Annotated in this window: 51 protein-coding genes, 2 tRNA genes and 3 pseudogenes; 46 read left to right on the plus strand and 10 right to left on the minus strand. The window is 36.0% G+C overall.

Features of this window, described 5'->3' with window-relative positions:
• Window positions 1–182: pseudogene (locus G580_RS10090) on the minus strand (IS256 family transposase); the annotation flags it as partial.
• Between the two features lie 112 nt (window positions 183–294).
• Between G580_RS10090 and G580_RS0105110 the strand changes: the two are divergent.
• The 16 genes and pseudogenes from G580_RS0105110 (at window position 295) to pyrF (ending at window position 12689) form a co-directional block, all read left to right on the plus strand.
• Window positions 295–1137: a CheR family methyltransferase gene (locus tag G580_RS0105110; protein WP_028841296.1), complete on the plus strand. Its 843-nt coding sequence runs from the start codon at window positions 295–297 to the stop codon at window positions 1135–1137.
• Entirely contained in the window at window positions 1134–1505 is a 372-nt protein-coding gene (locus tag G580_RS0105115) for a response regulator (RefSeq protein WP_028841297.1), read from the plus strand. The genes G580_RS0105110 and G580_RS0105115 overlap by 4 nt, the downstream gene beginning before the upstream one ends.
• Window positions 1502–4117: a chemotaxis protein CheA gene (locus G580_RS0105120; protein ID WP_028841298.1), complete on the plus strand. Its 2616-nt coding sequence runs from the start codon at window positions 1502–1504 to the stop codon at window positions 4115–4117. Before G580_RS0105115 ends, G580_RS0105120 begins: the two co-directional genes overlap by 4 nt.
• The gene (locus G580_RS0105125; RefSeq protein WP_028841299.1) at window positions 4108–4332 is read left to right on the plus strand and encodes a hypothetical protein; all 225 of its coding nucleotides are present in this window, start codon (window positions 4108–4110) and stop codon (window positions 4330–4332) included. Before G580_RS0105120 ends, G580_RS0105125 begins: the two co-directional genes overlap by 10 nt.
• Before the next feature lie 32 nt (window positions 4333–4364).
• Window positions 4365–4733 carry a response regulator gene (locus G580_RS0105130; protein ID WP_028841300.1) on the plus strand — a complete coding sequence of 123 codons (369 nt, stop codon included), beginning with the start codon at window positions 4365–4367 and terminating at the stop codon, window positions 4731–4733.
• A gap of 4 nt (window positions 4734–4737) precedes the next feature.
• Entirely contained in the window at window positions 4738–5976 is a 1239-nt protein-coding gene (locus G580_RS0105135) for a methyl-accepting chemotaxis protein (RefSeq protein ID WP_028841301.1), read from the plus strand.
• A gap of 2 nt (window positions 5977–5978) precedes the next feature.
• Window positions 5979–6761 (plus strand): annotated as a pseudogene (locus tag G580_RS10095) (ParA family protein).
• Window positions 6762–7339: 578 nt separating this feature from the next.
• Complete coding sequence (locus G580_RS0105150) at window positions 7340–7672, plus strand: methyl-accepting chemotaxis protein (RefSeq protein WP_083960811.1); 333 nt, start codon at window positions 7340–7342, stop codon at window positions 7670–7672.
• Window positions 7673–7737: 65 nt separating this feature from the next.
• Window positions 7738–8088, plus strand: coding sequence for a hypothetical protein (locus G580_RS0105155; RefSeq protein WP_169357082.1), 351 nt, complete (start codon window positions 7738–7740; stop codon window positions 8086–8088).
• A gap of 178 nt (window positions 8089–8266) precedes the next feature.
• Window positions 8267–9259, plus strand: a complete 993-nt coding sequence (locus tag G580_RS0105160; RefSeq protein WP_028841303.1) for a PhoH family protein — start codon at window positions 8267–8269, stop codon at window positions 9257–9259.
• The gene (locus tag G580_RS0105165) at window positions 9260–9544 is read left to right on the plus strand and encodes a YggT family protein (RefSeq protein WP_028841304.1); all 285 of its coding nucleotides are present in this window, start codon (window positions 9260–9262) and stop codon (window positions 9542–9544) included. It begins immediately after the preceding gene.
• Window positions 9545–9554: 10 nt separating this feature from the next.
• Entirely contained in the window at window positions 9555–9830 is a 276-nt protein-coding gene (locus tag G580_RS0105170) for a DUF167 domain-containing protein (protein ID WP_022856107.1), read from the plus strand.
• A 16-nt stretch (window positions 9831–9846) separates the two neighbouring features.
• Entirely contained in the window at window positions 9847–10506 is a 660-nt protein-coding gene (locus G580_RS0105175; protein WP_028841306.1) for an HAD family hydrolase, read from the plus strand.
• Window positions 10487–11449, plus strand: coding sequence for an NOL1/NOP2/sun family putative RNA methylase (locus tag G580_RS0105180; RefSeq protein ID WP_051173124.1), 963 nt, complete (start codon window positions 10487–10489; stop codon window positions 11447–11449). Before G580_RS0105175 ends, G580_RS0105180 begins: the two co-directional genes overlap by 20 nt.
• A 57-nt stretch (window positions 11450–11506) precedes the next feature.
• Entirely contained in the window at window positions 11507–11965 is a 459-nt protein-coding gene (nrdR, locus tag G580_RS0105185; RefSeq protein ID WP_028841308.1) for a transcriptional regulator NrdR, read from the plus strand.
• Entirely contained in the window at window positions 11949–12689 is a 741-nt protein-coding gene (pyrF, locus tag G580_RS0105190) for an orotidine-5'-phosphate decarboxylase (RefSeq protein WP_051132425.1), read from the plus strand. The genes nrdR and pyrF overlap by 17 nt, the downstream gene beginning before the upstream one ends.
• Window positions 12690–12693: 4 nt before the next feature.
• Here the strand turns inward: pyrF and G580_RS0105195 are convergent, their stop codons facing one another.
• The 3 genes from G580_RS0105195 to G580_RS0105205 form a co-directional block, all read right to left on the minus strand.
• Complete coding sequence (locus tag G580_RS0105195) at window positions 12694–13419, minus strand: SapC family protein (RefSeq protein WP_028841309.1); 726 nt, start codon at window positions 13417–13419, stop codon at window positions 12694–12696.
• 15 nt (window positions 13420–13434) lie between these two features.
• Window positions 13435–15576, minus strand: a complete 2142-nt coding sequence (locus G580_RS0105200; protein WP_028841310.1) for a methyltransferase domain-containing protein — start codon at window positions 15574–15576, stop codon at window positions 13435–13437.
• Between the two features lie 171 nt (window positions 15577–15747).
• A complete protein-coding gene (locus tag G580_RS0105205) occupies window positions 15748–16242 on the minus strand; it encodes an HIT family protein (protein WP_028841311.1) in 495 nt (164 codons plus the stop codon).
• 107 nt (window positions 16243–16349) lie between these two features.
• Between G580_RS0105205 and G580_RS10100 the strand changes: the two genes are divergently transcribed.
• From G580_RS10100 to G580_RS0105260, 11 genes are all read left to right on the plus strand, one after another.
• Window positions 16350–17348, plus strand: a complete 999-nt coding sequence (locus tag G580_RS10100) for a flippase-like domain-containing protein (protein ID WP_051173126.1) — start codon at window positions 16350–16352, stop codon at window positions 17346–17348.
• Window positions 17342–18292, plus strand: a complete 951-nt coding sequence (gene lpxK, locus G580_RS0105215) for a tetraacyldisaccharide 4'-kinase (protein ID WP_028841312.1) — start codon at window positions 17342–17344, stop codon at window positions 18290–18292. Before G580_RS10100 ends, lpxK begins: the two co-directional genes overlap by 7 nt.
• A 5-nt stretch (window positions 18293–18297) precedes the next feature.
• Window positions 18298–19113 carry an ABC transporter substrate-binding protein gene (locus G580_RS0105220; protein WP_038041629.1) on the plus strand — a complete coding sequence of 272 codons (816 nt, stop codon included), beginning with the start codon at window positions 18298–18300 and terminating at the stop codon, window positions 19111–19113.
• A gap of 2 nt (window positions 19114–19115) precedes the next feature.
• Entirely contained in the window at window positions 19116–19820 is a 705-nt protein-coding gene (locus G580_RS0105225; protein ID WP_028841314.1) for an ABC transporter permease, read from the plus strand.
• Window positions 19817–20470 carry an energy-coupling factor ABC transporter ATP-binding protein gene (locus G580_RS0105230; RefSeq protein WP_028841315.1) on the plus strand — a complete coding sequence of 218 codons (654 nt, stop codon included), beginning with the start codon at window positions 19817–19819 and terminating at the stop codon, window positions 20468–20470. Before G580_RS0105225 ends, G580_RS0105230 begins: the two co-directional genes overlap by 4 nt.
• Window positions 20471–20607: 137 nt before the next feature.
• Window positions 20608–21090, plus strand: a complete 483-nt coding sequence (locus G580_RS0105235; RefSeq protein ID WP_028841316.1) for a TlpA family protein disulfide reductase — start codon at window positions 20608–20610, stop codon at window positions 21088–21090.
• Between the two features lie 26 nt (window positions 21091–21116).
• A complete protein-coding gene (locus G580_RS0105240; protein WP_028841317.1) occupies window positions 21117–21641 on the plus strand; it encodes a nitroreductase family protein in 525 nt (174 codons plus the stop codon).
• Between the two features lie 80 nt (window positions 21642–21721).
• Window positions 21722–24244 carry a GGDEF domain-containing phosphodiesterase gene (locus tag G580_RS11295; RefSeq protein ID WP_028841318.1) on the plus strand — a complete coding sequence of 841 codons (2523 nt, stop codon included), beginning with the start codon at window positions 21722–21724 and terminating at the stop codon, window positions 24242–24244.
• Window positions 24227–24313, plus strand: a tRNA-Leu gene (locus G580_RS0105250). Before G580_RS11295 ends, G580_RS0105250 begins: the two co-directional genes overlap by 18 nt.
• A gap of 481 nt (window positions 24314–24794) precedes the next feature.
• Window positions 24795–25628: an ABC transporter ATP-binding protein gene (locus G580_RS0105255; RefSeq protein ID WP_028841319.1), complete on the plus strand. Its 834-nt coding sequence runs from the start codon at window positions 24795–24797 to the stop codon at window positions 25626–25628.
• On the plus strand, window positions 25628–26365 hold the full coding sequence (locus G580_RS0105260; RefSeq protein WP_038041630.1) for an ABC transporter permease: 738 nt from the start codon (window positions 25628–25630) through the stop codon (window positions 26363–26365). Before G580_RS0105255 ends, G580_RS0105260 begins: the two co-directional genes overlap by 1 nt.
• 14 nt (window positions 26366–26379) lie before the next feature.
• On the opposite strand, the gene G580_RS0105265 is transcribed toward G580_RS0105260, so the two are convergent.
• Genes G580_RS0105265 through G580_RS0105275 form a run of 3 tightly spaced genes read right to left on the minus strand, consistent with a single transcriptional unit; the run spans window position 26380 to window position 28694 of the window.
• Window positions 26380–26808, minus strand: a complete 429-nt coding sequence (locus G580_RS0105265; RefSeq protein ID WP_051173128.1) for an EamA family transporter — start codon at window positions 26806–26808, stop codon at window positions 26380–26382.
• Between the two features lie 6 nt (window positions 26809–26814).
• On the minus strand, window positions 26815–27456 hold the full coding sequence (locus G580_RS0105270; RefSeq protein WP_028841322.1) for a site-2 protease family protein: 642 nt from the start codon (window positions 27454–27456) through the stop codon (window positions 26815–26817).
• Window positions 27456–28694, minus strand: coding sequence for a S41 family peptidase (locus G580_RS0105275; RefSeq protein ID WP_028841323.1), 1239 nt, complete (start codon window positions 28692–28694; stop codon window positions 27456–27458). The genes G580_RS0105270 and G580_RS0105275 overlap by 1 nt, the downstream gene beginning before the upstream one ends.
• Window positions 28695–28836: 142 nt before the next feature.
• On the opposite strand from G580_RS0105275, the gene resB reads away from it, so the two are divergent.
• From resB to G580_RS0105315, 8 genes are all read left to right on the plus strand, one after another.
• Window positions 28837–30117, plus strand: a complete 1281-nt coding sequence (gene resB / locus G580_RS0105280; RefSeq protein WP_028841324.1) for a cytochrome c biogenesis protein ResB — start codon at window positions 28837–28839, stop codon at window positions 30115–30117.
• A gap of 165 nt (window positions 30118–30282) precedes the next feature.
• Entirely contained in the window at window positions 30283–32481 is a 2199-nt protein-coding gene (locus G580_RS0105285) for a molybdopterin-containing oxidoreductase family protein (protein ID WP_028841325.1), read from the plus strand.
• 16 nt (window positions 32482–32497) lie between these two features.
• On the plus strand, window positions 32498–34045 hold the full coding sequence (nrfD, locus tag G580_RS11620) for an NrfD/PsrC family molybdoenzyme membrane anchor subunit (protein ID WP_083960813.1): 1548 nt from the start codon (window positions 32498–32500) through the stop codon (window positions 34043–34045).
• 103 nt (window positions 34046–34148) lie between these two features.
• A complete protein-coding gene (locus G580_RS10110) occupies window positions 34149–36212 on the plus strand; it encodes a polyribonucleotide nucleotidyltransferase (RefSeq protein ID WP_051173130.1) in 2064 nt (687 codons plus the stop codon).
• 17 nt (window positions 36213–36229) lie between these two features.
• On the plus strand, window positions 36230–37069 hold the full coding sequence (locus G580_RS0105300; RefSeq protein WP_028841326.1) for a purine-nucleoside phosphorylase: 840 nt from the start codon (window positions 36230–36232) through the stop codon (window positions 37067–37069).
• Window positions 37070–37074: 5 nt separating this feature from the next.
• Window positions 37075–38535, plus strand: a complete 1461-nt coding sequence (locus G580_RS0105305) for an Rne/Rng family ribonuclease (RefSeq protein ID WP_028841327.1) — start codon at window positions 37075–37077, stop codon at window positions 38533–38535.
• A 7-nt stretch (window positions 38536–38542) separates the two neighbouring features.
• Window positions 38543–39097, plus strand: a complete 555-nt coding sequence (locus G580_RS0105310) for a D-glycero-alpha-D-manno-heptose-1,7-bisphosphate 7-phosphatase (RefSeq protein ID WP_028841328.1) — start codon at window positions 38543–38545, stop codon at window positions 39095–39097.
• Between the two features lie 9 nt (window positions 39098–39106).
• Entirely contained in the window at window positions 39107–40126 is a 1020-nt protein-coding gene (locus G580_RS0105315) for a glycosyltransferase family 9 protein (RefSeq protein ID WP_028841329.1), read from the plus strand.
• On the opposite strand, the gene G580_RS0105320 is transcribed toward G580_RS0105315, so the two are convergent.
• The gene (locus tag G580_RS0105320) at window positions 40111–41844 is read right to left on the minus strand and encodes an ABC transporter ATP-binding protein (protein WP_028841330.1); all 1734 of its coding nucleotides are present in this window, start codon (window positions 41842–41844) and stop codon (window positions 40111–40113) included. The genes G580_RS0105315 and G580_RS0105320 overlap by 16 nt on opposite strands.
• A gap of 27 nt (window positions 41845–41871) precedes the next feature.
• Window positions 41872–42735, minus strand: coding sequence for a zinc metalloprotease HtpX (locus G580_RS0105325; RefSeq protein ID WP_028841331.1), 864 nt, complete (start codon window positions 42733–42735; stop codon window positions 41872–41874).
• Between the two features lie 152 nt (window positions 42736–42887).
• On the opposite strand from G580_RS0105325, the gene G580_RS0105330 reads away from it, so the two are divergent.
• The 11 genes from G580_RS0105330 to G580_RS0105385 all read left to right on the plus strand — a co-directional run bounded on the left by G580_RS0105330 (window position 42888) and on the right by G580_RS0105385 (window position 50857).
• Entirely contained in the window at window positions 42888–43496 is a 609-nt protein-coding gene (locus G580_RS0105330; RefSeq protein ID WP_051173131.1) for a DUF429 domain-containing protein, read from the plus strand.
• Window positions 43497–43531: 35 nt separating this feature from the next.
• Window positions 43532–44281, plus strand: coding sequence for an SIR2 family NAD-dependent protein deacylase (locus G580_RS0105335; protein WP_028841333.1), 750 nt, complete (start codon window positions 43532–43534; stop codon window positions 44279–44281).
• 57 nt (window positions 44282–44338) lie between these two features.
• Window positions 44339–44412 (plus strand) — tRNA-Arg (locus tag G580_RS0105340).
• Between the two features lie 692 nt (window positions 44413–45104).
• Window positions 45105–45389, plus strand: coding sequence for a hypothetical protein (locus tag G580_RS0105345; protein ID WP_028841334.1), 285 nt, complete (start codon window positions 45105–45107; stop codon window positions 45387–45389).
• A 20-nt stretch (window positions 45390–45409) separates the two neighbouring features.
• Complete coding sequence (locus G580_RS0105350) at window positions 45410–45676, plus strand: hypothetical protein (RefSeq protein WP_028841335.1); 267 nt, start codon at window positions 45410–45412, stop codon at window positions 45674–45676.
• Between the two features lie 23 nt (window positions 45677–45699).
• Window positions 45700–45996, plus strand: coding sequence for a hypothetical protein (locus G580_RS0105355; protein WP_028841336.1), 297 nt, complete (start codon window positions 45700–45702; stop codon window positions 45994–45996).
• Between the two features lie 295 nt (window positions 45997–46291).
• On the plus strand, window positions 46292–47302 hold the full coding sequence (locus G580_RS11010; protein ID WP_156874793.1) for an ankyrin repeat domain-containing protein: 1011 nt from the start codon (window positions 46292–46294) through the stop codon (window positions 47300–47302).
• A gap of 21 nt (window positions 47303–47323) precedes the next feature.
• On the plus strand, window positions 47324–49315 hold the full coding sequence (locus G580_RS0105365) for a hypothetical protein (protein ID WP_028841338.1): 1992 nt from the start codon (window positions 47324–47326) through the stop codon (window positions 49313–49315).
• A gap of 69 nt (window positions 49316–49384) precedes the next feature.
• Entirely contained in the window at window positions 49385–49639 is a 255-nt protein-coding gene (locus tag G580_RS0105370; RefSeq protein WP_169357084.1) for a hypothetical protein, read from the plus strand.
• 345 nt (window positions 49640–49984) lie between these two features.
• Window positions 49985–50284, plus strand: a complete 300-nt coding sequence (locus G580_RS0105380) for a hypothetical protein (RefSeq protein ID WP_028841341.1) — start codon at window positions 49985–49987, stop codon at window positions 50282–50284.
• Between the two features lie 3 nt (window positions 50285–50287).
• On the plus strand, window positions 50288–50857 hold the full coding sequence (locus G580_RS0105385; protein WP_028841342.1) for a hypothetical protein: 570 nt from the start codon (window positions 50288–50290) through the stop codon (window positions 50855–50857).
• Here the strand turns inward: G580_RS0105385 and G580_RS11465 are convergent.
• A pseudogene (locus G580_RS11465) lies at window positions 50787–51098 on the minus strand (IS256 family transposase); the annotation flags it as partial. The gene G580_RS0105385 and the pseudogene G580_RS11465 sit on opposite strands and share 71 nt — an antisense overlap.

A 51098-nucleotide genomic window follows, 5' to 3' on the forward strand; every position in this document is an offset into this window, starting at 1 on the left:
GCAAGTTGTCTTTCATAGTAACCATTAGCTTTATTATCAATACTATCTCTAAGGAATATTTCTCTTTCTTTTTTCATGAGAGCGTTTAAGAGGAGTGCAGCAGCCATTTTGATACCCTCTTTTGATTCAATTTTTGAGATTTCACTTAAAACTTTTTCTAAATCTAAGTCTAAGTTTTCCATTTTACAGACCTCCTGGTTAGTTTAGTCTTTTAGGTTTTATGTTATCATTAATTTAAAAAATATTAAAAATTTTTATTATGCCTCTAAAATATTTTATTAAAAGACACAATTTATATTCTACTCCCCAGATGAAGATTTTGAAAGATTTAGAGAATATTTTTATAGAAAGACAGGGATAATGTTTGACGAGAGTAAAAGATACTTTGTTGACAGAAGACTTGTTGAAAGGATAAAGGCAACAGGACACAGTAATTTTAAGAGTTATTTTATATTCTTAAGGTTGGAAGCAACCGGAAAGGAACTTCAAAACTTGATCAATGCCCTAACCGTAAATGAGACATATTTTTTTAGAGAGGACTATCAGTTTAGATGTATGGTAAGCAGGATGCTTCCAGAGATATTTTTGAGAAAGAAAAAAGGAGATATAATAAAGATATGGTCAATTCCTTCATCCACAGGAGAAGAGCCTTACTCCATTGCTATATACTTACTTGAATACTGGGATGAAATCGATGAGTGGGATGTAGAAATAGTTGCTTCTGATATCGATACCAATGCCCTTGAAGCCGCCAAAAGGGGTATATATTCTGAGCGTTCGGTAAAGTTTTTACCACCTCATATATTAAAAAAATATTTTAAACCCCTTGGCAATGGATACTATAGAATTTCAGACGATTTGGTTTCAGCCGTTAATTTTACCAGAGTCAACATCGTTGATAGACTGGAGACTAAGAAATATCGTGGGTTTGATATTGTTTTTTGTAGAAATTTGCTTATATATTTTGACGATACATCAAGAAAAATCGCTGCTGAAAACATTTATGATTCACTAAATCCTGGAGGGTTTGTTTGCCTTGGCCATTCAGAATCCATGAGTAGAATTTCTTCTATTTTTAAGGTTAGAAAATTCCCTGAAGCTATAGTTTATCAAAAGCCTTTGGAGGAAAATGTATGAAAAGAGTGCTTGTGGTAGATGATGCACCAACGGTAAGAATGTATCATAAGAAAATATTAAAAGATGCAGGTTTTGAGGTAGATGAAGCAGTTAATGGTTTGGAAGCACTGGAAAAAGCCTTAATGAACGAATATAACCTTTATGTGGTTGATATCAATATGCCAAAGCTTGATGGATACAGTTTTGTAAAGAGATTAAGGGCTTCTGCTGAGGTTAAACAAGCTCCTGTGATTATGGTTTCTACAGAAGCTGAAGAAAAGGATAAAGAATTATCTTATGAGGCTGGGGCTAATTTTTACTTAGTAAAGCCTGTAAAACCTGAAGACCTTATAAAATATGCAAAGATTTTTACAGGGGTGGGTTTATGAATAATTCATTACTTGAGCAATTTATAATTGAAAGTAAAGAATATCTTCAAAAAATAGGTGAAATTTTAATCAAACTTGAAGAAGAGGGAAGCTCAAAGGAGTTGTTAAACGAGTTATTCAGACTTGTGCATACTCTTAAAGGCAACTCAGGTCTTTTTGATTTTCCGGCTATGACAAAACTTCTTCATGCCAGTGAAGACCTGATGAACAGATTAAGGGATGGAAGTTTAGAATATACCTCCGAAATCGCAGATATCCTTCTTGAGGCAATGGATACGATTTCTCAAATGATAGATGAGATTGAAGCATCTGGGGAGCTCCAACCAAGCACCAATGAGACCGCCTTTGAAAAGGCATCTTTTATAAGAAATTTCTTGTCAGAAGGGAAAGATAGCCTTAAAAAGGTAAAAAAAAGAGTTGAAAAAATCGAAGACCAACCTACAGAGGTTAAATCTTATGATTATTTAGTTATTCCTGAAGATACAAGAATGCTAATGGTTAGGGCTCTTTTTGAAGGAAAACCTGTAAGAATTTTGCAATTTTCTCCTGAAGAAGAATGTTTTTATAAAGGTGATGACCCGTTTTTACTTGTAAGAAACACCCCAAATATTCTCTGGGGTAGGTATTATCTTAGAGAAAGGATAGAGGATATAGAAACTCTGGACATCTATAAATGCATTACTAATTTTGATGTTGTTGCTATAGCTGAAGATTCTGTACTTAAGGAGCACTTTCAATATGTTCTTGACCAAATAGAAATTATCATTCCTTCTATCTCTCAGTTAATCATTCCAAAAGGTGACAGAAACGGTGGCCCGGTTTACGAGGATTTTGTAGAAGAATTTACTGAGATGCTCAAAAAGGGAGACAAGGGTATTCTAAAAAATTCGCTTAGGGCTTTAAAAGAATTAACTGCTCCTAATCTATATGTTTCTTCTTGTCTTAGATGGATTGAGCTATTAATAGACTATTTGCCAGACTCTATGGTTTATATAGAGGGTTTATTAAGAAGTATAAAAACCTTTGAACCCCCGCGATTTGGCGAAGTCCAAAAAACCTATGAAATTAAACCCGAGGTAACAGAAAAAAGTATGACAATTCCAAAAGAGGTATTAAGAGTATTTGAAGAACAAAAGAAAGTTCTTGAAAAAATAAGTTCTGTATCGCAAGAACTTAAAGAAGGTATTTTAAAATCTGTTTTCTTATCTCTTGAGAATGCCTTGACAGCTTCAAAAAACTCAGAACTTCTCGAAAGGTTAAAACAAAAAAATACGATAGAGGATATTCGTTCATTTATAGAAGAGTGCCTAAGTTTAAAGGTTGAAGAATATAGAAAACCTGAAAAAGTAGAAAAGGTAGAAAAAGCAAAAAAAGTAGAATGTGTTGAAAAAGAGGAAAAGGTGTCAGAAGTCGCAGAAAAACCATCAACTACTAAGGTTTTAAAGGTTGATGAAACCAAGATTGATCGACTTATGAACCTTATCGGAGAGCTTGTTGTTACCAAAAACAGTCTTCTTTATCTTTCAAGAAAAGTGGATACTGAATACGAACTTGTTACATTTAGTAAAGAGATGAAACAATACTACAGCGTTATAAATAAGATTGCTGAAGAAATGCAAGATGCCATCATGCAGGTAAGAATGATCCCTGTTTCAACGGTATTTCAGAGATTTCCCAGACTTGTAAGGTATATTTCGAAAAAACTTGGTAAAAAGGTAAAGTTAATCATCGAGGGTGAGGAAACTGAGGCTGATAAAAATGTGGTTGAAGCTTTGGCAGACCCATTTATCCATCTTGTAAGAAATAGCCTTGACCATGGGATTGAACCCCCAGAGGAGAGGATTGCAAAGGGCAAGCCAGAAATAGGGACCATAATCCTTAGGGCAAAACAGGAAGCAGACAGAGTAGTTATCCAAGTAGAAGACGATGGTAGGGGGATTGACCCACAAAAGGTAAAACAAAAAGCCTATGAAAAAGGGCTGATCTCTGAGGAAGAGCTTGAAAAATTAAAAGATGAAGAAGCATTAAATCTTATCTTTCTCCCTGGATTTTCAACCAAGGAAGTCTCCTCTGAGCTTTCAGGCAGAGGAGTTGGGATGGATGTGGTAAGATCGATGGTAGATAGATATAACGGAACGGTAAGTGTTACTTCGGTAAAAGATAAGGGGACTACGATTACTCTTTCCTTACCACTTTCTATGGCTGTTTCTCATGTAATGCTTGTTGAAGCGGCGAACCAAAAATACGGTATCCCTATGGATACTATCATTGAAACAGTAAGGATCAAAAAAGAAGAGATTCATGTTTTTAAAGGAGTGCAGACTACCTCCTTAAGAGGAAAGGTGATTCCCATACTTTTCCTTAATGATTTGTTAGAACTTGGTGTTCCACCTGTTACTACCGAAGATGGCGAATATGCTGTTTTGGTGTTAAACATAAAAAATGAAATGGCAGGTATAGTAGTAGACAAGTTTTTAGGGACAGCAGACATAATACTTAAGCCTCTTCCAGGGTTTATGGCAGATATAACTCTATTTTCTGGTACAGCTATTATGGGTGATGGTTCAGTTCTTTTAGTAATAAACCCAAAGGAGTTGATAGAATGGCGTTAGAGGTTAAAAAAAACAAAGCAATTTTAAAAGAAATCGTAACGGTTGAAGAGGCAGAACCCCTTTTTGAATGGTTTCTTAAGGTAAAGAAACCAGAAGTGGATATGACGGAGTGTAGTCATATTCATACTGCGGTTTTACAGCTTTTTATGATCTTTAAACCTAAGTTAATCCTTCCTAAAGATGAAGGGTTAAAACTCTGGCTTATAGGATTTTAAAACCTACAAGTTAAAACAGGGAGGGTAAGTGAATGCCAAAAACCGTTCTTATAGTAGATGATTCTGCTACCATGTTGTTAAGTCTAAAAACAAACTTAGAAATGCATGGGCTCAAAGTAGAACAGGCATCAAACGGAAAGGAGGCCTTGGATAAAATAAAATCAGGGCTTAAACCTGACCTTATAATCACAGATTTAAACATGCCTGTAATGGATGGGCTTGAGTTTATAAAAAACGTAAGACCAATCCTTAGGTTTACCCCAATTCTTATCCTTACCACAGAAAGCGAGCAAACCAAAAGACAGCAGGCAAAAGCACTTGGGGCTACAGGGTGGCTTGTAAAGCCTGTTTCAGGGCAAGACCTGATAAATGTAATGAAAAAAGTTCTACCAGGAGTATAAGAAAATGGCCCTAAAAACTGAGTATCTAAAGGTGGTTGTTTTGGTTTTGTTGCCTGTAAGTTTATTTTTATCAATGGTTGATTATTATTTTCTTTCTTACGTAAGTTTTATCCCTGAAAAACTAAGAGGTTTTATGGTTGTTTTTTCTGCTGTGTTGACAACCTTTTTTATTAATGTTTATTTAAGTCATAAAGGTAGAATACGTGCTTACAATAGAATTCCAGAGAAAACAGAAAAGGTTTTTAAAAAACTGAAAGAAGCACATACCTTTTGTTCAGCTCAAAGAGCGAGTTTTAACGATATATTTGAACTTTTTTCAAGGAATATACAGGAAACGATAAAAATGACAGAAGAGTATATCATAGAGTTTGTTAAAAAGCTTGAAAGTCTTTACAGTAACTCAAAAGAACAAACAGAACTTATTAAAAGCTCTCTTTCATCAGGAGAAAATCTGATCAAAATAATCGATAGACAAATAGACTATAACAGAGAAAATATAAAAAATCTTGATCTTGTTATAGAAATGAGAAACAGAAATTTGCAGGAAAACCTTAATAGGATTTATAAACTTAGAGAAAAGATGTATCAAGTAACCCCTGTGATAGATAGCATAAAAAACATCGCCGAGCAAATAAACATTTTAGCCATAAATGCCTCAATCGAGGCAGCTCGAGCAGGGGTGAGTGGTGCCGGTTTTTCTGTGATAGCAAATGAAATAAGAAAACTCTCTAATAACACCGAAAAGATGGTGCAAGAGATTCAGGATAAAATCTTATCGATGATAGAAGAGGTGGATGAGAGCTATAGATATTTTAAAGTTAGAATAACAAAAACAGAAGTTTTAGAACTTGTTGAAAAGGTTAGGCAAAATAATCAAGAAATGGAAAACGATTTATCTAAGATAGGTGGTTTGATGGTAACCATAATCAACGAGATAAACAAACAAAACGAGATTATATATAGTATGGTTGTTGAACTTCTTGGAGAGGTCCAATTTCAGGATGTAATAAGGCAAAGGTTAGAGAAGGTGTGCGAAGCCTTAGAAGAGCTTTCAAAGTATAACTCAGAGCTTTTGAGATGGGTAGAAAACTGTGAAGAAAAAAGTAAACCCGTAGAGATAAAGGTTTTACTTGAGAAATTCAAAGAAAGATACATTATGGCAGACCAGAGAAGGGTTCATGCAGAGGTTTTTGAAGGAGAAACTGTAATTAAAAAAGAAGCTCCTCAGATAGAGTTGTTTTAAGCATGGTGACCATAGCCATTACCAACAGAAAAGGTGGAACAGGAAAAAGTACGGTAGCGGTAAATTTAGCCGCGGAGCTTTCTGTTAGAGGTAAAAAAGTTCTTCTGGTTGACCTTGATACTCAGGGACATTCAACGATAGGTGTAGGTTTTGAGTATAAAAAAGGACTTTTAACCATCCATAGTGTCTTTTCTGATCCTGAGATTGAGGTCGATAAAGTAATCTATCAGACAAGATAGGAAAATCTCTATATCTCCCCTGCAGACCCTATGTTTGACCATAGTCTTTCTGGGAGTAAAAAAGATGTTTTAAGGGATAGGATAGCCAAGCCCAAATTACTTGATAGTTTTGATTTCGTGATCATAGACACCGCACCTTCCCTTGATAATTTACTTGTCAACGCCCTTGTTGCTTCAGACTATGTATTGCTTCCTTTCCAGCCTCATTTTTTGTCCTTAGAGGGGATTAAGTCTTTAACACGGGTTTTTTTTAGGGTAGCCTCATATGATAATCCTTCTTTAAAACTTTTGGGCTTAATTCCAGTTATGATAAATGCAAGGATTCAACATCATAATAAAATTAAAAGCACTCTTTCCACAAACTTTGGCTCAAACAGGATGTTCTCAGGAATAAGGACTGACATAAAGGTTGTAGAGGCCTTTGAAAATAAGATGCCTGTAATTTTTTATGCTCCTAATACAAGAGCTTCTGTAGACATAAAACTTCTTACCGATGAAATACTTCAAAAATTAGAGTACTTTTCCCTGCAAAACCTCTCTATTTAGATAAATTCATAGAAAAGTTTTTTAGATTTTCGGTCTTGATTTTGAGAAAATTTTTCTTGTATTTAAAAGTTCACGATTGAAGAATAAAAAAATACACAAAAAGTATCCATGAAAGGGATAAAAAAGATAGAAATGGTTAAAAATAATAAGTTAGTAGCAAGATTTATTATTTTATTATTTATCTGGATAGGGCTTAGTTTAATTAGCTATGTTTTAATGCCTTTCTTAAACTTTATTCCATAAAAAATACAGATTTCCTTAATAATCGGGTTTACGGCTTTTACGGTGTTTGGGTTTACGGTTTTTTTATGAATCAGTTTAGAAACACAAAAACTAAAAGAAGCCCATAAGTTTTGTTCGGATCAAAGAAAGTTTTTTGATAAAATAAGTGAGCTTTTTGTAAAAAACCTAAAAGAAACCATAAAAACAACAGAAGAAACCGCGATTGACTTTATAAACTCACTAACTGATTTTTACCATAAATCTAAAATGCAGACTGAATTTATTAAAAGTTTTGTTTTTTTCTGGAGATAACTCAGTCGAAATGATAGACAGACAAATAGAACATAGCCTCTAAGATGTTGAAAGAGCTTGATCGTATTATAGAAATACGCTTTAAAAACTTACAGGAAATTTATGACATAATTTACAGTTTACAGCAAAAGGTAGACTTAATGCTTCCTGTTTTAAACTACATTAAAGACATCTCCGAACAGATAACCATTTTAGCCATAAACTCAAGCATAGAGGCAGCTCGTGCTGGAAAGGCAGGAGCTGGATTTTCTGTGATTGCTGATGAAATAAGGAAACTTGCGATAAAAACTGAGAGTATAGTAAAGGATATTCTTTCTAAAATGAAAACACTAAAGGAAGAAATGGATAAAAGCTATGAATTTTTTATGACCAGTTAAAAAGCACAGAGCTTTCTTTGATGCTTGAGGCTGTGAAACAATCAACACAAAAAATGGAGAGAGATTTGGAACAGGTAGGTAGTTTGATTGCAAAACTTGTCGGTGAGATAGAAAAGAAAAATACCATCATTTTAAACACCATCTCTGATTTGCTTGGGAAGGTTCAATTCCAAGATGTGGTAAGACAACGACTTGAAAAGCTTTGTGAGATATGTTCTGAGATTTCTGAATATAACAGAAGACTTTTACGCTGGGTAGATAACCCTGATGAAGAAGAACAACCTGAGGAGATAAAGGTTTTGATTGAGAAAGTGAAACAAAATTATATCATGGCAGACCATAAAAGAGTTCAGGCTGAGGTTTTTAATGAAGAGACCAAAATCAAAGAAGAAGCCCCCAAAATAGAGCTTTTTTAAAAACTGGTAAAGCTTGTCAAAATGACTAACCTTTCAGTTTTTACCTGCTAAAATTTAAATTTAGTGTTGAATATTCTAAAACAAAACCCCACAGAGGTTTCTTTTTAAGCACTTGAAAATCTCAATTTATTATTTATTATTTAACTAACTAAATTTTAATTCGAGGTGTAAGTTTTTGATGAGTTTACAGGAAGTAAAACCAGAATTAAGTACCAAAGAAGTCGTTTTAGAGGAGTATCCTATCGTTAGGACCCTTTATGGCGAAAGGGGGAACAATTTTAAGATTTTAGAAAATTTTTTTAGGGTTCAGATTTCCCTTAAGGGTAATCACATCTTTATCAAAGGAGAGCCTATAGACCTTGAGCTTGCGGAAAAAACCATAGCCGAGCTTTATGGATTGGTAAAATCAGGTTACACCATCTATCCTTCAGACGTAGAATATGCCTCAAGGATTATCCTTGAAAACCCCAAAGCTAACCTTAAGGAGATTTTTTTAGATACCATCTTTGTTACCTCAGGACGTAAGGTTATCACCCCTAAGGGGATTACGCAAAAGAAATATATAGAGGCCATCAGAAGGTCTGAAATAGTTTTTGGGATAGGACCTGCTGGTACAGGAAAAACTTATTTGGCTGTTGCTATGGCGGTTTCTTACCTGATGAAAGGAGAGGTTAACAGGCTTGTTTTAGTCAGACCTGCAGTAGAGGCAGGAGAAAAATTAGGTTTTCTACCTGGAGACATCGCAGAAAAGGTTAATCCATATCTTAGGCCTTTGTATGATGCTCTTTATGATATGCTTTCTTTTGATAAGGTTGTAAGACTTTTTCAAAAAGGGGCGATAGAGATAGCCCCTTTAGCTTTTATGAGAGGAAGAACTTTAAATGAGGCCTTTATCATCTTGGATGAGGCTCAAAACACAACCTCTGAGCAGATGAAAATGTTCTTGACCCGTCTTGGGCAAAACTCTAAAGCAGTTATCACCGGAGACGTTACCCAGATAGATTTACCTGATCCTAAAAAATCAGGTCTTCTTGAAGCGATGGAAGTTCTTGAGGGTATTAAAGGTATTTCTTTTATATATTTCACTAAAAGTGATGTGGTAAGACATCCTATCGTTCAACAAATTATAGAGGCCTATGAAAAAAAAGAACAAAAAGAAAAGGAAGCCTAAATGTTAAGTATTTTGTTTAAATCTCTTTACCAGGTGGTAGACCTTCTCTTAAGTGTTTATGTTTGGATTATCATCGCAAGGTGTATTATCTCTTGGGTAAATCCCTATCCCTATCATCCGGTAGTAAGGTTTTTATACAGGGTAACCGAACCTGTGCTTGGCCCAGCAAGAAGGATTATTCCACCGATAGCTGGTTTAGACTTAAGCCCTATAGTGGTGATTTTTTTGATTTACTTTGTTCAAAATCTAATGCAGTACTTAGTAACCAGATATCTATTTTTCTAAAATCCCTGTTATGGTTTTAGAGATAAAGGTTCATCCAGAAAAGAAGAAAGACCGGATTTTGGGTCATAAACTTCCTAATTTTTTAGAGGTAGAGCTTAAAGCTAAACCTCAAAACAACCAAGCTAACGAAGCTTTAATCCGATTTTTGAGCACAGTTTTTAATATTCCAGAAAAGCAGATAAAAATTCTCAAAGGAAAAACTCAACCTAAAAAACTGATAAACTTGGAAGGACTTGATCCCATTCAATTTGAGGTTTATGTCGAAAAATCGTTAAATAAGGACTAAAAAGAGGGCCACACATATGAAACCTTTTGTTTTTTTTGACCTTGACGGAACTCTGATAGACAGTATGCCTTATCATGCCAAAGCCTGGATAGAGGCTCTGGCTGAATATGGTATAAAGTTTAAAGAAGAAGAGGTGTATCTATACGAAGGGGCGATAGAGTTTGAGATGGTCCGAGACATTTTTCTGCAAAAAGGATTTAACATAGACAAAGATTTCTTCGAGGCTCTCTTTAAAAAACAAAAGGCTATTTTTCTTAGTCGTTATGCCTCAAAGGTCAAACCTTTTCCTGAGGTTCCAGGTATTTTAGAAACCTTAAAAAAAGAAAAGAAAGGTTTAGCCCTGGTTACCAGCTCTCATGTAGAAATTTTAGAAAAAGTTTTACCAAAGAGTTTTTATGCTTATTTTTCGGTAGTACTTACAGGGGATAAAATAAAGAAAAGAAAGCCTCATCCAGATCCGTATTTAGAGGCGTTAAAGGCTTTTAATACCTCGATCAATCAAGGTTTGGTGGTAGAAAATTCCTCTGCAGGAGTGATTTCAGCCAAAGGGGCGAACCTTTTTTGTGTAGCTATTACTACCACCTTATCTGAGGAGCACCTAAGGTTAGCAGACCTGATAGTAAAAGACCATACCGAGCTTAAAGAGGTTTTATTAAATGGGAAAGGAAAGGGTTAAAAACCATAGACCTTTGGACTATAAAGAGTATTTTGCACAATATCAGGATTTGATCCCTGATTATTTGGAGTTTTTAGAGTGTTTAAAAAAACAGCATCGTCAGTATTTTTGCATAAACACCTTAAAGATAAGAACTAACGAGGAGAAGGAACGTCTTTTAGAAATTTTAAGACAAAAAAACATTCAGTTTGAGTCAGTTCAAGAGGTTCCTTATTTTTATAGGGTGGTTAACAACGAAGAGGTTTCGTTAGGAAATTTAGAGGAGTATAGTTTAGGTTTAATCCATTCGATGACCTTAGCGAGTAGTCTTCCTATAATAGCCCTTGACCCTCAACCAGGAGATTTAGTGCTTGATTTATGTGCAGCTCCAGGAGGAAAAACTTGTCTTATAGCCATCATAACCCAAGATAGAGCTACTGTAGTAGCTAACGACAAAAGGGTAGACCGTTTAACCGCTTTGGTAGCCAACCTTAAACGTTTAGGGGTTGCCTCTGCCATAACTACCCGTTATCGAGGGGAGCAGTTTCCCTTTGGGATTCCTTTTAATAAGGTGTTGGTCGATGCCCCTTGTTCTGGAGAAGGAAGATATAGGGTAGGGCTTGAAGGTGAAATACTTTATCAAAAAGGACATGGTAAAACCAACCTTCAATCTATTCAAAAGGGTTTGTTAGTAAGAGCCTTTGACCTTTTATCTCCAGGAGGGGTGTTGGTTTATAGCACCTGTACGATAAACCCAAAAGAAAACGAGGAAGTAGTAGATTATCTTCTGCGAAAAAGACAGGCTAAACTGGTAGATTGGATTTCTCCTTTGTCATATTATGAAGGGATTACTGAATGGGAAGGCAAACCTTATCATCCAGACCTAAGGCTTACTAAAAGGTATTATACTCATAAAATAGATGCCGTAGGCTTTTTTGTGGCTAAAATTATCAAGTTAGTCTAAATTATTTAAAGAGGCGTATAATTTAAAAATTTTCAAAATAAAGTATAATAATTCTCTATGAAATGCCCCAGATGTAAGGTCTTAGAAACCAAAGTCATAGACTCAAGGGTTATAGAAGAAGGATATACCATAAGAAGAAGGCGAGAATGCAGCAACTGTGGATACAGGTTTACCACCTATGAAAAACTTGAGTTAGATATCATGATAGTTAAAAAGGATGGTAGAAGAGAACCTTATAATCGGGAAAAGCTCATCTCAGGCATAAGAAAGGCTTGCCATAAAAGGTCTATCAGTGAAGAAAATATCTTAAGTTTTGTAAACGAGCTTGAGCTTGACCTTATTCAAAGAGGAGAAAAAGAAGTGTCTTCTGGATATTTGGGAGAAAGGGTAATGCAGGCCTTAAAGGCCTGGGATAAGGTGGCTTACATACGTTTTGCTTCAGTTTATAAAGAGTTTAAAGATGTAGGAGAATTCCTAAACCAAATAAAAGAGTTGAACCATGATGAACCCTCGTGATAGGATAGTATTTCCTTTAGATGTGCCTACTATAGATGAGGCTTTGAGATGGGTAGACAGACTGAAGGACTTGGTAGGGGTCTTTAAAGTCGGTTTTGAGCTTTATACAAGTTGTGGTCCTAAGGTAATAGAAGAAATAAAAAAGAGAAGCAATAACAAAATTTTTTTGGATTTAAAACTAAACGACATTCCTAACACTGTACTTAGGACGGTAAGGGTAGTTTCTAATCTGGGGGTTGATTGGATAACAGTTCATGCCCTTTCTGGAGAAGAAAGTTTGAAAAGCGCGGTAAGTGCCGCTTACAACAACCTAAAAATATTAGCTGTTACGGTTTTAACCTCCCTTGAGAGGGCAGACCTTATGGAATTAGGCTTTAACGCTGAACTGGTAAGAGAGGTTAAAGACCTGGTGCTAAGGTTAACCAAGATTGCTTATCAAACAGGTTGTGACGGGATAGTCTGTTCAGCCAGAGAAACTTCTCAGATAAAAGAAGTTTATCCCGAGTTGTTTACCGTGGTCCCGGGTATTAGGTTGGAAGGGGCAAGAAAGGACGACCAAATAAGGGTAGTTACACCTTATGAAGCCATCCTTTCTGGTGCAGATTATCTTGTTATAGGAAGACCTATCAGAGAAGCTTTTTCTCCTGAAAAAACCTGTATGGAGATCGCCGAAGAAATAGAAAAAGCCTTAGCCCAAAAGAACCAAAACAAGGATAACGTATAAAAGTTTAATAAATTTCTATGGTTTCACTATACAATAGCTCAAAAATCTTAAAATTTCTAACGCTAAAATAGGCTCCATAAAGCACGGGAAGGTATCCTGAGGTATTTAGATAATAAAGTTTTTCAGGCTGAAGGCGTCTTAAAGTTTCGATGTTTGCAAGAAACAGATTTTTAAACTCAACCTTTCCTAAAGGTCCGTTCATCACAAAGGACGTTTGGGCGATACAATCCTTTTCCAAAATATCCAGACTAAACTCTAAGGCTTTTTTTAAGTCTAAAGCCAAATCGGTAAGTTCTTTTTTTACCTCAGCAAAAAAAGTAGTATCTTCTCCTGTTTCGGTGAAAAGGGCCTCTCCTTCTTCGGTTGTGGTAAATTTCCCGTCCACAGCAACCAAAAAGTTTTCTTCCCCCTCTTCTCTAAGATAAACCAGCCCAAAGGGATAAAGCTTTATCACCTTAGGAATATAGTCTATCTTAAAACTTCCCTCTTTGGTTAAATAAGGATTTTTGCCTTGGACTCCAAGAACAGCAAAAGGAAAAACCATACCCTCAGACATAGCAAAAAACACTGGATAATACATCGTAGCCGGAAGTATTTCCGAATACCCAAGGGGTATGATTTCTACCCCTTCCATAAAGGAAAAGTTGTCAGGTTTTATAACCTTTAAATGTTTATGTTCTTCTGGTTCAAGGATAACAGGATTTTTAAAAAGTTGAGACGGGGTAAACATTATTAAACCTCCTTTTTAGATTTTATCATCTTTCCACAGTATGTCTACCGCAGAAACATTGATCGCCCTTTGAATAATTTTTTCCCAGTTAAGTCCAGTTTTTCCTTTTATTCCTATAGCATACTGAAAGTTTCCTAAGTATCGTGCGTTGATGTATAGAGGGTTGAAGTTTGCTAAAACCAGATTAGCCATAAATATAGAAGGAATGAAAAGCCTTTGTCCTCCATCTAATTCTACCTCGGCGCTTTTAGGAGTTATTCCTTCAAGCACGGTCCCTGGGATTAAAGGTTCTGTAAAAATGACTACCTCTTCAAACCCGGCAAGTTTTAAACCGTAATACAAAGTCCAGGGTTTAAAACGGTTTATGTGGTGAGGTGGGTAGTCATTGCCCCACCATTGGTATTTTAGATAGGATTTGGCTAAATGTTTAAAAGCAAAATAAGGAGGACAACTGATGATGGTAACACCATTTTCTTCTAAAAGTTCGTAGATTTCCTTAAGAAAATTTAAAGGGTTTTCTACATGTTCGATTACCTCAAAGGCTGTGATTACCTTATAGGGACCTTGAAAGTCTGAAGGGAGTTCTTTAAAGGTTAAGGCTTTAGCTACCCTAAGGTTGTAGTATTTTTTGGCAAGTTCAACCGCTTTTTCACTCGCATCTATTCCATAAACCTCAAACCCTTTAGCCTTAGCAATCAACATAAAATTGCCACATGAACACCCTACGTCTAAAAGCTTACCCTTAGGTAAAACCTCTAAAATAGGAAGTAATACGTTAAACCTGGGAAGATCTTTCCATTTTTTTAGTTCTTTGACCTCCTCTTTTTCTAATTGTTGATAATTTTCATAAGCTGTATGCCCAAAACTTAAAAGTTCATCAATCTTTTGTTCATAGGCTATATCATATTTCATGCTTTTACGAGGATAACCAAATTGAAGTCCACAGCTTGGGCATTCAAAAATGCGGTATTGGTTTATTACCTCAAACAGGCTAAAAGGTCCGTTAAAACTACACAAAGGACAACGTTCTGGTTTCTCATGGCTTTCTTGACAGGCTAACAGAGCATCTTTTAAAGCAAAATAAATTACCTTAGGAGGGATGCTTTCGATACAGGGGCTGTAAAACTGATGTTTAACCTTAGCCTCTGAACAGGGTTCATTAATAGCATGGACCCCACAGGGAGCTTTACAGGTTTGTCCTGTGTATTTAGGACGAACTGGAATAACCGTTGGATAAGTGTCGGATCTCAGTCTACCTTCAATGGGACCGGTTATAAAAACCGTAGGTTTTTTAAGGCCTCCTGCTATGTGTAAAGTAGAGGTATCTGCGGTGATGACCGCGTCAGATAAATAGATAGCGGCTACTAAATACCTAAGGTCTTTCATTAACGCAGAAAGGTTTGCTGCTTTTATCCCGTAAACATCAAGGGCTACCTCTACTGTCAAATCTTCGTCAGGTAGACTACAAATAACAGGAACAAACTCTGTAGAGATTAAGTCTTCTATTTCTTTTAGGAGTTTAGGAGGAAGGGTTCTGTGGATAGAAGAAGCAAGATAGTGAAAAAGCAGTACCTTGTCTTTTCCGGAAACCTTTTTGATTTCTTCAAATATTTTTTTCATCTCTTCTACCACATTCAAGTCAACCCAAACATCAGGGGTTTCGTCTTCAGCAAAATAAAGTTTAAACTTCCATAAAAACCATTCTACCATGTTTAGGTTGTCAAAATGAGGGGAGTTAACCATTTCTACTGCCTTAACCATGTAGTTAGCTTTTACCACCTCTTTTATAGGAGCAGGATGAGGTAAAAGTTTATCTATGTAAGGCAGGTTTTCTAAGACTATACGAGCCCTTCCAGAAACACTTACCCAGAGTTTACTTTCTGGATAGCGTCTTTTGATCTCACGTAAAGCCACCGTAGAACAGAGCACATCTCCTATAGCACCTTGCATAAACACAAAAAGGGTTTTTCCGTTTAGGTCTTCTCCATCATAAAAAGGAGGAAGGGCAGAATGGGTTTTCTCAAACTGACTTTGAAGGTTGGTAGGTAAAAGACCAAACACATCATTAGCAAAAAGCAGCTTCTCCCCAGGTTTTAGGTTAAATTGATAGCCGTTAAACTCAAAACTTAGTTTGGTTTTGGCTTGAACAGTAAGCATTATTTCCTCCAAAATAAAGGTCTAATGTTTTTACTATAGCATTAGTTATCAAAAAGCATACCATTTTTACAGACAAAAAACCTATGTTTTTGGAAAGGTTCTGTATGTAATTTATCGATAGTCTATGTGCTAAAAAGTCAAACTTTTGACAATGTATATCTTTACAGAACGTTAGAGTTTGATCTTTTGAAAATAGGGAAATAATATATGGTATTGGGTTAAGAGATGTTGTGAAATCACCCTTATTTCATCAAGGACAGCCAAAAAGTTAACGTCTCCCTCCCATCTGGGGACTATTTGCAGGTGTAGATGGTCAGGATATCCAGCTCCTGCAACCTTCCCTAAGTTAAACCCAACGTTAAACCCGTGAGGTTTGAAGACTTCTTTTAGAATCTTGATGGCTTCTTGAGCCATTTTCATCAAAGCGGTGATCTCATCAGGGGTTAGTTGTTCGAGTTCAGCCACATGTTTTTTGGGAGCTACCAAAAGGTGCCCGGCATTATAAGGGAATTTGTTCATGATCACCAAAACAAAAGGATCTCTATAAAGTATAAGCCTTTCTTCATCAGGCAGATTTCCTTCAGGAGGACAAAAAATACAGCCAGGGTCTTTTTTACCTGATACGTATTCTCCTCTCCAGGGAGCCCACAAAATTTTTCGTTCCATATTCCCCCCCTTTCTAAAAACAAGTTTAAGGGTAAAATGATAAATACCTAATCATAACACAAAATAAACGTTTGTAAATTGTTAGGTTTTGATATTTATAACTTTATATGTATAAAAATATTGTTTACGGAATATTTTTAACTGTTTTGGTAGTATGTCTTTCTTTTTTATACATCTTTATCAGACATATTCCGCCTAATTTAAAAGGGGTTCTTTTTTCCTTAAACAAGAAGCATCTGTTTTTTTCCTTTTTATCTTTGTTTTCTTTTCATACTTTCGATAACTTGAGGGTGTTTTTTATTTCAAGGGCTCTGGGTTTAAGGTATCCTTTTTGGTATGGATATAAGGTTTCTTTGGTAAGCACCTTTGGAGCTACCATAACCCCTGCTCATTTAGGTGGTGAGATTTTTCCTTTTTATACGTTAAGAAGGGTAGGAGGCGAGATAGCTCAGATTCTTAGTGTAATTACCCTCAAAGGTTTTGCCGGTTTAGTTTTTTATCTTTTGTTTTTCCCTTTTATGTTAGAAAATCTCGTAAAGCATCCTGAAAAGGCCTTAGAGCTTTTACTGATAATAGGAAGTTTGTTGGCTATTTTGGGTTTGGGGTTTATAGTAGGAAAGGTTATCTTTAAAAAAAGACCTCAGATTGTTTCTGGTTCGTTTTTGTTTAGGTTAAAGTTTAATTTTTTGAAATATTTACTCATTTGTAAAAAATTCTTTAAAATCCATAAAAAAGTATTTTTTTTAGCCATTCTTTTTAGTCTTTTTATGTACATCTCCTTTCTTATGGTAGGAATTTTTTTGGTTAAGGCTTTTTCTCAACAAGCTCCTTTTTGGGCTTTGTTTTCAAACCAACTCCCTTTACTCTATGCTATCTTTATAAGCCCTACCCCAGGAGGCAGTGGGGTAGGAGAATTAGGGGCGATAGTAGTTTTTAAGGATTTTTTAACCGTTGAGTCCATAGGGATCTTTGCCATGCTTTGGAGAATACTTAGCCAATACCTTAGTTCTATGATAGGTGGAGTTATTTTTTTTGTGATGGGAACAAAAGACCTTTTAAATAAAAAGAACTCTCAAACAAAAAATAGTTTTTTTAAGGAATGCTAAACCTTTTGAATCCATACTGTTGTCTAATAATCCTAAGAAATTGTCTTTATGACCTTGGAGTTTTAAAAAGTTTTAAGTTAGAGGTCCCGGTTATTTCGGTGGGGAATCTTTCTGTAGGTGGCAGTGGAAAAACCTCTTTGATAAGATATCTTGCAGAAAAACTTTCTTGTTTAGGTAAGGTAGCCATCGTATCAAGAGGTTATAAAAGAAAGTCTAAAGGATTTCAGTTAGTTTATTTTCAAAAAAAAGTCCTTCAACCGGTGGAAAAGGCAGGTGATGAGCCTTACCTTTTGGCTAAGGTGTTTGAAAAAAAAGGGTTAGACCTGGTGATTATCGTTGACGAAGATAGGGTAAGAGGGGCCAGAAGAGCGATCAAAGAGTTTGGTGCAAACCTTATTCTTCTTGATGACGGATTCCAACACAGAAGACTTTTTAGAGACATAGACCTTGTGCTTTTAAAAAAAGAAGACCTGAACCAAACGTTATTACCTTTTGGAAAACTAAGAGAACCTCTTTCAGGATTAAAAAGAGCTACCGCCCTTATCCTTACCTATCAAGAACTTTTTCCTTTTGATTTTGAGTTTAACCAAAAACCAGTGTTTAAGCTTTACCGAGAAAACTGGCAGGTTTTAAATTACAGGTTAGAGCCTGTGTCTATTCCAGAAAAAGAGTTTATAGCCTTTTGTGGGCTTGGAGATAATACCCAGTTTTTGGATATTGTAAAACGTTTAGGTCTTAGAATCAAACGCTTTATTGCTTTCCCAGACCACTACGATTATCGAACCTTTGAAATATCGTCTAAAGAAAACTATCTCACCACCTTAAAAGATGGGGTTAAACTTCCATGGTCTGAAAACTTCTTTTTTTTAGATTTTTCTGTAAGAGTAGAAGGTCTTCTTGAATTTATACAAAAAACATTAAAAAATAAAACCTCAATGGGGTAGATAACATGAAAATAAGAGCTATTTTATTCATTGTTTTTTTGCTTTTATTTTTTACAGGTTCTGTCTTTGCTAAAGGTAAAATGTTAATTCTTGGTACAACCACTTCTGTAGAAAATTCAGGACTGTTAAGCTATCTTTTACCTCAGTTTGAAAAGAAGACCGGAATAAAAGTAAAGTTGGTTGCCAGAGGTACAGGGGCTGTGCTTGAAATGGGGAAAAGGGGAGATGTGGATGTAGTGTTTGTCCATGCAAAAGATCTTGAGCTTCAAGCAATAAAAGAAGGGTTTTTTGTTAATAGAAAGGAGGTGTGCTATAACGATTTTATCATCGTTGGCCCTAAGCATGATCCAGCTAAGATAAAAGGGGCTAAAGACGTGATTTCTACCTTTAAAAAGATCGCCCAAGCCAGAGGTTTTTTTATTTCACGAGGAGATAGGTCAGGAACCCATTTTAAAGAACTAAAAATATGGGAATTAGCAGGCCTCAATCCTAAAGGAAAACCCTGGTATCTGGAGTCTGGTCAGGGGATGGAAAAAACTTTATTTATAGCTAACGAAAAAGATGCTTACACCCTTACTGATAGGGGAACATGGCTTGCTACGAAAGGCCGTCTAAAATATTTAACCATTCTCTTTGAAGGAGACCCTTTTCTTTATAATATATATAGCGTTATGGCGGTAAATCCTAAAAAGCATCCTTATGTAAACTATGAAGGAGCTATGAAATTTATAGACTGGATTACCTCTCCTGAGGGACAAAAACTCATAGGGTCTTTTAAGGATAATTTGGGAAACGTACTTTTTATCCCTAAGTATAGGTAGCCATGGATTTTTTGATAGAGGCTTTTAAACAGGCCTTTTTTCTTATCGTTAATTTAGATAGAGAGCTCCTTGAGATCATTCTACTTTCTTTAAAGGTATCTCTTTCAGCGCTTTTATTAGCTTCTGTTTTGGGAGTCCCGTTTGGGGCGTTCTTAGGGATGAAGGATTTTACAGGTAGGAGTTTGATCATAATTTTTTTAAACACCGGGATGGGATTACCCCCTGTGGTGGTTGGTCTTTTTCTTTATATGCTTTTTTCAAGAAGTGGGCCTTTAGGTTTTTTAAACCTTCTTTATACCCCTACTGCTATGGTAATCGCACAGTTTATCCTTGCCCTTCCTATAGTAGCTTCTATCTCTCAAGCCTCTGTAAGAAAGGTTAGTCCTATAATCAAACTTACGGCCAAAACCCTTGGAGCTACCCCTTTTCAGATTGCCTTGACCTTGATAAAGGAAGCCCGCTATGGGATATTTACAGGGATTTTAGGAGGATTGGGAAGGGTAATGGCTGAAGTGGGGGCTATTTTGATTGTAGGAGGAAACATCGCTGGTTATACCCGGGTTATGACCACCACCATAGCTTTGGAAACCGATAAAGGAAACTTTGAGCTTGCCCTTGCTTTAGGTATAATTCTTCTTTCTATCTCCTTTTTGATTAATCTTTTGTTATACTATATTCAAAAAAAAGAAATAAGAACCAACCTATGAGTTTAAAACTGGTAATTTCTAACCTTTGGAAGGGATATAGGGATAAAACCGTTTTAAAAGATCTATCCTATGTGTTTGATGAGAAAAAAGTCTACGTAGTAATGGGGCCTAATGGAAGTGGAAAAACTACCTTTTTAAAAATCTGTGCTTTACTTGAAACACCTGATAAAGGAGAGGTCCATTACTACAATTCAACCAATAAGATTTTACCTAAAGATATTAATCTTCTTAGAAAAATTACTTATGTATTTCCTGAGGTAGGTATTTTCAATACTTCAGTTTTTGATAACGTAGCCTATGGATTAAAAATAAGGGGTTTTAACAAAAAAGAGATAAACTCTAAAGTAGAAGAAGTGCTTGATTTCGTAGGACTGTCGCATAAAAAAAAGCAAAACGCATTAACCCTTTCAAGTGGAGAGGCAAAGAGGATGGGCCTTGCAAGGGCGATGGTGATAAAACCTGAGTTTCTCTTTTTAGACGAACCTACAGCTTTTGTAGATGCTGAGAACGTAAAGCTTATCGAAAGACTTTTAATTCAGATCAAAGAACAAAAAACCACTACCATAGTCATAGCCACCCACGATAGTCCCTTTGCTTTTACGGTTGGAGATGAGATTTTAAAATTAGAAAACGGAAAAATTTTGGGGTAAACTTAAGTATTAATTCTTTATCTAAAAATAGTTATAAGTTAAAAATAGTTGTAAATATTTGCAAAATAATTCTCCTTGGCTAAAATAGTTAAGATGTTATATTAATAAATATAAAAACTATGGCAGGAGGGTTAAAAATGTGGTTTAGGAAAGGTTTGATGGTAGTAGTTTTGTATGTGTTTCTTGTCGTTTCTTCTGGTTATGCTTCTTCTATTAATTTTGAATATTATACCTATACAGGTGCAAAAAATAGTCTTACCAACCATAGAGGAAAGTATGTATTACTTAATCTGTTTGCAAGCTACTGTCCTTCTTGTATGATAGAATTAAACGCTTTAAACAAGGTATCTAAGGTTTGTCCTGCTTCTAAGGTTCAAGTAGTGTCTCTTATGGTAGACAAAGAATCAGGATATCTTATTCCTAAGTTGGTGAACTCTAAACAATTAACTTATGAGGTTGGTTTAGCTCCAAACAACCTTAACAAGATTTTTCCAGATTTTTCTAAAGTTCCTACCACCTACCTTTTGAACCCAGAGGGTAAGGTGATAGAAAGAATGATAGGTTTTAAATCAGCAGGAGCTTTTTTAAACATTTTAAACAAATATGTAAGCTGTAATTAAAAGGTCTGTGTTTAAGGAGGAAGAAAATGGGATTAAACCCAGTACTTGAGGTAATAAAAAACAGAAGAAGTATAAGGTCGTTTAAAAAAGACCCTATTCCAGAAGAGTATTTAAAACTTATTTTAGAAGCCGCTATCTGGGCACCTTCAGCCGGTAATCTCCAGCCCTGGCATTTTGTCGTGGTGCGTAACCCAGAACTCAAAAAACTTTTATCTATCGCAGCCTTAAACCAAACTTTTATCGCCCAGGCACCTGTAGTTATCGTAGTATGTGCTTTACCCTGGATATCAAGCTCCCGTTATGGTAAACGAGGAGAGGAACTATACTGCCTTCAAGATACAGCTGCAGCTGTTCAAAACATGCTTTTAGCTGCTGCCTCTTTAGGAATTGGTAGTTGCTGGGTTGGAGCTTTTGACGAAGAAGCGGTAAAAAAGATAGTCGGTTTAACCAATAAAGTAAGACCTGTAGCTCTTATTCCTATGGGATATCCTGCTAAAATTCCCACACCTCCTCATAGAAAACCAATCCGTGAAGTAGTCTCTTGGATATAAAACTTTAAATTTTTTCCTTTACTTTGTTTAGATTTTTTTATACAATCTTAAATATATAAGACCTAAAAAGAGGACTTAGGATGGAGATTTATGAACTACAAACTAAAGAATGTGCTCATTTGAAAGATATCGCCGAGGCTATCTTAGAGGCTCCTTCGGTAGGAATTCTGATTTATCAGGAAAACATAGTTTATGCTAATAAGTTTTTCTTAGAACTTACCGGATATTCCTTAGAAGAACTAAACAGGATGAGTATTTTAGATATTTTCACAGCCGAAGAGAAAGAATATCTTAAATCCATAGTAGAAAGAAGGCTTAGAGTGGAAAGGTTTACAAGGGTTTATAACGAATTAAAAATTTTAAGAAAAACTGGGGAGATAAGGTATACCCTTACTTTTGCCAACACCATCACCTATCAAGGTAAGCCAGCAGGTTTTGTGGTTTTGATAGATATTACCAGGCAGAAAAGGCTTGAAAACATAGTTTTGATGCTTAGAGAGGTTAACCAGACGATAACCAGTTCCCTAACCGAAGAGGAGGTTTTTGAGAAGATTTGTAAAAACCTGGTAGAGAAGATAGGGCTTAGGTTTGTTTGGGTAGGGTTTCCTGATTGGGAGACACTACTTATTAAACCTATGTATTACTATGGATATGAGGCAGGACTTTTTGAAAAAATCAGGGTTTCTGTAAGTGGAGATGTTCCTGAGGGAAGAGGGGCTTTGGGTACAGCATTAAGAGAAAACAGAATTGTCATAATCTCTGACATAAGAACTGACCCTCGTTTTTATCCTTGGAGAGAAGAGGCTTTGAAGAGGCAGTATCTTTCAGTAGCAGGGATACCTATCTATAAAGATGGTAATCCCTATTGTGTGTTAGGGCTTTATGCTAAGGAGCCCAATTTTTTTACCGATGAAACTTTAGGGCTTTTAGAAGAGCTGAGGGGAGACATAGAGTTTGCTTTAAAGCGGATAGAGGAGATCAAAAATAATGTTATTATCTCTCAGGCTCTTATCAAATCTCCTGCAGCTATAATAGTTTTGGACGAAAAAGGAAGGATAACTTTTTGTAATGAAACTGTATCTAAGAGTTGTGGCCTCAGTTTTGAAGAACTTTATGGGAAATCTTTAGAGATATTAGGCTTGCAGGGTCTTGATTATGATTTTAATCAAACTTTTTTTCAGGTTATATCACAAGAAGATAAAGAGTTTTCGGATATTTTATTCTGCACCAAGAACAATATTTATTTACAGACTAAGATATATCCTTTAAGAATTTCAGAAAAAGAACGCAGGTATCTTTTAATAGGGAGAGATGTTAGTACAGAGAGAGAACTTATCTATAAATTAGAGAAGGTCACCACAGAGGATTTACTTACCGGTCTTTTAAACCTTGATGGGCTTGAGAAAAGAGTTAATAAGATTTTGGAAAGAGTGGACGAAGGCTGTTTGATAGTTTTAGACATATTCAATTTTGTTTACGTAAACCAAACTTATGGTTTTGAGACAGGAAATAGGATTTTAAAAGAGTTAGGTAATTTTTTTAAAAGTCTTTTTCAAAAAAGCAATCAATTAACAGCCAGGATCGGATCTGATGAGTTTGCTTGTTTTTTGGAAAAGAAGGAATATCATAATATTCAAGGATTGATAGAGAAGCTTTCTTTGATAAAAGAAATGGTCTTTAATATAGACGGGCAAGAAATAGCCCTTTCTACAAACATCGGTATTAGTTTTTATCCTCAAGATGGAGGTAATTTTAGGGATTTACTCGAAAAGGCATCTCTTGCCTTAAGTGAGGCTAAAAAAGTTGGAGCAGGAGAATTTAGATTTTTTGCTCAATTTATGGAGTTAAAAGCACAGGAGATCATTTCTTTAGATTATCTCTTAGAAAAGGCTTTAAAAGAGAATCTTTTTGTTTTTTACTACCAACCTTATTTTAAGGTGGAAGACCTTTCTTTAGCAGGGTTAGAGGCTTTGGTTAGGATAAAGGTAGATGGTGCGGTTTACACCCCATCACAGTTTATAGATTATCTGGAGAGAAGCAGGTTTTTACCTAAATTTGAGGAGTGGATGTTTGAGGAGATAAGTAAAAAGATTGAGAGGTTTAGGGTACCTATTTCGGTGAACATTTCTGCCCGTTCTTTTAATAGAGAGGACTTTATCGAGAGGTTTTTATCGTTTTTTCAACATAAGGAGGTCAGATTAGAGATTACGGAAAGGGTTTTTATAGAAAATATATTATATGCGAAAGAGATCCTAAAAAGGGTTAAAGAGAAAAATATAAAGGTGATGATAGATGATTTCGGGACCGGGTATTGTGCGTTAAGTTATTTAAGGTTTTTACCGATCGATGTGATAAAAATAGATATGAGTTTTATTAAAGATATAATAAAAAATAAGAAAGATAAGGACTTGGTTGAAGTGATAGTACTCTTAGCCCAAAAATTAGGTATAGAGACTTTGGCTGAGGGGGTTGAAACCCAGGAACAGCTTGATATAATAAAACAGATTGGTTGTACTTACGTACAGGGTTTCTTGTTTGATAAACCCATGCCAGAAGATGAACTTCTTGTTAGATATCCTTTCATAGCCGGGGTGGCGGAATAGGTAGACGCGCTGGATTCAGGATCCAGTGGAGATACCTCCGTGCGGGTTCAAGTCCCGCCCCCGGCACCATTCCTAAGGTGTAAGACATACTCTCAGGAATCTATTCTTTACCACACTCACCACACGTAACCCCTTCAATAAACCTATCAATCACCAATCCCTTTTTAAGTAGAGCAGGTTACTACTGGTAGGGCATACCATCCTCCTACAAACTAACCTCTCAAAACATTCCCTGCCCTGTAGCCTATTCTATTCAAGATATATTTTAACAAGGCAACTTGTTTTAAGAGATAATTTTTGAAAAATAAGGGGTAAGTTGTTTTTTCTATGTCCAAAAAGTCTTAATTCCTTTTTTTACTGTTATCGTTTTGACTGTTTGAATGATTTTGGAGTAAAAGAACGAGTAGAATAATATTTTGAATTTTCCTAAGGATTTATGATTGCATAGTGCTTAAATACAAGGTATTATTAACTTAAAAAAAAGTTGTTTAAAAAGATGAAGAAAAATTCTTTTTATGTTAGTTATTTGTCGATAAAAGGAATTTCCTCTATGATTAAGGTTGAAGGGCTTGTTAAATACTATGGGAAGGTCAAGGCAGTTGATGGGGTAAGTTTTGAGATAAAATCAGGAGAGATATTTGGACTTCTTGGTCCAAACGGTGCAGGAAAAACTACGATAGTAAAAATTTTAACTACCTTAACCAAGCCTGATGCTGGGAGATGTTTTATAAACGGTTTTAACGTGATAGAAAAGGCCTATGAAATAAAAAAGCTTATAGGGGTGGTTCCTCAGGAAAATAACTTAGACAGAGATCTAACAGTATACGAAAATTTGTTTGTCTACGGAAAGCTTCATAAAACAAGTCAGTTAAAAGAAAAGATTAAAAATTTATTAGAAACAGTAGGTCTCTGGGAGAGAAAGGATGCTTTAGTTTCTAAACTTTCAGGCGGGATGCAAAGGAGGCTTCTTCTTGCAAGGGCATTGCTTTCAGACCCAAAGGTTTTGTTTTTAGACGAACCATCTATCGGACTTGACCCTCAGATAAGAAGACATCTCTGGGAGATAATAAAAAGAATTAAAAACCAAGGCAAAACAGTATTTCTCACTACCCATTACATAGAAGAGGCAGAGGCCCTTTGTGATAAGGTAGGTATCTTATCCAAAGGAAGGCTAATAGCCCTTGGTACTCCTTCAGAGCTTAAGCAATCAGCAGGGCTTTTTACCGTAGAATATATAGACAAAGAAGGAAGGCTAAAACTGTGGACTTTCAAAACTAAGGACGAAGCCTATGAGTTTGCTAAGAAAAACGAATTGCCTTTGATTATCAGAGAGACTAATTTGGAAGACATTTTTATCAAACTTACAGGAGAAAGGATAGAATGATGGATTGGTATCCTGTATTTTTGCGAGAACTTTTGATTTTTAGAAGAAGGCTTTTAAAGTTTGGATATCTCCTTTCTGCCATGATGCTCCCTATTATCTACTTTATCGTTTTTGGCCTTGGGCTTGGAAGGATGGTTCAGATGGAAGGTAAAAGTTATCTAAGTTTTCTTATCCCAGGATTGGTAGCCATGACTTCTATGACCAACTCTTATACCTGGATTGCCAACTCTATAAACCTTAATCGACTTTATTTTAAAACCTTTCAAGTGTTGTACCTTGCTCCTATTTCTTACAGTGCCATAATCATTGGAGAGGTGCTTGCTGGCATGTTAAAAGGACTTCTTGCCGCAAGCTTGATCATCGTTGTGGGATTTTTGAGTTATCCTAACTTTGGGTTATCCTTACCCTTTTTGTTGGCTCTTTTTCTGAACTGTTTTTTGTTTGCAAGTCTTGGTTTCTGTGTAGGGATGTCTGCTAAAGGCCATGAAGAAACAGCTACCTATTTTAATTTTTTCATCCTTCCGATGGGATTTTTCTGTGGAACCTTTTTTCCGATAGAACGTATCCCTGACTTTTTAAAACCTGTAGTTTTTGTGTTACCTCTTACCTATACAAACATCCTTATAAGAAAAGAAACCTTCGATACTTTGGCCTTAGGGTGTGTTTTAGTCCTTGTTTTTTATAGTGTTATTTTGTTTGGGTTGGGATTTAGAGTGATTAAGAATTATAGTGAATAGCCGAGATTTAAGTATTAAGGATTTTTAAACAAAAGAAAAATCCCAGATACAATGAGAAAAATAGCTAAGATTTTTATAAGATGCAACTCTTCTTTTAAAAACAGGATAGCAAACAGAGTAGAAACCAAAGGATATACCGAGGTTAGCGGAACTATTTGAGAGGCATTTTGAGATTTAAGCAGGGTAAAATAGGTTAACATCCCCAAAAAACCTCCCAAGATCCCGCTTAAGGATAATACGGCTATATTTTTAAGATTTAGTACTTCTGGTTTAAACGCCCCTGTGAGAAAAACAGCTAAGCTTAATCCCATAAGAGCGGCAGAGGTCCTGATAAAAAGCGCTAAAAGAGGGTCTACGTTTTTAAGACCTATTTTTTCTATGATCGGACATATTCCCCAAAGGGTTATAGTAAGAAGCCAAAGTATTAGCGTTGATTTTTCCATGATTTTTTAAATACTACCTATACTGGTAATCCCTAAAATCAGATTGGTCAACCAGTTTAATATAGGGTAGATAAACTTGCTAAGCACACCGGTTATGGCTAAAATTAAAATAAAGATAAACCCAAACATTTCAAGTCTTAGGTAGTTAAATCTCCAGGTTTTTGGTAAAAATTTAACAATAACCTTACTCCCGTCTAAAGGGGGAATAGGCAAAAGGTTAAAGATAGCCAGACCAAGATTTATTTTTATACCTAAAAAGCACATTAGGGCAAGAGGTTGGGAAATCACAAAAGAGGAGTAGTTTAAATTTAAGCCATAAAATAAATGAAAAAGGAACCCAAAGATAAAGGCAAGCAAGATGTTGGATAAAGGTCCAGCTATAGAAACAAGAGCCATGTCCCTCCAGGGGTTTTTAAAATAGTTGGGGTTGATAGGTACTGGTTTGGCCCAGCCTATGGCTTGGGTAATAAACAGAGTTAACGTTCCAAAAAAATCAAGATGTTTAATAGGGTTTAAGCTAAGCCTTTTTGCGAGTTTAGGGGTAGGATCCCCTAAAAGATAAGCTACAAGGCCATGAGAAAATTCATGGACCGTTAAGGCAAGTAACAAAACAGGCGTTAAAAGTATAAAAACCTTAGGGTCAAACATTAAAAATTCAACTTAGAAATTTCTTTTAGGTTTTTCAAGATAGAGACCGCCATCTTTACCTGAAAATCTTCTTCAGGAGAGGTCCAAGGTTTTAGTAAATCCTCTTCGTCTTTGTCCTTAGGTTTTTCTTTAGTAGTAGCTTCAACCATCGCAGGTATTTCTATGTCAGGAGAGATACCGATTTTATCGATGCAAACTCCACTTGGGGTGTAATAAAAAGCAGTAGTTAGTTTTACAGCGTATCCGTCATCAAGAGGGATAACAGTTTGGACCCTTCCTTTACCAAAACTTTTCTGACCAAGGACAAGGGCTCTTTTATGGTCCTTTAACGCACCGGTGACTATTTCAGAGGCTGAGGCTGTGCCGTGGTTTATAAGGATTACGATAGGATAATGGTGTTTTCTGTTAGAGGGGTTAGGTTTGGCTTCAAACACCATTCCTGAATCTTTAGCCTTGCCTCTTACCGACACAATTACCCCTTTTTCTAAAAACTCGTCTGCAATATCTATTGCTGAGGATAAAAGTCCTCCTGGATTATATCTAAGGTCTAATACTATACCTTTTAGTTCCTTTTTCTCAAGCTCTTCCAAAGCATCTATCAACTCTTGATGGGTTTTTTCTTGAAAGTTGGTAATTCTCACGTAGACGTAGCCAGGCTCAAGAACCTTAACCTTAACACTTTTTATAGGAATCACATCCCTAACCAGGGTGAGTTCTTTTATGTCTTTATCGTTCCTGAGAATGGTTATTTTTACCTTTGTTCCTTTAGGACCTCTTAAGAGTTTAACCGCCTCTGTAAGACTCATCCCTTTGGTAGGTTTATCTTCTATCTTTAAAATTTTATCTCCTGGCTTGATACCTGCTTTCCAAGCAGGAGTATCTTCTATCGGGGCAACGACAGTGATTACGTCGTCTTTTATGGTAATCTCGATCCCAATACCGGTAAAGGTTCCCTTGGTTTCTATCTCAAGCTCCTTGAACTCCTCAGGCTTCATCAAAGAAGAATAAGGGTCTAAAGAATTTAGCATTCCGTTTATGGCTCCATAGATAAGGTCCCTAGGTGAAACCTCTGTTACATAGTTGTCTTCTATGAGTTTTAATACCTGAGAAAAGAGTTTTAAATATTTATAGATTTCATCGTTTTTTTCTTTAGTAAACCCGTTTGAAAAGGCTATGATTACTAAAAGAATTACCCCAACCAAGGGATAAAATAATTTTTTATTTTTTGAAAATCTCATAAAAACTCCTTTTTTGATAATTTTATTTTCAAATTAAAACCTAAATTACAGGTTTTTCAAGGTGAGGTTATGGGGTTGATTTAAAAATTTTTATATGTTATTTTTAAAAAAGTTTTTTAAACTAACCTAAAGGAGTTGAAGAATGAGGTCAATCTGGGATTTTATTTCTTCGATTAAGGTTGCCATAGTTTTGTTTTTCCTTATAGCTTTTTTTTCCATTTTAGGAACTATTATTCCTCAGGCTCACCCCTCAGATTTTTACTTGATGAAATACGGACCATCCTTAGGCCGGTTGATCCTTGCTTTTCAGCTTGATGATTTTTATCATTCTGTATTGTATATTTTTTTACTATTATTTTTCATGGTAAACCTTGTTAGCTGTTCGATAAAAAGGATTAAGTTTAGCTGGAAGCTTTTTAAAAAAAATCCTGCAGAAGTTGACCCGCATAAATTACCTAATGCTCAAGAGACTAGATTAAAAAAAGATGTTTCTCAACTGATAAATCTATTACAAACCTTAGGGTTTAAACAAAAGGAAACTCCAGAAGGAATTTTGTTCTATCAGGATAAAAATCGGATAGGTTATTTAGCGGTATATTTAGTTCATTTTTCTTTGGTTCTGATAATAGTAGGAGCTATCGTAGGTGCTATTTGGGGTTTTAGAGGTAACATGTATTTGTTAGAAGGGGAAACCTCTAATCAGATAAACCTTTTTAGGAAGGACCATCCTGTTATAGTTGATTTTTCTGTGAAACTGAATAAGTTTACGATGGAAGTTTATCCAGACGGAACTCCTAAAGAGTATGTTTCAAATGTGACTTTTATAGAAAAAAACAATAAAACAGTAGATGCTTTGATCAAGGTTAACCAGCCGGCTAAATATAAAGGAATTACCTTTTATCAAGCAAGCTATGAAGAATTGCCTAAATTTACTATAAGAGTAAGTATAGACGGGAAAACCTTAGAAAAACAAGTTGATCCTACGGTACCTGCAGAAATAGGTGATAGATACGTGCTTATGCTTGATGCCTATATGGCTCATCAAGGTTTTGTGGTAGCTAAGTTTAATCTATTAGATCAAGAAACAGGGGAGGGGGACGAGATTTTCGCTATCGAGGGTAAACCTTCAGAGTTTAAGATAGGTAAAAATGTAGGGAAACTTGAACTTAAAGGCCTGGTTGATAAGTTTTACATGAGTGTGCTTCAAGTTAAAAAGGACCCAGGAGTTTGGTTGGTTTACATGGGTTTTCTGTTGATGATCTTTGGGTTGATAGGGGTATATTTTCTTGATCCTCAAACCCTTTGGGTTTTTCTGAAAAGAGAAGAAAAAGAAACTTTTATAAAGATCGGTGGGATGATAAAAAGAGATAAAAGCGGTCTTAACTTAAGTTTAAACGAGCTTTTAAAGAAATTAGAGGCTTAATTATTAAGTTTTTCTCTTAGATTTTAGTTTTTTTCTTTTTTAGTTCTTCTTAAGCTCGTCCTGTTTAAATTTTCAATAAATGATTGCGTTAAATCTTGACTTTTTATATCTCTTTTTTAAACTAATTTCTTAAAGGGCTTAGAAAAGACCAAGGAGGTTTAAGGAATGAAATGGTCAAGAAGAGATTTTTTAAAGGTAGTTGCTGCTTCTGGAGGAATTGGAGTTATAGGGGCTACACAGGTAGATAGATTATTAGGTTTAGGGCGTAAACCCGAAGGTAAACCGGTATATATTCCTACGGTTTGTGAGATGTGTTTTTGGAGATGTGGGGTTATGGCAAAGGTAGTAGACGGAAAGGTGGTTAAGCTTGACGGACATCCTGCACATCCTCAATCAAGAGGTAAGCTCTGTGCCAGAGGTCATGGAGGAATAGGTCTTCTTTATGACCCAGACAGGCTAAAACATCCTTTAATAAGGGTTGGACAAAGAGGAGAGGGTAAGTTTAAAAAGGCTTCCTGGGATGAAGCTTTAAATTATGTAGCAGAAAAGATGCTCAAGATTAAAGAAACCTATGGTCCGGAGTCTGTAGCCCTCTTTACCCATGGAACTATATCTACTTATTTTGTTCATCTTTTATGGGCCTATGGTTCTCCTAATTTGGGTATGCCTTCTTATGCCCTTTGTAGAGGGGCAAGAGACATAGCCTTTAAACTTACCTTTGGTGCACCTGTGGGTAATCCAGAAAGGGTGGATTTAAAGAATAGTAAAGTTATCGTATTGATGGGGTTTCATATAGGAGAAAATGCACATAACTCCATGTGTCAGGAGTTTGCAGAGGCAGTCGGAAAGGGAGCTACAGTTATCGTAGTAGACCCGAGGTTTTCTACCGCAGCAAGCAAAGCTAAATACTGGCTTCCTATCAAGCCAGCTACCGACCTTGCTTTGCTTTTGGCCTGGATAAATGTAATCATAACAGAGGGGCTCTATGATAAAGAGTATGTAGCTAAATATACCGAAGGTTTTGATAAACTGGCTGAAGCAGTGAAAGAATATACTCCTCAATGGGCTGAAAAAGAAACAGACATCCCTGTTTCTTTGATCATAGAGACTGCAAGAATTATGGGAAAAAACAAACCTTCTGTCTTAATTCATCCTGGAAGACATACTGCCTGGTATGGAGATAATACTCAAAGAGTAAGAGCGATAGCGATCCTTACTGCCCTTTTAGGAGCTTATGGAAGGCCAGGGGGTATATATCTTCCACCAAAGAATCCTTTGTCTGAGTATGGTTTTGGAGACTTTTGTGGAGTACCTTATCCAGAACATCAAAAACCTGAGATAAATAAAGGGCCTTACCCTTTTACCGAAGAAGAAGGGGTTATCCCTGAGATTATAAAGGCAACCCTTACGGAGAAACCCTATCCTATAAAGGGATGGTTGATTACAGGGACTAATCTTATTAAATCTACTCCTAATCAGAGGGATACCATCGAGGCTATTAAAAAGTTGGACCTTGTAGTAGCGGTTGATATGATGCCCTTTGATCATGTGCTTTATGCAGATGTGGTTCTCCCAGAGTGTACCTACCTAGAAAGATATGATGATATTTTTGTGGTAAAGGAAAGAAGCATAGGGTTAGCCTTGAGACAACCGGTTGTTAACCCGATGTATGATACCAAGCCTGGTTGGTGGATAGCAAAAGAGTTAGGAGTAAGGCTTGGTTTAAAGGAATATTTTCCTTATAATGATTTTGAGGATTTTCTTAAGGCTAAATGTGAGGCTCTTGGATTAAATTTTGAAGAGCTTAAACAGAAAGGTTATATAGAGATACCAGACACAGCCAGTCCTTACATCGATGAGGCTTTTGAGTTTAAATTTAAAACTCCTTCTGGTAAGATAGAACTCTATAGCAAGCAATTAGAGGAAGCAGGTTTTCCTTCTATTCCTACCTATACCAAGCATGAACAACCGCCTCAAGGTTATTTCAGACTTATTTATGGTAGGGTACCTGTGCATACCTTTTCACGGACTACTAACAATCCTTCTTTATGGGAGCTGATGAAAGAAAATGCTGCTTGGGTTAACGCTAAGGTAGCTAAGAAGTTAGGACTTAAAAACGGGGATTATGTGGTCCTTGTTAACCAGGATGGAGTTAAAAGCAATAAAGTTAAGCTAAAGGTTACCGAAAGGATTAGGCCAGATTGTGTTTATGTCCCTCATGGATTTGGAAGTTTTTCTCCTATGCTAAAAAGAGCTTATTTAAACGGTGCAGACGACCAACAGCTGATAACCAGATATGCTGTAGACCCGATTTCTGGAAGTGTGGGAATGAGGGTTAATTTTGTTAAGATAGAGAAGGCTTAAAGGGAGGTGACATAAAATGCCAAGATATGCCATGGTTATAGATGTAGAAAAATGTGTAGGGTGTATGGCTTGTGTTATAGCGTGTAAAAAGGAGAATAAGGTAGCAGATGGTTATTTTAGGACAAGGGTGGTAGAAGAGGTTAGAGGAGAGTTCCCCAACCTCAGGATGGAGCTTAGGTCAGAGCTTTGTAATCATTGTGAGATTGCTCCTTGTATAGATGCCTGTCCTACCAGAGCTTCTCACAGGGCAAAAGATGGAACCGTTCAAATAGACCATAAAAAGTGTATTGGATGTAAGGCCTGTATTTTAGCTTGCCCTTATGACGCAAGATACATTCGTCCTGATGGAACAGCTGATAAGTGTACCTTTTGTCAGCACAGATTAAAAGAAGGGAAAACACCTGCTTGTGTAGAAACTTGTTTAGGAAAATCGAGGATTTTTGGAGATTTAGATGACCCTGAAAGTGAGGTGTCTAAACTTTTAAGGACCTACGATGCTGCTGTAAGGCTCGAATGGGCAGGTACTAAACCTCGTGTTTTTTACGTTAACAAAAGATTTCCAGGGGGGGTTTTAACCATGGTAGAAATAACCATTACCGGGACCAACTCTATCACCTTTCCTCATTTTGAGGTATGGGACTGGAGGATAGTGTTATATCTATTTTTAGGAGGATTGGCTGCAGGAACTTTGGTTATGTGTTCTATCGCCAACCTTAGGCCTACCAAAACAGTAGAAGAGTTAGCCAAATGTGTAAGAGCTCCATTGATTGCTTTTGTCATGCTTGCTGTAGGTGCTCTTTTTATCATCCTTGAAATTAAAGCCCCATGGCATCTTTACTGGGGATATTTGACCTTTCAGCCTCTTTCTCTTATGTCCTGGGGTACTTGGGGTGTTCCTTTAGTTTTGTTTTTTAATGCCCTTTATATTCTTGCTGTGTTGCCTGAAGAACAAAAACATTATCTAAAGTTTGAATTTTTAAAAAGATTTTCAGATAGGTTAAAACCAAGAATGAGACTGATTGCCAAAATAAACTTTGTGGCAGGTATCTTTTTGGCTATTTATACTGGTATTCTTTTAGCCTCTTTTTTGGCTGTTCCGTTATGGAATAACGCGACCCTCCCTATTTTGTTTTTGGTTTCTGCTCTTTCAGCAGGAGCAGCTTTGATAGTTATCATAGCCAAGGATGTAGAAATCAAGTATCTTTTTACAAAAATAGACGTATGGCTTATCGTCATAGAACTTTTGCTTATACCTCTTTACTTTTATGGGTTATATGTTTCTTCTGCCCCTTACAAAAGGGCGTTAGAACCTTTCTTTTCGTTTAAAGGAGAGTATTTTATTTATACCCTTGCTTTAATATTGATCTTTTTATTTTTACCTCTTGCCTTACGTATGAAAATCGGAGAAATTACCGAGTTTGAAGAGCACGGACTTCCTTATCAGTTTACCAGAGCTCAGATTTTGAGGATGAACATAGCCGCTATACTGGTAATCACAGGAACTCTAATCTTGAGAGGGGCTATAGTTTATGCTGGACAACTTATTAAGCTGAGTATATATTAATTAAATTAATATATAATAACCTTTTAGAACTAAACTCAAAAGTTCTTGCATTTTTAATTTTATACTCTAAACTTATCTAAGCAAAAAATTAAGGGAGTAATATATGAAAAGATTGTCGGTAGACCTGGGATGGGGCGATCCGATTATTATTGAAACCGGAGAATATGCTAAGTTTGCTGATGGATCAGTTGTAATAAGACAGGGAGATACAGCTGTTTTGGTAACAGCAGTGATAGGGCAGTCTTTGGTAGAAGGGGTAGATTTCACCCCCCTTTCGGTAGACTATAGAGAGCAGTCTTCAGCATGGGGAAAGATACCTGGAGGCTTTATAAAAAGAGAAGGGAAACCTACGGATAGAGAAATTCTGGTATCTCGAGTTATAGACAGGTCTGTTAGGCCTCTTTTTTCTGAAGGTTTTTTTTACGATGTGGTGGTGACAGCCTTAACCCTTTCGGCTGATGAAAAATATGACCCAGATGTATTAGCTATTACTGGGGCTTCTACTGCTTTGATGCTTTCTCAAGCACCTTTTGAAGGTCCAATCGCAGGTTTTAGGGTTGGGAGAGTGAACGGAGAGTTTATCCTAAACCCTACCTATGAGCAAAGACAACAGGCAGACTTAGAGCTGATTGTGTCTTGTTCTGAAGATGCTATCGTGATGGTAGAAGGAGGAGGAAAAGAGGTAGAAGAAGAGGTTGTTCTTGAGGCGCTTTATTTGGTTTTAGATAGAGCTAAACCTTTGATAGAGGCTCAAAAGAAACTTATAGAAGACTTAGGAAAACCTAAGGTGAATGTAGAGTTGCCTTCTGATTGGTTAAATATTATAGAAACCTTAAACAGTTTTGTTAAATCAAGAATTGAAGAGGCTTTAAGCATACAAGATAAACTTCAAAGAAAGGCAGCTTTGGCACAAATTTTTGAAGAATTTGTCAATCAGCATGAAAAAATAGCCTCGCAGAAAGTTTTACTGGGGTATCAATATAAAAAACTGATAAGCAAGGTAATGAGAGAGAAACTTTTTAAAGAGGGTAAGAGGATTGATGGAAGAACTCCCGATGAGATAAGGCCTATAGATATTAAGATTCATCCCTTTGAAAGACCTCATGGAAGTGCGGTTTTTACCAGAGGACAAACTCAGGTTTTTGCAAGCGTTACTTTAGGTTCAAGAGAAGAGGCTCAGTTGGTAGAAAGTATTTATGAGGGAGAGGTTTTTAAGAGGTTTATGCTTCATTATAACTTTCCTCCTTTTTGCACCGGAGAAGCCAGACCTTGGGGCCCCCCGAGAAGAAGGGAAATAGGTCATGGGGCTTTAGCTGAAAGAGCTTTAGAACCTTTAATTCCAGAGGAAGAAGTTTTCCCTTATATAATCAGGGTGGTAGCTAATGTTTTTGAATCAAACGGTTCTTCCTCCATGGCAACGGTTTGTGCTGGTTCTTTAGCATTGTTTGATGCAGGAGTTCCTATTCGTAAGCATGTAGCAGGGATTGCGATGGGTCTTATTTTAGAAGAAGGGAGGTCTTTAATAATAACAGATATTTTAGGAGAAGAAGACCAGCTTGGAGATATGGATTTTAAGGTTGCTGGTACCAGGGATGGGATTACTAGTATTCAGATGGATATTAAAATTAAAGGACTTTCTAAAGAGGTTTTAGCTGAGGCTCTTTCAAAGGCTAAAAAGGCAAGAGAGTTTATCTTGGATAAGATGTATGAGGCTATATCTGAACCAAGAAAAACCCTTTCTCCATATGCTCCGAAGATCGAAATCATAACCGTTCCTGAAGATAAAACCCATCTTATAATAGGTCCAGGGGGAAAGACAGTTAAGGAGATCAAAGAAAAAACAAATACCAGCATCTGGGTGTTAGAGGGAGGTAAGGTCAGTATTACTGGACAAACTCAAGAAGAGGTAGATTTAGCAAAAAAACTGATAGAAGCTCTTGTATCTGAGGTAGAAATAGGTAAGATTTATGAGGGAAAGATAACCAGGGTAGAGCCCTATGGACTTTTTATTGAGGTGTTACCAGGGAAGATAGGTCTTTTACATGTTTCAAAAATGGCGAACCCTCCAAAGGATTTGAAAAGTGCTTATAACATAGGTGAAGTAATCCGGGTTAAAGTAATAGAAATAGATGACCTTGGGAGACCTAAGTTTACCGATCAGTTTTAAGATTGGCTAAAAACAAAATGGAAAAAAAAGACAGAGAATACTTTGAAAAAGTAAAAGAAACTTTTGATTATTTAAAAAAAATCGCTCCTTTTCGACCAGATATCATCATAACTTTAGGTACAGGTCTATCTTCTTTGGGGGATAGGGTCAACAAGCTGGCTGTCTTTCCTTATCGTGAACTGCCTAACTTTCCTCGGTCTACAGTAGAAACTCATAAAGGAGAGCTTTGTTTTGGGATTTTAGAAAATAAAAGGGTAGCTGTTTTACAGGGAAGGTTTCATTTTTATGAAGGCTACTCAGCTAAAGAGATAACCTTTCCTTTAAGGGTTTTAAGTCTTTTTAGACCTAAACTATACTTAGTGTCTAACGCCGCAGGGGGACTAAACCTAAACTTTAAACCTGGTGACTTGATGGTTATAAGAGATCATATAAATCTTATTCCAGATAATCCTCTTAGAGGAATAAACAACGAAGAATGGGGACCAAGGTTCCCTGATATGTCATGTGCTTATGATAAAGAGATGAGAGAACTTTTTAAAAAAGTTGCGTTAAGGCTCGGAGAAGAGGTAAGGGAAGGGGTATATGTAGCGGTTCCAGGTCCAAGTCTTGAAACCCCTGCTGAAACAAGGTTTTTACGGATGATAGGAGCAGATGCCGTGGGTATGTCTACTGTGCCAGAGGTGATAGTTGCAGTTCATGCAGGATTAAAGGTTTTAGGAATTTCTGTTATTTCAAACGTAAACGATCCAGACAACTTTATTCCTATCCTTTTTTCTGAGGTGGTTGAACAGTCTAAAAGAGCAGAAAAACGGTTAGAAAAACTTATAAGAGAATTTTTGAAGGAGCTTCGTTTATAACGACCATGGCTAAGTTGCTCATTAATTATGCTCCTTTTGAGATAAGAGTAGGTTTGGTAGAAAACGGACAGTTGGTTGAATTTTATGTAGAAAGGCCTTCAGAAAAAAGTTTAGTAGGTAATATTTATAAAGGAAAAGTAGTTAGGGTGGTTCCTGGTATTAACTCTGCTTTTCTTGACCTTGGTCTTTCCCGTACAGCATTTTTGTTTGGTGATGATATCATGCCTTCTTCAGAAATAGAATGGGAAAAGGATACGGTTTTTATGGCAAATCTATATGAAATATTGAAAGAAGGGCAAGAAATCCTTGTGCAGGTGATCAAAGAACCTTTAGGAAATAAGGGAGCAAGGGTCTCTACCAACTTAACCCTCCCTGGACACTATTTGGTTTATCTTCCTTACATGAACAGAATAGGTATTTCAAGAAAAATAAGGGATGAAAAGGAAAGAATAAGGCTGAGAGAAATTTTAGAGAGGATAAAACCACCAAACACAGGTTGGATTATAAGGACAGCTTCAGTCGGAGCTACGGAAGAAGAGCTTAAGGCAGAGATGGATTTTTTGTTGTGTCTTTGGGGGGAAATCAAAGAAAAAGCTGAAAAAATGAAGGCTCCGGCTCTGGTGTATGAAGAGCTAAACATTGCCCTTCGTGCTATAAGAGACCTCTTTACCAAAGACATCTCTGAGATAGTAGTAGACGATAAAGACTTTTTTAAAGAGATTAAAATTTTTTTAGAACGTTATTTTCCTAACTTAGCATCCTATGTAGAACTTTATCAAGGAAAAGAAGATATTTTCTTAGCCCATGGAATCCAGATCGATATAAAGAAAATTCTTTCCCGTAAGGTTTGGCTTAAGTCAGGTGGTTTTATAGTGATCGAACCTTGTGAGGCTTTTACTGCTATAGATGTTAACACAGGGAGGTATACCGGTACCAAAGAATTAGAAGAAACTGTGTATAAAATCAACTTAGAGGCTGCCGAAGAAATTGCCTATCAACTAAGACTTAGAAATATAGGTGGATTAATTATCATAGACTTTATCGATATGGAAAATCCGGAACACCAAGAGTTAGTGGTGCAAACATTAAAAGAAGCTTTGAAAAAGGATAAAGCTAAAAATAGTTTTCTACCTATTTCTGCGTTTGGTATTTTACAAATGACCCGCGAAAGGAAAAGAGACTCTCTTTATAAAGTCTTTTTAGAAAGCTGTCCTTATTGTCATGGAGAAGGTAGTATCAAAAGTAAAAAGACGATCTTCTATGAAATTTTAAGAAGGCTTATCAAAATGGCACCTCATATCAAAAACAAAAAAATAGAGATCGAAATCCATCCTGACCTTTCAGAAATCATAGGTGAGGAAATTCATTACCTTGAAGACTTAGAGAAAAAATATGGATTTAGTACCACTTTAAAGTCAAATAAAGAATTTTTAGTCTATGAATATAAATTTCACATTCTAAATTAATCTGAGTATGGATAAAAAGCCAGCTGTTTTCCTTGACAGAGACGGTACCATCAACGAAGAAATGGGGTATATAAACGACCCTTCCAGGGTTCGTCTTTTACCTGGGGTATCTGAAGGTTTAAAACTTCTACAAGACAAAGGGTTTAAGCTTATCGTTGTCACCAACCAAAGCGGACCAGCGAGAGGATATTTTCCAGAAGATTTGGTTTTTGAGGTGAACCAGCTTATCGCAAGAAGACTTGCTAAAAAAGGTGTTAAACTGGATGATTTTTTTGTTTGTTTGCATGGTCCAAATGAAGGGTGTATTTGTCGAAAACCAAACCCTGGTTTGGTTTTACAGGCTTTAGAAAAATATCCGATAGAACTTGAGAAGTCTTACTTTATTGGAGATAAGATTGTAGATGTTGAGACTGGAAAAAGGTTAGGGATAAAGACCATTCTTGTTTTAACCGGATATGGTAAAGGAGAGTTAAAGTATGTAGCTCCTAAAAAAGGGATTTATCCTGACTGGGTTGCTAAAAACCTGAAAGAAGCTGCTGAAATCATCATAAGGAACTTTTAATAAAGTTTGATGAAGATTCTTTTGGTAAAACTTTCAGCGTTGGGAGATGTAGTACAAACCCTTCCTTGTTTAACCCTAATAAAACAACAATATCCTCTAAGCATCATCGACTGGGTGGTAGACGAAAGGAATGCAGAGGTCTTAAGAGGACATCCTTATTTAAGGAAGACAATAGTTTTTTCAAAAAAAGACCTTAAAAATCCTAGTAAACTGAAAGCCTTTATCAGGAATTTGAGAGAGGAAACTTACGATTTAGCCATAGATTATCAAGGGCTTTTTAAAAGCGGGGTAGTAATAGGTTTAGCTAAGGCTAAGTTTAAAGTGGGATTTGAAAATCACCGTGAGTTAAGCCCTATTTTTTACAACGTAAAACTTCCTGGCTATGACCCTGAGGTCCATGCAGTGAAACGTTATTTACACTTGACTGAACAGGCAATACATCTTATAGATCCAGAGTTTAAAAAAGAAGTAGACACCATTCCTAAAGCGGTTTTACCAGGTTTACCTCCTCCGTTAGATCTGGTAGGAAAACCTTATATAGTTTTTATTCCCTCTGCCAGATGGGAAACTAAGTGGTGGATCTTTTCTTATTGGGAAACACTTATAGATTTGACCTTAAAAGCCTATCCTGGACTTAAGATTTATCTTACAGGGGGACCCAAGGAAGAGGAATTAAAAAATTGGTCAAGGTTGATGGAAGAAAAACACCCAGAGGTAAAATCTTTAGTAGGAAAGTTAGGATTAAAAGAGTTGATAGGACTTATTCAAAAAAGTAAACTTGTAGTAACCGTTGATACAGGTCCTATGCATATTGCCTCATCTTTAAAAGTTCCTACCATCGCTTTATTTGGTCCTACTTCTCCCTCAAGAACAGGCCCCTGGGGAGGTGATTTTAAGATTTTACAAAGTAGGTTAAAATGCAGCCCATGTTTTAAAAAGAAATGCTCTCAGTGGGATTGTATGAATTCTATTTTACCTGAAGAAGTTTTTCAGGCAATTAAAGAAAAATTAGGTCAACTACATTTTTGAAAGGTTTGATAGAGGTTTCTGTAAAGAGTAGAGGTTTCAAGTAATTGTTGATGGGTGCCTTGAGAAACGATTTCGCCTTTTTCAAACACAAAAATGAGGTCAGCCTTAGTGACGGTTGAAAGCCTGTGGGCTATGATGATGATGGTGTGTCTTCCTTTTAAATGGTCTAAAGCCTCTTGAATAGCTTCCTCGGTAATGGCATCAAGCTGACTTGTGGCTTCGTCTAAAATGATGATAGGTGGTTTTTTGAGAAAAACCCTGGCAAGGGCTATTCTTTGCTTTTGACCGCCTGAAAGGTTAAACCCTTCTTCTCCTAATACAGTATCATATCCTTTAGGAAGGGTTAAGATAAAATCGTGGGCTTTGGCTAACTTGCAGGCTTCTATGATTTCTTCTTCTGAAGCCTCAGGTTTTGCGATAAGAAGGTTTTCTTTTATGCTAAGGTTAAACAAAAAAGGTTCCTGAAGGACCATTCCGAAAAGATTCCTCAAACTTCCGATTTCAAATTCTTTGAGATTGGTGTGATCTAAAAGTATTTCTCCCTTTTGAGGTTCTAAAAATCTCGGAAGAAGAGAAGCTAAAGTGGTTTTACCAGAACCACTTGGGCCAACAAAGGCAATAATCTTATTAGCAGGTAAGAAAAGATTGATGTTTTTTAGCGTCCAGTCTGGGGTTGAGACATAACGAAAATATACTTCGTTAAAGGTAAAGCCTTGTTTAGGGGGAAGAGCCTTTAGGTTTCCTCCTGTTTCAACCGGAAGGTTAAGGACCTCTTCTATCCTTACCCAGGCACCTTGAGCCTCTTTTAGGTAAGTATAGGCTCTCGAAAGCTTCCTTATAGGATTAAAAATAAGTAGGATGGCTGTTAATACAGATAGAAAACTTCCCGGGCTCATAGCACCATTGATGGTAAGAAACCCTCCATATCCTATAACCAGAGCACCGCCTATTCCTGTAACTACATCTACTAAGCTTTTAGAACCTTCTCTGTATTTGGTAATTTTAAGGCTCCATCTGTAAAAACGCTCAAGCTCTTTAGAAAAAAGCTCTATTACCTTTTCTGGAGAAGGACTAAGTTTTATTTCTTTTATTCCCTGCAAAAGTTCTTGCATCTTGTGGGTCAATTCTCCGGTAGAAGCCTGGGCAAGCCTTCTTGCTTTTCGGGTTTTAGCCCCTAAGGCTTTACTACCAAAGATAATTACCGGGAAGGTAATAAAGGCTAACAATGTGAGGTCCCAGCGTTGATACAGCGCAACCCCTATCAATACTAACACTGAAAAGGAGCTTTGAAAAATAGTAGTTAACGCTTCACCTAAGATGGGCTCTATCTGGGCGGTGTCATTTATCACCTTTGATACAGCCTGTCCATGGGTTTGGACTGCTATTTTCTCTACAGGAAGATAAAGAAATTTTTGGAACAACTTTAACCTAAGGTTATTTATAACTCCTGCAGAGACGGCTTTCATAAAATACGCTTGAAGCAAAGAAGTAATCCCCATCAAGCTAAAGACTAATACCATCAAAAGAGGAACAAGAAAAAAATACTCGTGATGTTTTTCAACAAAAACAAAATTAAAGATAGGTTTTATAGCCCAGGTGCTTGCCCCTGTGATTAAAGAACTAACCACCGCAAAAAAGAGTCCTAACAGAAAAGTTTTCCAAAAGGGTTTAAGAAAAGATAAAATTTTTTTTAAGAAAGAAAAAAGTTCGGAAGACAAAGAAACTCCTATGTTTACAGGATATTCTTATCTTATTTCTTTGGCAAGTTGAATAAGCCTTGCTACCCTTTCTTCTATAGGTGGGTGGGTAGAAAGAAGCTTAAAAAGGGTTTTTCCTGAAAGAGGGTTTACTATAAACATTTGAGCCTTGGCAGGATTTATGTCCATAGGATAGGCTCTGTTCCAATTTTCAAGCTTTTCTAAAGCACGAGCTAAGGCTAAAGGATTTTTGATGATTTTAGCACCTGTTTCGTCTGCTAAAAATTCTCTACTTCTACTTATGGCTAATTGAATAAGAGTAGCGGCTATAGGAATAACGATAATAGCTACTAAAGTAGCTACTATGGCAAGAGGATTATTGTTTTCTTCTTCATCTCTGCTAAAACCACCAAACATCATCCCCCACTGGGCTATGTTAGCTAAATAGGTGATAGCACCAACCAACACAGCTGCAATCGTTGAAATCAAAATGTCTCGGTTTTTGATATGAGCTATTTCATGAGCTATCACACCTTTAAGTTCTTCAGGAGTAAGAAGTTTTCTAATTCCTGCAGTTACCGCAACTACTCCATTTTCTGGATTTCTCCCAGTAGCAAACGCATTAGGAGTTTCTACAGGAATAACATAAACCTTAGGTTTAGGAATCCCAGCTCTTCTTGCTACCTCCTCTACCATAGCATGAAGCTCAGGATCTTCGTGTTTTTCTACAGGAATAGCACCACTTGTAGCCAAAACAATTTTATCAGAAAAAAAGTAGGCAATAAAGTTCATCAAACCAGCCATGATAAGGGCTATGGTCATCCCTGTTTTTCCACCTATCAGTTTACCTACAAAGATAAAAAGAACAGTAAGAATAGCTAAGAACAAAAAAGTCCTAAAAACATTTGACATAAATCTTCCCCTCCTAAAACTTGCAAATTTTATTTAGAAAAATAAATTAAATAAAAATTTACAAATGTCAAGGGATAGAGAGGGTTAAGGGGATAGAGGTAGGTTTTAAGGTTAAAGAGAGTTTTAATTAGAACCATAAAGGATATCCAGAAATGCTTAACGAAATAAAGTTACCAAAGATAGAGTTAGAAGATTTTTTAGGAATAGACCTTGCAGGTTCTCCTAAAAAGCCTACAGGGTTAGCCTACATTAAGGATAAGGTTTTGCTCACCCAATTGGTTTATGAAGATGAGCTACTTCTTGAAAAAGCGGTAAAGTTTAAATATGTTTATATAGATGCCCCTTTAAGTTTGCCTTATGGTAGGTGTGATATAGAACAACGAAATGAGTATCATTTTAGAGAATGCGATCTGAAACTTCGAGAGTTGAAGATTAAATTTTTTCCCATTACCCTTGGAGGTATGAGAAAACTTACTGAACGAGGTATGAAACTAAGAGATTTCTTAATAGCTAAGGATATCGAGGTTTACGAGGTCTTTCCCGGAGCGTTTTATGATGTTTATCATATAAAAAGAAAAGATAAAAAGGCTATTTTAGACTTTTTTAAAAAGTTTTTGTCTCACTTAGAGGTTTTTATAGAAAATAGGCCCTATACGCAAGACGAACTTGATAGCATAGCTTGTTTATTAACAGGAATTTTGCAAAAAACGGGGCTGGCTTTAGAATTAAAAGGTATAGACGGATGTATCCATAATCCCTAATCCTTTAGCTAATAAACCTTAAAGGGGTAAAAGTTATGAATAGAAAAGAAGAACTTGTAAAAGAAGTTGTAGAGCTGATAAAACAAGGTGGGATAGTAGCTTTTACCGGAGCTGGGATCTCGGTAGAAAGTGGGATACCCCCTTTTAGAGGAGCCAAAGGTCTCTGGACTAAGTATAATCCTGAAGAATATGCTTATATAGAGACTTTTATAAAGAATCCTGAAAAAGTATGGATGATGCTAAGAGAGATGTATCAGTGTTTTAAAGAGGCGAAACCTAATCCTGCCCATTTAGTCCTGGCAGAGCTTGAAAATAGAGGCTATCTTGAAGGAGTAATAACTCAAAACATAGACAACCTTCACCAAAAAGCTGGAAGTAAAAAAGTAATAGAGCTTCATGGAAGTGGAGAAAGTTTAGTATGCCTTAATTGTGGGAAAAAATATCGTTTTACCGAGGAGTTTCTAAAGATGTTTCCCTGTCCTAAATGTGAAAAATGTGGTAAAGCCTTAAAACCTGAAATCGTATTTTTTGGGGAACCACTTCCGGAAGAGGCTTTAAACCAAGCTTTTGAGTTAATAAAAAGGTGTAAAGCTCTTATTATTATAGGAACTTCAGGAGTAGTTTATCCTGCCGCTTATTTACCTTACGAAGCTAAGAGATCAGGTGCTAAAATAATAGAGGTCAATCCTGAAGAAAGTGCTTATACTGAAAGTATTACCGATTACTTTTTTAAGGAAAGGGCAGGAGAGTTTTTCGAGGAGTTTAAAAGGTTTTTAGAAGGATAAAATACACACTAAATTAGGTTGCATTAACCTAAAAAACTGTTATATTTTAAAGTGTATGCGCCCGTAGCTCAATCGGATAGAGCATTGGACTACGAATCCAAAGGCTGCAGGTTCGAGTCCTGCCGGGCGCGCTTGCTTTTCAAGCAATTTTCAAAGGTTTCAAGAAATCCCTCCCATGGATTTTGGCGGAAATTCGTGTCCTTTTTGCCTGCATTTTGCAGGCAATCTTCAAACAATCAAAATTCCCTGCCATTTTTACCTGTAAGCCTCATTAAATTTACTCTTAAGCTAATTAGCCTTTGCCTGCTGTTCTTTTTGACGAGAATAAAGATCTAAAAGGTAGTACTCTATAATGTCTTTCAAAATATGTTCAACACTGTCGTTTTCTGTTTGTCGAATTTATAGTGGCAAAGGTTTTTCAGTCGTGTAATCTTAAGCATTTTGTCTCTCTAAAAGATTTTATTAAGAGCTTGTTTGGCTTTCGAAGAAGGTTAATTTTCTTATGGATTTTTTGTGAATACTGGTAGTTGATTCTAAAGATGAAGCTATATTGATTGCAACTGCTGTTCTTATTCCGTCAGACAATAAAAATCATTTTATATAGGTTAAAAATCTATTAGTGTATCCAAAAAGGTCAAAAACAAAACAAAGTCTTTGCGGTTAAAAATTTTCTTCTATATTGAAAACAAAGTGGGGATGCTCGACAGTAAATATAAATTAAAAAAAATTTTTATCTATTGACAAGAAAAAAGGATTATATAATTTTATTTTTATAGGAATTTAACTAATAAATTAAAAATTTTTCCAAATAGGGGGTAAGACTATGAATAAGGTGTTTTTTAAAATTCTATTTTGTTTTGTTGCTTTTATGTTAGTGTTTCTTAGTGGAAGTGTTAGCATGGCTGAAGAAAGACCGATGCCTGACATGGATAAGTCTGATAATCATAAAGAGCATCACAAAAAAATGCATTGTAAAAAGGTATGTGTAGTATGGGGGACAGAGGAGGAATGTAAAATAGTTGGACCTGATAGTGAAGCTAAAACCTGCGTTCTACGTCCTGTATGTAAAAAATATGACACAATATGTCAGGAGGGACCTATACTATAGAAATTTGCAGGAGGTTAACGATGAAAAAAAAGAGTTTTATTCTAAGTTTTTGTTTGTTAATATGTATATTTTTAATAAAAGACCTTAAAGCTACCAACGATACAAATCAATCGATTAGTAGTTCAACAAGTACGGTATCTTCGAATAATTATGAAATCAATAGTTCAACGAGTTCCTCAAAAAACACAGACAACCAAAACAAAGATTTCAAGGAAAGACTTAGAGGTTCGCCAAAATATAGTGTTCCTAATATTAACCGTAAAGGCCAGTATGGTCACGGTAAATAACATTAATTTTTAGGAGGTGGATTATGAAAAACTTAAAACTTTTGGTTGGTTTAGCAGGATTAGTAGTATTTTTATCATCCGGGTTTTGTATAGCTAAAGATTCTGCTTATGATCAGGCTTCAGGAACTTCCGGTAGTTCTTGGCAAGCAGAAAAAGATTCAGCGCATCCTGGAAATTATAAAGACCTAAATAGCTCTTGGGAAAGAGCAAGACACGAGGCAGGTCAAGGTTTTGACACCTCAAGGCCTTCAAACTTAAGTGGAGGAGGCATGCAATACATTCCAACACCTACTCCTCAAATTGATAAAGAGTTGAAATGATAAAAATTTAACAAAAGAAGAAGGTAAAAAACGTGAGGAATTTTATTTTCTTTAGAAACCGATAATAAAACTTTTCAACCTAAAAAGAAAAGGGAAAAAGTGTGTACTCGATGGAAAAACTAAAAAGAGTTTAAACAAAATGAAGTTCATCCTGGAGAACAAATTTTTACTTCTTACTATATACAAAGTCTGTAGTACAAAGTCTGTAGTGAATATAAAGAAAAATGTAATTGATAACATTTTAAAATTTTGAAGGGGAAAATCTATTAATACCAAAGTTTGGATCTATCAAGTTTTGTTGCTAACTTTTTTTCTTCTCCTTTTACATAATTTACGATCATTCTCTGCTCCAGCCGAACTTTACGAAAAATTATTAAATTCAATAACTGCTGAATTAGAAGAAATTTCTGAAAATCCTGATAGAATGAAAGAATATATACTGAAGCAACAAGATTTAACTATCCGAGATAAATACGGAGATACTTTACTTCACTATGCGGTCAGGAAAAATTATAAAGAAATCATTAAACTTTTATTAGAAAAAGGGATGGATATTAATATACCCAACAATAGAGGAGAAACTCCTTTACATAATGCGATACTTTATGCACGAGACATAACTACCATTTCTTTTCTTATTCAAAACAAGGCTGATTGTGTTTACAGAGATGGTTATGGGAAAATACCTTTATACAATTTTGTTTTTTATCCAGAAACTGTAGATCTAAAGATTATAGAAATTTTCAATCTTTGTGTACAAAAAGGTTTTAAGGTTAAAGAAAATATCGATGTAAAAACCTTAAATGAATTTTTAAGTAGAAGGCACAAAAAAGTGGGTTTGATGTTAATCGATTGGGGTGTGCCAGTTGATGAAAAAACACTGGAAGAAGCTTTAATAAATGGATATGAAGATGTAGTAGACGTTTTAGTGCAAAGAGGTATTAGCCCAGTAAAGAAGAACTTCATTCGTTACGTTTGTACTAATAGCGATTCGGTAAAGCTTGTTAAATTACTTGTTGAAAAAGGTAATGTGCCCACAGAAGAGGATTTAGACTTCTGTGTTTTTAAGGGAAGAAAAAATATAGCTTTGTTTTTAAAGGAAACTCTGGAAAAAACTCAAGGGAAAAAGATAGATATTAAAAAGAGATGTTATTTAATACCTCAAGTGGGACCCTGTAAAGGACTATTTTGGGGGGCATATTTTATACCCGGTTTAAATAAGTGTGAAAAATTTTTTTACGGTGGATGTGATGATGTGGTACCTTTTAATTCGGTTGAAGCTTGTAAAAACATTTGCATAGATTAAAAATTTGAGAGGTCTATAAATATGAGATCGAGTTCTTTAATCATATCTATAATCCTTTTGTGTCTCACTTTTTTTAACATTAACCCTTCTATTGCAAGTCATAAGAAAATTGATAGTGATTTAGTTAACAACTTTACTTATCGTTTAACCTTTGGAAACCGTACTGTTACCTTAAAAGATGGCAAATACGAACGACCCTTTCCTGATTACCTGAAAGTTTGGGTCGAAAGATTTCTGATTAAAGATCTGAACGGAGACGGCATGCCTGATGCAGTGGTTGTTCTTGGTCAGTCTGGTGGTGGAAGTGGAATTTTCTATGAGTTAACAGCCTTGATTTCTAAAACTGATGACACTTTTTTGCAAACCAATTCTATCGTTTTAGGTGATAGAGTAAAAATAGAAAACCTCAAAGTGGTAAATAGACCAATTTTTCCAACAGAGAGATTAGAAATCCTTCTTGATATATTGACCCACAAAGAAAGTGATCCGTCTTGCTGTCCATCTAACAAAGAACTTCTTTGTTTTGCTTTTCTTGGTATTAAGCTTATACAATGTGAAGAAGCACCGGTAGTTAAAAAACCTGCCATCTATCTTTACCATGAAAAACCAACCGGAGTAAAAGTTAACCTTAACATTAAAGGGACTATTACAGATAGTATTCCAGAATATAAAACTGGCTGGGAGGTTAGGGTTACGCCTGATGGTAAAATCGATGGAAAATATGACTATCTTTTTTATGAAGCCCAGCTTGAAGAGACAGTTAAACTTCTTGATGAAGGATGGATCGTTCCTTATTGTAACCTTGAAAACTGGTTTGATGAATATCTTCCACAGATGGGACTGAACAAAAAAGAAATTAAAGATTTTAAGGATTACTGGCTAAAAGCTTTATCACCTGCAAGGTACTATATAATCAAAATGGTTGATAGAGAATTTTTGGATAAACACCTGAAACTCAGTATCACACCAGAGCCTCAAACACTCATCAGGGTTATTCTTTGTTTTGAAGCGGTGGATGAATACAGGGATATCAAACCACCAAAATTACAACCGATCGAAAGAAAGGGTTTTACCGCAGTTGAATGGGGAGGAATTTCCAAAGATCCCGCAATTTCTGACACTAAAACGAAGTTTGAGTATTCTTTTCTGGCTATGGATACAGGAATACTGGTATTAAGAGCAGTTGAGGTTAAAGAACACAGGATATCCATAAAAGTGAACACCAATGGTTGCACAGATAAAAAAACTGTCAAAGCTGAAGTAAATAAAACTTACAAAATAGACAATCAAGTTCCAACCTACGAAGTAGTGTTTAAAAGGACAGTATCTGATAACTGTAAAGCTTTCTTGCCTGAGGGAACAGTTTTGGTTTATGACCTTCAGGAAGAATTTGGTTTGAAGATGCCGTATACAATGGAAATAAAAAATCCTGTGATTCCGATGGTTAGAGATGAACCATTCTTTATATTTTCTAACCTCTATCAACAGACAGGACCGATAAACATTAGCATTAAGGTTGATCTCGGTACAGAACTTTTGAAAAAAAGACTTATTGATGCAACCATAAAAGCTATAAAGATGGAGATAGAAAGATATAAAGCATCGCAGCATCCTGATAAACAACAAAAAATTGCCTATTTAGAGAATGAGTTAAAGAGATTTGAAAGTATGGGAACAATGGATTACAAGCTAACCAAACCTGAACAAACTTCAAAAGATGTTCTTGAGGTATCTAACTTTGGTCCACTAATGCCACCTGTTGAAAGAGAGGTTGAAGTGATAGTAACTAAGCCTTGTGATTACGGTTCGATACTTGAAGTAGTTGGGATGACCAGGTCTGGACCATTTTATCATATCGCAGGAATACAGGGAGATGATTTAAGTATATTACAACCAGGAAAATACAAACTAAAGCTTTATCTTGTCTATAAAAGAGAATATTTTGGACCAATAGGAAATTATTATGTTTTTATTGATTCGGTTGAAAGGGTAGATGAAGAAAACATACGATAAAGTAATTTTATTTGGAAAGAAAAACAGGTTGACTAAGAAAAATAAAAGGGGGACAAAAAGCAGGAGGTGATGAAAATGATGCTTTTTAAAGTTTTATTTTTCTGTATAACATTAACACTATTTAGTAGTAGTATTGTTGTTGCAGAAGTAGACTGTAAAACAGAATGTGTAGAATGGGAAACAAAGGAAGAGTGTAAAATAGTTGGTCCTGATAGTGAGTCTAAGATTTGTGAGCTTCACACTGTATGTAAAAGATATGAAAAAAGATGTAAGGAACCGAGGCTTAAGTTCGATAAAAATAGATCAGACAAAAAGTCAGAATAAAAATTGGAATGAAATCTGATACTTTAGGGGGAAGGTTATGAAAAAATTTCTGTTTTTACTTTTTCTTTTAGTAAATTCATTTGTTTTAGTTGTTAATAACAGAATTTTATTTGCCTCGGAATCTGATAACAAGACTTCTGAGTCTAAGAAGGAATGTGAAGAGATAGTAAAGGTTTGTGCTGAATGGGGACCTCCAAAGAAAGAGTGTGCACCTAATCCATTTCGTCCTGGAGAACAAATTTGTACCATATATAGAGAATGTATTAAGTACGTAGAAATGTGTAGATTTTAAACAAGATTAGTTAGTAAAGTGTTATTATAATTGAAAAACCTGGGAGGTGTGTTATGAAACATCCAATAGTTTGTGTTTTTATTATTGCTGGGTTGTTTTTTGCATGTCAGGCACAGGCTACTTTCAGTCAAGTGCAAGATCCTACAACCAATAGTCAAATTTTTATAAGTTCTACTCTGCCTTGGAATCCTGAAAGAGCTCAATACTATGACGACAAACATGACAAAAAAGATCGTGAACGTCTTAGACCTAAGCAAGATAAGCAAGAAGATAGAGATAGACAGAGACTTCCTAATCCTCCAGAGCGACCTTTTGATAACGTGAATCCTCATCACGAAGAGTATAGAGATTAATTAATGAAAAGTTTCTACAGAATAATTCCAATAGAAAGAAGTTCTTTTTCTCGTATTTATGAAGTTTTTTCTCCGGATGGTTTAAAATTAGCCAAAATAACTCAGAGTGCTTCAGAATACGATACCATAGTAACTTCTGAAGGAAAAAGATATCTTGCAGGAGGAGATGTTGACATAAATTTATGGATGGAATGCCCCGATGGTACAGTTTATGAGGTAAAAAGACCAGACGGGATTCAAATAGGGTACACTTATTTTATTGAGTTTAACGGTAGAGAAATCATTTTAAAAGGTAGCTTAATATATGAAAATAATGAGTTTATTGGAGAGATTAAAAAAGAACCACGAAAATGGCCTGAAGGATTGATAAACAAGCTAAAAGCATTTTTCAGATTAAGAGAATGGACTTTGAAAGTAAAAACTGATATTCCAGAACACATTTTGCTTTTTATAATCTGGATAACACTGACTATTGATTTGCAAACTCAATCCGGGACACTTGTCAAGAGAATTGTGTCTCCTTATAAAATCTCTTTACAAACATTTGCCTCAATTCGTATAAAGCAGACTTAATTAAAGGAAGTGGTTTTTGCCATCTCGTTTTCTGAATCCGACTTACTGTTATGTATATCGCAACCTCTGCTGTCTTGATTGATTGAAAATATCCCCCTGTATTTACCCTTATCAGCTCTATCCTGCTATTTATATTCTCAACCACATTCGTCGTGTATATATACCTCCTCACCCCCTCAGGATATTTCTTATAAACAAAATAATGCTCCTTCTTTTTCAAAAGTCCCTTTATATAAGCTGG

It is taken from the genome of Thermodesulfobacterium hveragerdense DSM 12571, assembly GCF_000423845.1.
Taxonomy (GTDB): Bacteria; Desulfobacterota; Thermodesulfobacteria; order Thermodesulfobacteriales; family Thermodesulfobacteriaceae; genus Thermodesulfobacterium; species Thermodesulfobacterium hveragerdense.

What these genes read in the sequence shown, in the direction of transcription:
- G580_RS0105115 (WP_028841297.1), top strand. Translation starts at nt 1,134, where the DNA reads ATGAAAAGAGTGCTTGTGGTAGATGATGCACCAACGGTAAGAATGTAT.
- G580_RS0105120 (WP_028841298.1), top strand. Translation starts at nt 1,502, where the DNA reads ATGAATAATTCATTACTTGAGCAATTTATAATTGAAAGTAAAGAATAT.
- G580_RS0105125 (WP_028841299.1), top strand. Translation starts at nt 4,108, where the DNA reads ATGGCGTTAGAGGTTAAAAAAAACAAAGCAATTTTAAAAGAAATCGTA.
- G580_RS0105130 (WP_028841300.1), top strand. Translation starts at nt 4,365, where the DNA reads ATGCCAAAAACCGTTCTTATAGTAGATGATTCTGCTACCATGTTGTTA.
- G580_RS0105135 (WP_028841301.1), top strand. Translation starts at nt 4,738, where the DNA reads ATGGCCCTAAAAACTGAGTATCTAAAGGTGGTTGTTTTGGTTTTGTTG.
- G580_RS0105150 (WP_083960811.1), top strand. Translation starts at nt 7,340, where the DNA reads ATGTTGAAAGAGCTTGATCGTATTATAGAAATACGCTTTAAAAACTTA.
- G580_RS0105160 (WP_028841303.1), top strand. Translation starts at nt 8,267, where the DNA reads ATGAGTTTACAGGAAGTAAAACCAGAATTAAGTACCAAAGAAGTCGTT.
- G580_RS0105165 (WP_028841304.1), top strand. Translation starts at nt 9,260, where the DNA reads ATGTTAAGTATTTTGTTTAAATCTCTTTACCAGGTGGTAGACCTTCTC.
- G580_RS0105170 (WP_022856107.1), top strand. Translation starts at nt 9,555, where the DNA reads ATGGTTTTAGAGATAAAGGTTCATCCAGAAAAGAAGAAAGACCGGATT.
- G580_RS0105175 (WP_028841306.1), top strand. Translation starts at nt 9,847, where the DNA reads ATGAAACCTTTTGTTTTTTTTGACCTTGACGGAACTCTGATAGACAGT.
- G580_RS0105180 (WP_051173124.1), top strand. Translation starts at nt 10,487, where the DNA reads ATGGGAAAGGAAAGGGTTAAAAACCATAGACCTTTGGACTATAAAGAG.
- nrdR (WP_028841308.1), top strand. Translation starts at nt 11,507, where the DNA reads ATGAAATGCCCCAGATGTAAGGTCTTAGAAACCAAAGTCATAGACTCA.
- pyrF (WP_051132425.1), top strand. Translation starts at nt 11,949, where the DNA reads ATGATGAACCCTCGTGATAGGATAGTATTTCCTTTAGATGTGCCTACT.
- G580_RS0105195 (WP_028841309.1), bottom strand. Translation starts at nt 13,419, where the DNA reads ATGTTTACCCCGTCTCAACTTTTTAAAAATCCTGTTATCCTTGAACCA.
- G580_RS0105200 (WP_028841310.1), bottom strand. Translation starts at nt 15,576, where the DNA reads ATGCTTACTGTTCAAGCCAAAACCAAACTAAGTTTTGAGTTTAACGGC.
- G580_RS0105205 (WP_028841311.1), bottom strand. Translation starts at nt 16,242, where the DNA reads ATGGAACGAAAAATTTTGTGGGCTCCCTGGAGAGGAGAATACGTATCA.
- G580_RS10100 (WP_051173126.1), top strand. Translation starts at nt 16,350, where the DNA reads ATGTATAAAAATATTGTTTACGGAATATTTTTAACTGTTTTGGTAGTA.
- lpxK (WP_028841312.1), top strand. Translation starts at nt 17,342, where the DNA reads ATGCTAAACCTTTTGAATCCATACTGTTGTCTAATAATCCTAAGAAAT.
- G580_RS0105220 (WP_038041629.1), top strand. Translation starts at nt 18,298, where the DNA reads ATGAAAATAAGAGCTATTTTATTCATTGTTTTTTTGCTTTTATTTTTT.
- G580_RS0105225 (WP_028841314.1), top strand. Translation starts at nt 19,116, where the DNA reads ATGGATTTTTTGATAGAGGCTTTTAAACAGGCCTTTTTTCTTATCGTT.
- G580_RS0105230 (WP_028841315.1), top strand. Translation starts at nt 19,817, where the DNA reads ATGAGTTTAAAACTGGTAATTTCTAACCTTTGGAAGGGATATAGGGAT.
- G580_RS0105235 (WP_028841316.1), top strand. Translation starts at nt 20,608, where the DNA reads ATGTGGTTTAGGAAAGGTTTGATGGTAGTAGTTTTGTATGTGTTTCTT.
- G580_RS0105240 (WP_028841317.1), top strand. Translation starts at nt 21,117, where the DNA reads ATGGGATTAAACCCAGTACTTGAGGTAATAAAAAACAGAAGAAGTATA.
- G580_RS11295 (WP_028841318.1), top strand. Translation starts at nt 21,722, where the DNA reads ATGGAGATTTATGAACTACAAACTAAAGAATGTGCTCATTTGAAAGAT.
- G580_RS0105255 (WP_028841319.1), top strand. Translation starts at nt 24,795, where the DNA reads ATGATTAAGGTTGAAGGGCTTGTTAAATACTATGGGAAGGTCAAGGCA.
- G580_RS0105260 (WP_038041630.1), top strand. Translation starts at nt 25,628, where the DNA reads ATGGATTGGTATCCTGTATTTTTGCGAGAACTTTTGATTTTTAGAAGA.
- G580_RS0105265 (WP_051173128.1), bottom strand. Translation starts at nt 26,808, where the DNA reads ATGGAAAAATCAACGCTAATACTTTGGCTTCTTACTATAACCCTTTGG.
- G580_RS0105270 (WP_028841322.1), bottom strand. Translation starts at nt 27,456, where the DNA reads ATGTTTGACCCTAAGGTTTTTATACTTTTAACGCCTGTTTTGTTACTT.
- G580_RS0105275 (WP_028841323.1), bottom strand. Translation starts at nt 28,694, where the DNA reads ATGAGATTTTCAAAAAATAAAAAATTATTTTATCCCTTGGTTGGGGTA.
- resB (WP_028841324.1), top strand. Translation starts at nt 28,837, where the DNA reads ATGAGGTCAATCTGGGATTTTATTTCTTCGATTAAGGTTGCCATAGTT.
- G580_RS0105285 (WP_028841325.1), top strand. Translation starts at nt 30,283, where the DNA reads ATGAAATGGTCAAGAAGAGATTTTTTAAAGGTAGTTGCTGCTTCTGGA.
- nrfD (WP_083960813.1), top strand. Translation starts at nt 32,498, where the DNA reads ATGCCAAGATATGCCATGGTTATAGATGTAGAAAAATGTGTAGGGTGT.
- G580_RS10110 (WP_051173130.1), top strand. Translation starts at nt 34,149, where the DNA reads ATGAAAAGATTGTCGGTAGACCTGGGATGGGGCGATCCGATTATTATT.
- G580_RS0105300 (WP_028841326.1), top strand. Translation starts at nt 36,230, where the DNA reads ATGGAAAAAAAAGACAGAGAATACTTTGAAAAAGTAAAAGAAACTTTT.
- G580_RS0105305 (WP_028841327.1), top strand. Translation starts at nt 37,075, where the DNA reads ATGGCTAAGTTGCTCATTAATTATGCTCCTTTTGAGATAAGAGTAGGT.
- G580_RS0105310 (WP_028841328.1), top strand. Translation starts at nt 38,543, where the DNA reads ATGGATAAAAAGCCAGCTGTTTTCCTTGACAGAGACGGTACCATCAAC.
- G580_RS0105315 (WP_028841329.1), top strand. Translation starts at nt 39,107, where the DNA reads ATGAAGATTCTTTTGGTAAAACTTTCAGCGTTGGGAGATGTAGTACAA.
- G580_RS0105325 (WP_028841331.1), bottom strand. Translation starts at nt 42,735, where the DNA reads ATGTCAAATGTTTTTAGGACTTTTTTGTTCTTAGCTATTCTTACTGTT.
- G580_RS0105330 (WP_051173131.1), top strand. Translation starts at nt 42,888, where the DNA reads ATGCTTAACGAAATAAAGTTACCAAAGATAGAGTTAGAAGATTTTTTA.
- G580_RS0105335 (WP_028841333.1), top strand. Translation starts at nt 43,532, where the DNA reads ATGAATAGAAAAGAAGAACTTGTAAAAGAAGTTGTAGAGCTGATAAAA.
- G580_RS0105345 (WP_028841334.1), top strand. Translation starts at nt 45,105, where the DNA reads ATGAATAAGGTGTTTTTTAAAATTCTATTTTGTTTTGTTGCTTTTATG.
- G580_RS0105350 (WP_028841335.1), top strand. Translation starts at nt 45,410, where the DNA reads ATGAAAAAAAAGAGTTTTATTCTAAGTTTTTGTTTGTTAATATGTATA.
- G580_RS0105355 (WP_028841336.1), top strand. Translation starts at nt 45,700, where the DNA reads ATGAAAAACTTAAAACTTTTGGTTGGTTTAGCAGGATTAGTAGTATTT.
- G580_RS0105365 (WP_028841338.1), top strand. Translation starts at nt 47,324, where the DNA reads ATGAGATCGAGTTCTTTAATCATATCTATAATCCTTTTGTGTCTCACT.
- G580_RS0105370 (WP_169357084.1), top strand. Translation starts at nt 49,385, where the DNA reads ATGAAAATGATGCTTTTTAAAGTTTTATTTTTCTGTATAACATTAACA.
- G580_RS0105380 (WP_028841341.1), top strand. Translation starts at nt 49,985, where the DNA reads ATGAAACATCCAATAGTTTGTGTTTTTATTATTGCTGGGTTGTTTTTT.
- G580_RS0105385 (WP_028841342.1), top strand. Translation starts at nt 50,288, where the DNA reads ATGAAAAGTTTCTACAGAATAATTCCAATAGAAAGAAGTTCTTTTTCT.